Source organism: Streptomyces sp. NPDC086777, assembly GCF_040702065.1.
Classification (GTDB): domain Bacteria; phylum Actinomycetota; class Actinomycetes; order Streptomycetales; family Streptomycetaceae; genus Streptomyces.
In genome coordinates, this window is the sequence record NZ_JBFBJI010000036.1 from 1 (window position 1) to 54,900 (window position 54,900).

Annotated in this window: 58 protein-coding genes; 25 read left to right on the forward strand and 33 right to left on the reverse strand. The window is 71.9% G+C overall.

Annotated elements, in window-relative coordinates; all coding sequences use genetic code 11:
* Positions 1–196 (forward strand): hypothetical protein (locus tag AB0472_RS35805; RefSeq protein WP_366362872.1); only part of this gene is annotated, 196 nt, incomplete at its 5' end.
* 178 nt (positions 197–374) lie between these two features.
* On the opposite strand, the gene AB0472_RS35810 is transcribed toward AB0472_RS35805, so the two are convergent.
* Positions 375–1,025: a DNA-3-methyladenine glycosylase gene (locus AB0472_RS35810; protein ID WP_366362874.1), complete on the reverse strand. Its 651-nt coding sequence runs from the start codon at positions 1,023–1,025 to the stop codon at positions 375–377.
* A 152-nt stretch (positions 1,026–1,177) separates the two neighbouring features.
* Here AB0472_RS35810 and AB0472_RS35815 point away from each other — a divergent pair, with 152 nt between their 5' ends.
* The 3 genes from AB0472_RS35815 to AB0472_RS35825 all read left to right on the forward strand — a co-directional run bounded on the left by AB0472_RS35815 (position 1,178) and on the right by AB0472_RS35825 (position 3,244).
* A complete protein-coding gene (locus AB0472_RS35815; RefSeq protein WP_366362876.1) occupies positions 1,178–1,960 on the forward strand; it encodes a sporulation protein in 783 nt (260 codons plus the stop codon).
* A gap of 65 nt (positions 1,961–2,025) precedes the next feature.
* Positions 2,026–2,565, forward strand: a complete 540-nt coding sequence (locus tag AB0472_RS35820; RefSeq protein ID WP_366362878.1) for a YbhB/YbcL family Raf kinase inhibitor-like protein — start codon at positions 2,026–2,028, stop codon at positions 2,563–2,565.
* A gap of 166 nt (positions 2,566–2,731) precedes the next feature.
* Positions 2,732–3,244, forward strand: a complete 513-nt coding sequence (locus AB0472_RS35825) for an HNH endonuclease (RefSeq protein WP_366362880.1) — start codon at positions 2,732–2,734, stop codon at positions 3,242–3,244.
* 113 nt (positions 3,245–3,357) lie between these two features.
* Here AB0472_RS35825 and AB0472_RS35830 read toward each other — a convergent pair whose 3' ends face one another.
* The 3 genes from AB0472_RS35830 to AB0472_RS35840 form a co-directional block, all read right to left on the reverse strand.
* Positions 3,358–4,305: an SPFH domain-containing protein gene (locus tag AB0472_RS35830; RefSeq protein ID WP_366362882.1), complete on the reverse strand. Its 948-nt coding sequence runs from the start codon at positions 4,303–4,305 to the stop codon at positions 3,358–3,360.
* A gap of 130 nt (positions 4,306–4,435) precedes the next feature.
* Positions 4,436–4,870: an NfeD family protein gene (locus AB0472_RS35835; protein ID WP_366362884.1), complete on the reverse strand. Its 435-nt coding sequence runs from the start codon at positions 4,868–4,870 to the stop codon at positions 4,436–4,438.
* A gap of 71 nt (positions 4,871–4,941) precedes the next feature.
* On the reverse strand, positions 4,942–5,733 hold the full coding sequence (locus tag AB0472_RS35840) for an ABC transporter ATP-binding protein (protein WP_366362886.1): 792 nt from the start codon (positions 5,731–5,733) through the stop codon (positions 4,942–4,944).
* A 150-nt stretch (positions 5,734–5,883) separates the two neighbouring features.
* On the opposite strand from AB0472_RS35840, the gene AB0472_RS35845 reads away from it, so the two are divergent.
* Positions 5,884–6,669 (forward strand): hypothetical protein, encoded by a 786-nt coding sequence (locus tag AB0472_RS35845; RefSeq protein WP_366362888.1) that lies wholly within the window; start codon positions 5,884–5,886, stop codon positions 6,667–6,669.
* Between the two features lie 182 nt (positions 6,670–6,851).
* Here AB0472_RS35845 and AB0472_RS35850 read toward each other — a convergent pair whose 3' ends face one another.
* The 3 genes from AB0472_RS35850 to AB0472_RS35860 all read right to left on the reverse strand — a co-directional run bounded on the left by AB0472_RS35850 (position 6,852) and on the right by AB0472_RS35860 (position 9,051).
* Positions 6,852–7,100 (reverse strand): chaplin, encoded by a 249-nt coding sequence (locus AB0472_RS35850; RefSeq protein WP_360247625.1) that lies wholly within the window; start codon positions 7,098–7,100, stop codon positions 6,852–6,854.
* Between the two features lie 171 nt (positions 7,101–7,271).
* The gene (locus AB0472_RS35855) at positions 7,272–7,913 is read right to left on the reverse strand and encodes a response regulator transcription factor (protein ID WP_366362890.1); all 642 of its coding nucleotides are present in this window, start codon (positions 7,911–7,913) and stop codon (positions 7,272–7,274) included.
* Positions 7,906–9,051 (reverse strand): GAF domain-containing sensor histidine kinase, encoded by a 1,146-nt coding sequence (locus AB0472_RS35860; RefSeq protein ID WP_366362892.1) that lies wholly within the window; start codon positions 9,049–9,051, stop codon positions 7,906–7,908. Before AB0472_RS35860 ends, AB0472_RS35855 begins: the two co-directional genes overlap by 8 nt.
* Before the next feature lie 226 nt (positions 9,052–9,277).
* On the opposite strand from AB0472_RS35860, the gene AB0472_RS35865 reads away from it, so the two are divergent.
* From AB0472_RS35865 to AB0472_RS35875, 3 genes are all read left to right on the forward strand, one after another.
* A complete protein-coding gene (locus AB0472_RS35865) occupies positions 9,278–9,973 on the forward strand; it encodes an SDR family NAD(P)-dependent oxidoreductase (RefSeq protein WP_366362894.1) in 696 nt (231 codons plus the stop codon).
* A complete protein-coding gene (locus AB0472_RS35870; protein ID WP_366362896.1) occupies positions 9,970–11,052 on the forward strand; it encodes an S-adenosylmethionine:tRNA ribosyltransferase-isomerase in 1,083 nt (360 codons plus the stop codon). The genes AB0472_RS35865 and AB0472_RS35870 overlap by 4 nt, the downstream gene beginning before the upstream one ends.
* Positions 11,053–11,348: 296 nt before the next feature.
* A complete protein-coding gene (locus AB0472_RS35875; protein WP_366362898.1) occupies positions 11,349–12,158 on the forward strand; it encodes a transglycosylase SLT domain-containing protein in 810 nt (269 codons plus the stop codon).
* A gap of 89 nt (positions 12,159–12,247) precedes the next feature.
* On the opposite strand, the gene AB0472_RS35880 is transcribed toward AB0472_RS35875, so the two are convergent.
* Positions 12,248–14,791, reverse strand: coding sequence for an FHA domain-containing protein (locus AB0472_RS35880; protein ID WP_366362900.1), 2,544 nt, complete (start codon positions 14,789–14,791; stop codon positions 12,248–12,250).
* Between the two features lie 232 nt (positions 14,792–15,023).
* Between AB0472_RS35880 and AB0472_RS35885 the strand changes: the two genes are divergently transcribed.
* Positions 15,024–16,964: a streptophobe family protein gene (locus AB0472_RS35885; protein WP_366362902.1), complete on the forward strand. Its 1,941-nt coding sequence runs from the start codon at positions 15,024–15,026 to the stop codon at positions 16,962–16,964.
* A 265-nt stretch (positions 16,965–17,229) separates the two neighbouring features.
* Positions 17,230–18,438, forward strand: a complete 1,209-nt coding sequence (serB, locus tag AB0472_RS35890) for a phosphoserine phosphatase SerB (RefSeq protein WP_366362904.1) — start codon at positions 17,230–17,232, stop codon at positions 18,436–18,438.
* A gap of 99 nt (positions 18,439–18,537) precedes the next feature.
* On the opposite strand, the gene AB0472_RS35895 is transcribed toward serB, so the two are convergent.
* The 4 genes from AB0472_RS35895 to AB0472_RS35910 form a co-directional block, all read right to left on the reverse strand.
* The gene (locus AB0472_RS35895) at positions 18,538–19,056 is read right to left on the reverse strand and encodes a histidine phosphatase family protein (protein WP_366362906.1); all 519 of its coding nucleotides are present in this window, start codon (positions 19,054–19,056) and stop codon (positions 18,538–18,540) included.
* A gap of 91 nt (positions 19,057–19,147) precedes the next feature.
* Positions 19,148–19,354, reverse strand: coding sequence for a hypothetical protein (locus AB0472_RS35900; RefSeq protein ID WP_366362908.1), 207 nt, complete (start codon positions 19,352–19,354; stop codon positions 19,148–19,150).
* Between the two features lie 176 nt (positions 19,355–19,530).
* Positions 19,531–19,647, reverse strand: a complete 117-nt coding sequence (locus tag AB0472_RS35905; protein ID WP_351498514.1) for an SGM_5486 family transporter-associated protein — start codon at positions 19,645–19,647, stop codon at positions 19,531–19,533.
* Between the two features lie 128 nt (positions 19,648–19,775).
* Complete coding sequence (locus tag AB0472_RS35910; protein ID WP_366362910.1) at positions 19,776–21,155, reverse strand: CynX/NimT family MFS transporter; 1,380 nt, start codon at positions 21,153–21,155, stop codon at positions 19,776–19,778.
* A gap of 140 nt (positions 21,156–21,295) precedes the next feature.
* On the opposite strand from AB0472_RS35910, the gene AB0472_RS35915 reads away from it, so the two are divergent.
* Positions 21,296–21,988 (forward strand): FCD domain-containing protein, encoded by a 693-nt coding sequence (locus tag AB0472_RS35915; RefSeq protein WP_366362912.1) that lies wholly within the window; start codon positions 21,296–21,298, stop codon positions 21,986–21,988.
* On the opposite strand, the gene AB0472_RS35920 is transcribed toward AB0472_RS35915, so the two are convergent.
* The 3 genes from AB0472_RS35920 to fabG form a co-directional block, all read right to left on the reverse strand.
* Complete coding sequence (locus AB0472_RS35920) at positions 21,966–22,316, reverse strand: hypothetical protein (protein ID WP_366362914.1); 351 nt, start codon at positions 22,314–22,316, stop codon at positions 21,966–21,968. The two genes, AB0472_RS35915 and AB0472_RS35920, sit on opposite strands and share 23 nt — an antisense overlap.
* Before the next feature lie 178 nt (positions 22,317–22,494).
* Positions 22,495–23,262 carry an enoyl-ACP reductase FabI gene (gene fabI, locus AB0472_RS35925; protein WP_093504744.1) on the reverse strand — a complete coding sequence of 256 codons (768 nt, stop codon included), beginning with the start codon at positions 23,260–23,262 and terminating at the stop codon, positions 22,495–22,497.
* A 5-nt stretch (positions 23,263–23,267) separates the two neighbouring features.
* A complete protein-coding gene (fabG, locus tag AB0472_RS35930; RefSeq protein WP_366362917.1) occupies positions 23,268–23,987 on the reverse strand; it encodes a 3-oxoacyl-[acyl-carrier-protein] reductase in 720 nt (239 codons plus the stop codon).
* Positions 23,988–24,223: 236 nt separating this feature from the next.
* Here fabG and AB0472_RS35935 point away from each other — a divergent pair, with 236 nt between their 5' ends.
* The 3 genes from AB0472_RS35935 to tyrS are packed head-to-tail and all read left to right on the forward strand — an operon-like array spanning position 24,224 to position 28,450.
* Positions 24,224–25,747 (forward strand): TldD/PmbA family protein, encoded by a 1,524-nt coding sequence (locus AB0472_RS35935; protein WP_366362919.1) that lies wholly within the window; start codon positions 24,224–24,226, stop codon positions 25,745–25,747.
* Entirely contained in the window at positions 25,744–27,138 is a 1,395-nt protein-coding gene (locus AB0472_RS35940) for a metallopeptidase TldD-related protein (RefSeq protein ID WP_366362921.1), read from the forward strand. The genes AB0472_RS35935 and AB0472_RS35940 overlap by 4 nt, the downstream gene beginning before the upstream one ends.
* A 43-nt stretch (positions 27,139–27,181) precedes the next feature.
* Positions 27,182–28,450: a tyrosine--tRNA ligase gene (gene tyrS / locus AB0472_RS35945; protein ID WP_366362923.1), complete on the forward strand. Its 1,269-nt coding sequence runs from the start codon at positions 27,182–27,184 to the stop codon at positions 28,448–28,450.
* A 150-nt stretch (positions 28,451–28,600) separates the two neighbouring features.
* On the opposite strand, the gene AB0472_RS35950 is transcribed toward tyrS, so the two are convergent.
* Positions 28,601–28,879, reverse strand: a complete 279-nt coding sequence (locus tag AB0472_RS35950; RefSeq protein WP_366362925.1) for a GlsB/YeaQ/YmgE family stress response membrane protein — start codon at positions 28,877–28,879, stop codon at positions 28,601–28,603.
* A gap of 245 nt (positions 28,880–29,124) precedes the next feature.
* On the opposite strand from AB0472_RS35950, the gene AB0472_RS35955 reads away from it, so the two are divergent.
* Positions 29,125–29,526, forward strand: a complete 402-nt coding sequence (locus tag AB0472_RS35955; RefSeq protein ID WP_366362927.1) for a DUF3099 domain-containing protein — start codon at positions 29,125–29,127, stop codon at positions 29,524–29,526.
* A gap of 231 nt (positions 29,527–29,757) precedes the next feature.
* Positions 29,758–29,973 carry a hypothetical protein gene (locus tag AB0472_RS35960; protein ID WP_351958519.1) on the forward strand — a complete coding sequence of 72 codons (216 nt, stop codon included), beginning with the start codon at positions 29,758–29,760 and terminating at the stop codon, positions 29,971–29,973.
* A gap of 23 nt (positions 29,974–29,996) precedes the next feature.
* On the opposite strand, the gene moaA is transcribed toward AB0472_RS35960, so the two are convergent.
* The 3 genes from moaA to AB0472_RS35975 form a co-directional block, all read right to left on the reverse strand.
* Entirely contained in the window at positions 29,997–30,986 is a 990-nt protein-coding gene (moaA, locus tag AB0472_RS35965; RefSeq protein ID WP_366362929.1) for a GTP 3',8-cyclase MoaA, read from the reverse strand.
* Between the two features lie 155 nt (positions 30,987–31,141).
* Positions 31,142–32,788, reverse strand: a complete 1,647-nt coding sequence (locus AB0472_RS35970; protein ID WP_366362931.1) for a cation acetate symporter — start codon at positions 32,786–32,788, stop codon at positions 31,142–31,144.
* Positions 32,785–33,141, reverse strand: coding sequence for a DUF485 domain-containing protein (locus tag AB0472_RS35975; protein ID WP_351498490.1), 357 nt, complete (start codon positions 33,139–33,141; stop codon positions 32,785–32,787). The genes AB0472_RS35970 and AB0472_RS35975 overlap by 4 nt, the downstream gene beginning before the upstream one ends.
* Positions 33,142–33,476: 335 nt before the next feature.
* Between AB0472_RS35975 and AB0472_RS35980 the strand changes: the two genes are divergently transcribed.
* From AB0472_RS35980 to AB0472_RS35995, 4 genes are all read left to right on the forward strand, one after another.
* Positions 33,477–35,003 (forward strand): S8 family serine peptidase, encoded by a 1,527-nt coding sequence (locus tag AB0472_RS35980; protein WP_366362933.1) that lies wholly within the window; start codon positions 33,477–33,479, stop codon positions 35,001–35,003.
* A gap of 62 nt (positions 35,004–35,065) precedes the next feature.
* Positions 35,066–36,607 carry a S8 family serine peptidase gene (locus AB0472_RS35985; protein ID WP_366362935.1) on the forward strand — a complete coding sequence of 514 codons (1,542 nt, stop codon included), beginning with the start codon at positions 35,066–35,068 and terminating at the stop codon, positions 36,605–36,607.
* A 46-nt stretch (positions 36,608–36,653) separates the two neighbouring features.
* Positions 36,654–38,030 carry a CoA transferase gene (locus AB0472_RS35990; protein WP_366362937.1) on the forward strand — a complete coding sequence of 459 codons (1,377 nt, stop codon included), beginning with the start codon at positions 36,654–36,656 and terminating at the stop codon, positions 38,028–38,030.
* A 156-nt stretch (positions 38,031–38,186) separates the two neighbouring features.
* Positions 38,187–39,188 carry a CopD family protein gene (locus AB0472_RS35995; RefSeq protein WP_366362939.1) on the forward strand — a complete coding sequence of 334 codons (1,002 nt, stop codon included), beginning with the start codon at positions 38,187–38,189 and terminating at the stop codon, positions 39,186–39,188.
* Positions 39,189–39,296: 108 nt separating this feature from the next.
* Here the strand turns inward: AB0472_RS35995 and AB0472_RS36000 are convergent, their stop codons facing one another.
* From AB0472_RS36000 to AB0472_RS36035, 8 genes are all read right to left on the reverse strand, one after another.
* Positions 39,297–40,343, reverse strand: coding sequence for a zinc-dependent alcohol dehydrogenase family protein (locus AB0472_RS36000; RefSeq protein ID WP_366362941.1), 1,047 nt, complete (start codon positions 40,341–40,343; stop codon positions 39,297–39,299).
* A 36-nt stretch (positions 40,344–40,379) separates the two neighbouring features.
* Positions 40,380–41,063 (reverse strand): lysoplasmalogenase, encoded by a 684-nt coding sequence (locus AB0472_RS36005; protein WP_366362943.1) that lies wholly within the window; start codon positions 41,061–41,063, stop codon positions 40,380–40,382.
* Positions 41,060–41,926, reverse strand: a complete 867-nt coding sequence (locus tag AB0472_RS36010; protein ID WP_366362945.1) for a sterol desaturase family protein — start codon at positions 41,924–41,926, stop codon at positions 41,060–41,062. Before AB0472_RS36010 ends, AB0472_RS36005 begins: the two co-directional genes overlap by 4 nt.
* A 100-nt stretch (positions 41,927–42,026) precedes the next feature.
* Positions 42,027–42,740 carry a VIT family protein gene (locus AB0472_RS36015; protein WP_366362947.1) on the reverse strand — a complete coding sequence of 238 codons (714 nt, stop codon included), beginning with the start codon at positions 42,738–42,740 and terminating at the stop codon, positions 42,027–42,029.
* Between the two features lie 45 nt (positions 42,741–42,785).
* Positions 42,786–44,012, reverse strand: a complete 1,227-nt coding sequence (locus tag AB0472_RS36020) for an amidohydrolase family protein (RefSeq protein WP_366362949.1) — start codon at positions 44,010–44,012, stop codon at positions 42,786–42,788.
* Entirely contained in the window at positions 44,009–45,295 is a 1,287-nt protein-coding gene (locus tag AB0472_RS36025; RefSeq protein ID WP_366362951.1) for an amidohydrolase family protein, read from the reverse strand. Before AB0472_RS36025 ends, AB0472_RS36020 begins: the two co-directional genes overlap by 4 nt.
* Before the next feature lie 13 nt (positions 45,296–45,308).
* Positions 45,309–46,193, reverse strand: a complete 885-nt coding sequence (locus AB0472_RS36030; RefSeq protein WP_366362953.1) for an SDR family NAD(P)-dependent oxidoreductase — start codon at positions 46,191–46,193, stop codon at positions 45,309–45,311.
* On the reverse strand, positions 46,193–46,996 hold the full coding sequence (locus tag AB0472_RS36035; RefSeq protein WP_366362955.1) for an acetoacetate decarboxylase family protein: 804 nt from the start codon (positions 46,994–46,996) through the stop codon (positions 46,193–46,195). The genes AB0472_RS36030 and AB0472_RS36035 overlap by 1 nt, the downstream gene beginning before the upstream one ends.
* A 223-nt stretch (positions 46,997–47,219) precedes the next feature.
* Between AB0472_RS36035 and AB0472_RS36040 the strand changes: the two genes are divergently transcribed.
* The 5 genes from AB0472_RS36040 to AB0472_RS36060 all read left to right on the forward strand — a co-directional run bounded on the left by AB0472_RS36040 (position 47,220) and on the right by AB0472_RS36060 (position 52,099).
* On the forward strand, positions 47,220–48,209 hold the full coding sequence (locus AB0472_RS36040) for a DEDDh family exonuclease (protein WP_366362956.1): 990 nt from the start codon (positions 47,220–47,222) through the stop codon (positions 48,207–48,209).
* Between the two features lie 195 nt (positions 48,210–48,404).
* Positions 48,405–48,638 carry a hypothetical protein gene (locus AB0472_RS36045; RefSeq protein ID WP_093508408.1) on the forward strand — a complete coding sequence of 78 codons (234 nt, stop codon included), beginning with the start codon at positions 48,405–48,407 and terminating at the stop codon, positions 48,636–48,638.
* A gap of 49 nt (positions 48,639–48,687) precedes the next feature.
* Positions 48,688–49,482 carry an SURF1 family protein gene (locus AB0472_RS36050; protein WP_366362958.1) on the forward strand — a complete coding sequence of 265 codons (795 nt, stop codon included), beginning with the start codon at positions 48,688–48,690 and terminating at the stop codon, positions 49,480–49,482.
* Positions 49,483–49,553: 71 nt separating this feature from the next.
* Positions 49,554–51,338, forward strand: a complete 1,785-nt coding sequence (locus AB0472_RS36055; RefSeq protein WP_366362960.1) for a glycoside hydrolase family 15 protein — start codon at positions 49,554–49,556, stop codon at positions 51,336–51,338.
* Between the two features lie 5 nt (positions 51,339–51,343).
* Entirely contained in the window at positions 51,344–52,099 is a 756-nt protein-coding gene (locus AB0472_RS36060; RefSeq protein ID WP_366362962.1) for an SDR family oxidoreductase, read from the forward strand.
* Positions 52,100–52,111: 12 nt separating this feature from the next.
* Here the strand turns inward: AB0472_RS36060 and AB0472_RS36065 are convergent, their stop codons facing one another.
* The 6 genes from AB0472_RS36065 to AB0472_RS36090 are packed head-to-tail and all read right to left on the reverse strand — an operon-like array spanning position 52,112 to position 54,828.
* Entirely contained in the window at positions 52,112–52,522 is a 411-nt protein-coding gene (locus AB0472_RS36065; protein WP_366362964.1) for a TetR/AcrR family transcriptional regulator C-terminal domain-containing protein, read from the reverse strand.
* A 43-nt stretch (positions 52,523–52,565) separates the two neighbouring features.
* On the reverse strand, positions 52,566–53,144 hold the full coding sequence (gene amaP, locus AB0472_RS36070; protein ID WP_366362966.1) for an alkaline shock response membrane anchor protein AmaP: 579 nt from the start codon (positions 53,142–53,144) through the stop codon (positions 52,566–52,568).
* Between the two features lie 4 nt (positions 53,145–53,148).
* Positions 53,149–53,757 carry a DUF6286 domain-containing protein gene (locus AB0472_RS36075; protein WP_366362968.1) on the reverse strand — a complete coding sequence of 203 codons (609 nt, stop codon included), beginning with the start codon at positions 53,755–53,757 and terminating at the stop codon, positions 53,149–53,151.
* Positions 53,757–54,116 carry a hypothetical protein gene (locus tag AB0472_RS36080; protein ID WP_366362970.1) on the reverse strand — a complete coding sequence of 120 codons (360 nt, stop codon included), beginning with the start codon at positions 54,114–54,116 and terminating at the stop codon, positions 53,757–53,759. The genes AB0472_RS36075 and AB0472_RS36080 overlap by 1 nt, the downstream gene beginning before the upstream one ends.
* Positions 54,113–54,307 carry a hypothetical protein gene (locus AB0472_RS36085; protein ID WP_053654947.1) on the reverse strand — a complete coding sequence of 65 codons (195 nt, stop codon included), beginning with the start codon at positions 54,305–54,307 and terminating at the stop codon, positions 54,113–54,115. Before AB0472_RS36085 ends, AB0472_RS36080 begins: the two co-directional genes overlap by 4 nt.
* A 56-nt stretch (positions 54,308–54,363) precedes the next feature.
* Positions 54,364–54,828 (reverse strand): Asp23/Gls24 family envelope stress response protein, encoded by a 465-nt coding sequence (locus AB0472_RS36090; RefSeq protein ID WP_089101589.1) that lies wholly within the window; start codon positions 54,826–54,828, stop codon positions 54,364–54,366.
* Positions 54,829–54,900: the final 72 nt, after the last annotated feature.

Below are 54,900 nucleotides of genomic sequence, written 5' to 3' on the forward strand. Positions count from 1 at the left end.
GTTGACTTTTGGCACGCTGTTGAGTTCTCAAGGAACGGTCGCTTCCTTTGTACTCACCCTCTCGGGCTTTCCTCCGGGCTTCCCTTCGGTGTTTCCGACTCTATCAGATCCTTTCGGCGTCCGATTCCCGGTCGGCGGGATTGTCTTGAGGCTTTCCGGCTTTCGCTCGTCGGCCTTTCGACATTCACTACGTTAGCCGATTCCCGCCGGGACTCATAATCGAGTTCCGTGGGCTCGAATTCGGGCATGCGGGCACGCCGAAATCGACCCCGTCAGGGGAAGTCGTAGGTAGTGGGTGGCCGCTTCCGGCTGCTGGCGATTGCCGTACCCGGTTCAAGCGGCTCGGGCTACATTACGCACCTTCCAGGGACGCGTCAACTTGAGCGGCGCCTTGGTACATGGGCCCGATAGGGGCTCACCGTGGGGTCGTTGGCGATCCAGTAGCGCCAGGGATGGATCTCCCCGTCGCCGCCCTCGCCGGCGACCCCGGTGCGCGGACCGTTGCGCACCTGGTCGGAGGGGGCGGGGGTGCCGGTCAGTATCCGCAGCGGGGTCTCGCCGGTGGCGCACGCGTCCGTGCCGTCCAGGGCCCGGTCGACCCCCAGGGCGGTGGCCAGGCGGGCCGGTCCTTTGGCCAGTTCTCTGTCGTATCGGGCCGAAAGTCGACGTTTGCGGGCGAGTTCGGCGCCCTCGACGATCTCGCCGGCCCGGAGCAGGACCCCGCTCGCGGTGCCCTCGGGACCGCAGACGAGGTTCATGCAGAACCACATGCCGTAGGTGAAGTAGACGTACACATGTCCGGGCGGACCGAACATCACTTCGTTGCGGGGGGTACGGCCGCGATAGGCGTGCGAACCCGGGTCGTTCGGGCCGTCGTACGCCTCCACCTCCGTGAGGCGCATGGCGATCGTGCCGTCCGGGGTGGTGCGGACGAGGACGCGGCCGAGGAGGTCGGGGGCGACCTCCAGTACCGGGCGGTCGAAGAAGGCTCTGGGCAGTGGCGTACGGTCCGGGGACGCGATCATGGCGTCCGAGCCTAGTCCAGACCGATGACGCCAAGGGCTGGTCAAGGATTCGTCTGCTTGCCAGGGTGTGGGCCGGAACCGGTGGTGACCGGATCGCGTTTGTAGGGATCAAGGGTCCGTACGTACGTAGTAGGCAGTAGTAGAGGAGAGTCATGGGGTTCAAGAAGCTGCTCGCGAGCCTGGGGGCCGGCGGGGCGTCCGTCGAGACGGTGCTCACCGAGGTGAACGTCGTACCGGGCGGTGTCGTCCAGGGCGAGGTGCGGATCCAGGGCGGCTCGGTGGACCAGGAGATCCAGGGACTGTCCGTGGGGCTCCAGGCGCGGGTCGAGGTGGAGCGCGGCGACGAGGAGTACAAGCAGAACATCGGCTTCGGCAAGGCGCGGCTCGGCGGCGCCTTCGAGCTGCAGGCCGGGGCCGTGCACGCGGTGCCGTTCGGGCTGGAGATCCCGTGGGAGACGCCCGTCACCATGATCGACGGGCAGGCGCTGCGCGGGATGCACATCGGGGTGACCACGGAGCTGGAGATCGCGCGGGCCGTCGACTCCGGGGACCTGGACCCCATCAACGTGCATCCGCTGCCGGCGCAGAAGGCGATCCTGGACGCGTTCATCCAACTGGGCTTCCGGTTCCGGAACGCGGACCTGGAGAAGGGGCACATCCGGGGGTCGCGGCAGACGCTGCCGTTCTACCAGGAGGTCGAGTTCCACCCGCCGTCCCAGTACCGGGGGCTGAACCAGGTCGAGCTGAGCTTCGTGGCGGACGCGCACGCCATGGACGTCATCCTCGAAATGGACAAGAAGCCGGGGTTGTTCAGCGAGGGCAGTGACACCTTCCGGTCGTTCCAGGTGGGTCTGCACGACTTCCACGGGACCGACTGGGCGGCTTATCTCAACCAGTGGCTGTCCGAGGTCGGCAGCAAGCGCAACTGGTTCTAGGCTCAGGAGCTGCGGGTTCCGTAACGGGGTCCGTAATCGATCAGTATCGATCAGGAGGTACCGAGGTGACCGAGCTCAAGCGGCGGCCTCTCCCCCATGACTTCCATCCGCCCGTCCCGTCGTTCACGGTGACGAGCGAGGACATCGAGGAAGGGGCGACGCTCAAGGACGCTCAGGTCTACGACAAGGGCAACACCTCGCCGCAGCTGCGGTGGGAGGGCTTCCCGGCCGGGACCAAGAGCTTCGCCGTGACCTGCTACGACCCGGACGCCCCGACGGGCAGCGGGTTCTGGCACTGGGTCCTGTTCGACATCCCGGTCTCGGTGACCGAGCTGCCGGCGGGCGCGGGCGGCGGCAAGTTCGAGGGGCTGCCCGAGGGCGCGATTCAGGTGCGCAACGACTACGGGTCGAAGGACTTCGGGGGCGCCGCGCCGCCGCCCGGGGACGGGCCGCACCGGTACGTGTTCACGGTGTACGCGGTGGACCAGGAGAAGCTCGGTCCGGACGCCGACGTGTCGCCGGCCGTCGTCGGGTTCAACCTGCGGTTCCACGCGATCGCGCGGGCGCAGCTCATCGGGGAGTACGAGAACCCCGAGCAGGGCTGACGCAGCGCGCGAAATCAGCTGAGCGTTCATTGAACGTTTGCCCGTCTCTGGTCATGGAAGTGATCAGGGGCGGGCAGTTTTTATTGCGTTGTCCATCTCGGCGCGCCCGTCCAGAGTTGATCCAAGCCCGCCGGGGGTGGGCAGGTGCACATGGGAGGTGGGCTGGATGCGTGACACGCTGGTGCTGAACGCGAGCTTCGAGCCGCTGTCTACGGTGACGTTGAACCGCGCCGTCGTTCTGGTGCTCCAGGACAAGGCCGTCGTCGAGCAGGCCCACCCCGAGCTGCGCATGCGCGGTGCCGAGGTGGACATACCTGCGCCCCGGGTCATAAGGCTGTGCAGGTACGTGCGGGTGCCCTTTCGGAGACAGGCGCCGTGGTCGCGGCGGGGGGTGTTGGTCAGGGACCGGCACCGGTGCGCGTACTGCGGGAAGCGAGCGACGACCGTGGACCACGTGGTGCCGCGGGCTCAGGGGGGTGCCGACTCCTGGCTGAACACGGTGGCGTCGTGTGCGGAGGACAATCACCGGAAGGCGGACCGGACGCCGGAGCAGGCGGGTATGCCGTTGCTTCGGAAGCCGTTCGAGCCTTCGCCGCAGGATGCGATGCTGTTGTCGATGGGGGCCGAGGATCTGGCGGCGTTGCCCGAGTGGCTTTCGGGGGATGTGGCCGCCGCGTAGTCGTCTGTCCGGCCGGGGCCGTCCTGCGGCTGCGGCCGCGTTGTGGCTTGTCGCGCAGTTCCCCGCGCCCCCAGGACAGGGTGGGCGCGGGGAACGTTTGCATGTAGCCGGCCCTAGTCGATGTTCGGCTTCTCGCGGCGGTCCTGCTGGGACGGTACGTTGCCGCCGCCGTTGGAACCGCCGCCCAGGGAGCCGAAGTTGCCCATCGCGCCGGAGAGGCCCTTGAGGGCGTCGCCGATTTCGCTGGGGACGATCCAGAGCTTGTTGGCGTCGCCCTCGGCGATCTTCGGGAGCATCTGGAGGTACTGGTAGGAGAGCAGCTTCTGGTCCGGGTCGCCGGCGTGGATGGCCTCGAAGACCGTGCGGACCGCCTGGGCCTCGCCCTCGGCGCGCAGGGCCGCCGCCTTGGCCTCACCCTCGGCCCGCAGGATCTGGGACTGCTTCTCGCCCTCGGCGGTGAGGATCGCCGCCTGGCGGGTGCCTTCCGCGGTGAGGATCGCGGCGCGCTTGTCGCGGTCGGCTCGCATCTGCTTCTCCATCGAGTCCTGGATGGAGGTCGGCGGCTCGATCGCCTTGAGTTCGACGCGGTTGACGCGGATGCCCCACTTGCCGGTGGCCTCGTCGAGGACGCCGCGCAGGGCCGCGTTGATCTCCTCGCGGGAGGTGAGGGTGCGCTCCAGGTCCATGCCGCCGATGATGTTGCGGAGCGTGGTGACCGTGAGCTGCTCGATGGCCTGGATGTAGCTGGCGACCTCGTAGGTGGCCGCGCGGGCGTCCGTGACCTGGTAGTAGATGACGGTGTCGATGTTCACGACCAGGTTGTCCTGGGTGATCACCGGCTGGGGCGGGAACGGAACGACCTGTTCACGCAGGTCGATGCGGTTGCGGATGGTGTCGATGAACGGGACCACGATGTTGAGGCCCGCGTTCAGGGTCCGTGTGTAGCGGCCGAAGCGCTCGACGATGGCGGCGCTCGCCTGCGGGATGACTTGGATCGTCTTGATCAGGGCGATGAAGACCAACACCACCAGAATGACCAGGACGATGATGACCGGTTCCATCGTCGCTCCCCGTACCCTTCTCCGCCTCGGCGCTTCGGCAGATCTTATGGTTGTTGAAGATCTTGCTGGATGAGTCTGACAGACGCACGCGCAACTCGGGGACTCTTCTGTTCAGTTGAGTCTTACGAGGTCAGATGACGATCGCGGTGGCCCCCTCGATCTCCACGACGTCGACTTCCTGACCCACTTCGTAGGCACGGTCCGGGTCGAGGGCGCGCGCCGACCAGATCTCGCCGGCGAGCTTGATCCGTCCGTCCGCGCCGCCGTCGACGCGTTCGAGTACGACGGCCTGTCTGCCCTTCAACGCGTCGACGCCGGTGGCCAGTTGCGGGCGCTGGGCGGCGTGCCGGTTGGCGATGGGCCGTACCACGGCGATCAGTGCGACCGAGACGACGACGAAGACGAGCACCTGGATGACGGTGCCCGCGCCCAGTCCGGCGGTACCGGCTGCGGCCACGGCGCCGGCCGCGAACATGCCGAACTCCGGCATCGCGGTCACCACGAGCGGAATTCCGAGCGCCGCCGCGACGACGAGCCACCACACCCATGCGTCGATGCTGTTCACACCGTCATGGTAGGGCCGGGGGTGCCGACCACGACAGGGTGCTTTGCCGGGTAAGGGCTCGTCAGATCCGTTCAGGACAGGGGCAGTCCGTGGGCGGTCCAGCGCTCGCCGAGCTGTTCGACGACGAGCGGGAGGCCGAAGCAGAGGGAGAGGTTGCGGGAGGTGAGTTCGAGCTCCAGCGGGCCGGCGGTGAGGACCTTGCCCTGGCGGATCATGAGGACGTGGGTGAAGCCGGGGGCGATCTCCTCGACATGGTGGGTGACCATGATCATGGAGGGGGCGATCGGGTCGCGGGCGAGCCGGCCGAGGCGGCGGACCAGGTCCTCGCGGCCGCCGAGGTCGAGTCCGGCGGCGGGTTCGTCGAGGAGGAGGAGCTCGGGGTCGGTCATCAGGGCGCGGGCGATCAGGGTGCGCTTGCGCTCGCCCTCGGAGAGGGTGCCGAACTTCCGGTCCACGTAGTCGGTCATGCCGAGGCGGTCCAGGAAGGCGCGGGCGCGCTGCTCGTCGACCTCGTCGTACTCCTCCTGCCAGTGGGCGGTCATGCCGTAGGCGGCGGTGAGCACGGTCTCCAGGACGGTCTGGCGCTTGGGGAGCTTGTCGGCCATGGCGACGCCGGCCATGCCGATGCGCGGGCGCAGGTCGAAGACGTCGACCCTGCCGAGGGTGTCGCCGAGGATGGTGGCGGTGCCCTTGCTGGGGAAGAGGTAGCTGGACGCGACGTTGAGGAGGGTGGTCTTGCCGGCGCCGTTGGGGCCGAGGATGACCCAGCGCTCGCCCTCCTTCACCGACCAGGAGACCTGGTCCACCAGAGCCCGGCCCTCCCGGACCACGGATACGTCCTGAAGCTCCAGAACATCGCTCATGAGCGCGTTGTCTCCCCTTGCAGTGTCGCCGTTCTCGGCGGTCGCGTACGCCTGTGGCCCGGGCGGCGGCGCCGGTGGGCGCGGCCCTCATGAAATCTACGCCACGAGTGCGCCGCTCCATTCCATCGGTCCTGTCCTTAGGGTGGGGGCATGCTCTCGGAACCGCGTTCAGGACGCCTCGCCGCTTGGGGAAATGCCCTTTTGGCCGGACTTGTCTCTCCGGACGACGCCGTGCTCGCCATCGTCGGCGAGGACGCGGTGCACCGGGTGGAGGGGCTGCCCGGTGAGTCCGCTCCGGTCGGGCTCACGCTGGCGCTGGGGCGGCTGCGGGCACTGGGGGCGGCCGGGCTGCGGGTCGCGCTGCCGGCGTCGGGGCATCCGCTGGGGTTGAGCGGGCCGCCGGAGTTCAACGCGCGCGCTCTGGAGGCCGGGGAGGCGGTGGTCTGTCACGGCGCCGCGTTCGGTCTGGTGCCGGAGGTGGACGAGGCCGGGCCGGCCGGCGACGTGCACGTCGAGGTGGTCTGGCACGTGCTGCCGGTGCGGGAGGCCCCGCCGGCCGACGTGCCGTCACTGGGTGAGGCGGAACGCGAGCTGGCGGAGGCGCTGCGGGACGCGACCGACGTGCTGTCGAAGCTGGACGTCGCGGGGTCGGGACCGGTGGCGGAGGCGGCGATCGACGCGTACCGGGCGCGCGCGGAGCGGGGCCGGGAGGTGCTGGCCCCGGGGTATCCGCCGCGGGCGGTGCGGGTGCTGGAGCTGGCGCAGCGGGTCGGGCTGCTGGTCTCGCTCGCGTACGACCACGGGCACGGCGGGGCGGTCAGCGCGTCGGAGATGGCGGCGCGGTCGCTGGCGCTGCGCCCGGTGGAGCGGACGGCCCGGCGCGCACAGGTCGCGGCGTACAACTCCGTCGTGGAGGAGCGTGAGCGAGGGCGCTGAGCGCTCCGCTGGAGGTGCCGCAGACGTCGTCGGTCGTCCGCGGCGCCGTCGTGGCTTGTCGCGCAGTTCCTCCCCGGCCTCGGCCGGGGGTACCCCCAGCGCCCCTTTCGGGGCGGACAAGCCGACCGGCCTTCCGGGGGCGCCCGGAAGGCCGGAGGTCGATGCCGCGGTGCGGCGCGGTCTCAGTGGTTGAGGCCGAGGTTGCCGAAGGCGGGGTTCAGCACGCCGATGACGTTGACGCTGTTGCCGACGACGTTGACGGGGATGTGCACCGGGGCCTGGATGACGTTGCCGGAGACGACGCCGGGAGAGCCCTGGGCGCGGCCGTCGGCGTGGGAGCCGCCGGTGTGGGCCGAGGCCATCCCCGCGCCCGCGGCCACGATCCCGCCGGCCACCATCGTCACGGCCGCTGCCTTCTTCAGGTTCTTCACTTCTTGAGCCCTCCTTGGCGATCGCCGCGGCGGTCGCCGCGGCACGCACTGAAGAACGGCGGCGGCCGGGCCGAGGATGCGCCGTACGGGTGACATTCCCACGACGGTATGAATCTCAGCCCGTAGGACGACCCTCCAGGTCGCCGTCGGTGAGGCGTTGCGGAGGGCGTTTCAGCCGGTCACGCCATGGCGAACGGCCCACAGGGCGGCCTGGGTGCGATCGGCGAGGTCGAGTTTCATCAGGATGTTCGAGACGTGCGTCTTGACGGTCTTCTCGGACAGCACCAGGGCACGTGCTATCTCCCGGTTGGAGCGTCCGTCGGCGATCAGCCCCAGTACCTCGCGCTCCCGCTCGGTGAGCGAGCCGCCCCTGCCCTGGCCGGAGTTGGCCTCCTCCTGGGTGAGTAGGGCGCCGGCCACCTCGGGCTGGAGCAGGACGTGCCCGGCGTGCACCGAGCGGATGGCGGTGGCGAGCGCGTCGGGATCGACGTCCTTGTAGACGTATCCGGCGGCGCCCGCGCGCAGGGCCGGGACCACCGTGCGCTGTTCGGTGAAGCTGGTGACGATCAGCACGCGCGCGGGGTTGTCGAGTTCGCGGAGCCTGCGCAGCGCTGCCACGCCGTCCAGGCCGGGCATCTTGACGTCCATGAGGACGACGTCGGGCGTCAGCTCCTGGGCGCGCTCGACGCCCTCGGCGCCGTCGGCGGCCTCGCCGACGACCTCGATGTCGTCCTGGACCTCCAGGAAGGTGCGCAGGCCCCGGCGGACGACCTGGTGGTCGTCGACCAGCAGCACCCGGATCGCGTCAGCCACCGGGGACCTCCATCTCGATCGTGGTGCCCTTGCCGGGCGCCGATTCCACGGTCAGCGTGCCGCCGACGCCGCTCGCCCGGTCCCGCATGGAGACCAGGCCGAGGTGGCGTCCGGCGCGCCGGGTGACGTGCGGGTCGAAGCCGCTGCCGTCGTCGGTGACCCGCAGGACGGCGCCGCCGCCGCGTCGGTTCACCGTCACGTCGACGTTCTCGGCCCCGGAGTGTCTGAGCGCGTTGTGCAGGGCCTCCTGGGCCACCCGGAGCAGGGCCTCCTCCTGGGCAGCGGGCAGGGCGCGGAATCCGGCGGCGGCGAAGCTCACGCGCGCGGTGTGGGCGCGGTCGAGGACCTGGACCTGGGTGCGCAGGGTGGCGAGCAGGCCGTCCTCGTCGAGGGCGGCGGGGCGCAGCTCGACGACGGCGGCGCGCAGCTCGTCGATGGCCTCGGCGGCGAGCACGGCGACCTGCTGCAGCTCGCCCTTGGCGCGGGAGGGGTCGCGGTCGACCAGGGCGGCGGCGGCCTGGGCGGTCAGGCGGAGCGAGAAGAGCTTCTGGCTCACCGCGTCGTGCAGCTCGTGGGCGAGCCGGGAGCGTTCCTCGGCGATGGTCAGCTCACGGCTGCGCTCGTAGAGGCGGGCGTTGGTGAGGGCGATGGCCGCGTGCTGGGCGAGGATGGAGAGCAGTTCCTCGTCCTCGGTGGTGAAGCCGCAGCCGCCCTCGGGCTTCGGACAGTTCTTGTTCGCGAGGAACAGTGCGCCGATGACCTCGTCGCCGTCCCGGATCGGCAGGCCCAGGAAGTCGGACATGTCGGGGTGGGCCGCGGGCCAGCCCTCGAAGCGGGGGTCCGTGCGGACGTCGGCCAGCCGCTCGACCTTCGCCTCATGCAGCATCGCCGCGAGGATGCCGTGCTGGCGCGGGAGCGGGCCGATGGCCTTCCACTGGGCGTCGGTGACGCCGTCGACGACGAACTGGGCGAAGCCGCCGTGGTCGTCGGGCACCCCCAGCGCGGCGTACTGGGCGTCGAGCAGCTCGCGGGCGGAGGCGACGATCGTCTTGAGGACGTCACGCACCTCCAGATGCCTGCTCATCGCCAGCAGCGCGGAGCTCACCGCCGCCAGACCGGACCGGGGACCTTGACTCATGTCCTCACGGTACCGGCGGGGTCCGACAGCGCGGATCGGACCGACGGCTGCCGGACCCGGGCCGCCGGCCGTAGGCCCGGGGACCTAGGGCCCCGGTCCCGGACCGGCGGCTTAGTCCGAAGGGCCCCGCCCGGTTGCGCCCCGCGTCCGAGGCGGCCGACGCGGTCCGGTTCCTACGTTGGGATCACCGCCGACGCGGGCGGACGGAGCCGAGGGGACGGGTGTCATGCCGGTAGCGATCATCACGGGGGCCTCGAAGGGGCTGGGGCGGGCGCTGGCCGAGGCGCTGGCCGCGCGCGGCTGGGATCTGGTGCTGGACGCCAGAGGGGCCGGGCTGCTGAAGGAGACGGCGGACGTCGTCGCGGGGCACGGGGCACGGGTGACGGCGCTGCCCGGCGATGTCACGGACGCCGGGCACCGGGCCGGCCTGGTGGCCGCCGCGCGGGAGCTGGGCGGGGTGGACCTGCTGGTGAGCAACGCCAGCGCGCTGGGCGCCGAGCCGCTGGTGCGTCTGGACGAGCTGCCTCTGGCGGGACTGCGCCGGGCGCTGGAGGTGAACGTGGTGGCCGCGCTGGGGCTGGTCCGGGAGGCGCTGCCGCTGCTGCGGGAGTCGGCGGCGGGCGCGGTGGTCACCGTCAGCTCGGACGCCGGCGCCGAGGCGTACGGGACCTGGGGCGGTTACGGCGCCTCGAAGGCGGCCCTGGACCAGCTGGCGGCCGTGCTCGGCGTGGAGGAGCCGGGGCTGCGGGTGTGGGCGGTGGATCCCGGGGACATGGCGACCGCGCTGTACGTGGCGGCAGTACCGGACGACGACGATCCGCGGCCGGCACCGGAGTCGGTCGTCCCCGCCTTCCTGCGGCTCCTGGAAGAGCGGCCGGCGAGCGGCCGGTACGCGGCTCCGGCCCTGGTGGAGGGGCGATGACGACGGTGGTGCGGGTGCCCGAGGAGCTGTCCGCGCGGGTGCCGGCCGAACAGCGCGGGCCGGGTCTGGAGCGGGACGCCGTACGGCTGCTGGTGTCGCGCGGGACGGCGGTGTCGCATCACGCCTTCGCCGAGCTGCCGTGCCTGCTGCGGGCCGGGGACCTGCTGGTGGTGAACACGTCGCCGACGCTGGCGGCGGCCGTGGACGGCCGGGTCGGGCACGCGCGCGTGGTGGTGCACTTCTCCACTCGCGGGGACGACGGGCGGTGGGCGGTCGAGCTGCGGGAGCCGGACGGCAGGGGGACCACGCGCGCGCGGGCGGGTACGCGCGCGGGGACTGAGGTGCGGCTGCCCGGGGGTGGCCGGCTGTTCCTGGAGGAGCCGCTGAGCGCGCGGGGGGAGCGGCTGTGGTGGGCGCGGGCCGCCGCGGACGTGCGTGGGGTGCTGCGGGAGCACGGGCGTCCCATCCGTTACTCCTATACGGAGCGGGACCAGCCGTTGTCCGCGTACCAGACGGTGTTCGCGCTGCCGACGGCGGACGGGGCGGGGAGCGCGGAGATGCCGAGTGCGGCCCGGCCCTTCACCGCGCGGCTGGTGGCGGAGCTGGTGAGCCGCGGGGTGCAGTTCGCGCCGGTCACGCTGCACACGGGGGTGTCGTCGGGGGAGGCGCACGAGCCGCCGTACGCGGAGCGTTTCGCCGTGCCGGAGACGTCGGCGCGGCTGATCGGCAACGTGAGGGCCGCAGGAGGCAGGGTGATCGCGGTGGGGACGACCGCGGTGCGGGCCGTGGAGTCGGCCGCCGGGCGCGACGGGGTGGTGCGGGCGGCCGCGGGGTGGACGGAGCTCGTGGTGACGCCGGAGCGCGGGGTGCGGGTGGTGGACGGGCTGCTGACCGGGCTGCACGAGCCGGAGGCCTCGCATCTGCTGATGCTGGAGGCGGTCGCCGGGCGGCCCGCGGTCGACCGCAGCTACGAGGAGGCGCTGCGCGGTCTCTACCTGTGGCACGAGTTCGGCGACGTGCACCTCATCCTGCCGGAGGAGGCCCCTCACACAGAGGATTGCGTCAGCAACTCCGGGTGAGATTGATGTACGAACGATGTGAGGCCGCACATAGGGCGCACATCACGTACGAACGGACATAGGAGATAAAGAGTCACGGCGCGAACGGGGCAGACGTTCTAATCTGTCCCTATTTGTCCCTCTGGGCTCCACTACCCCACTTCGTACGTCACACCTTTGCCACGGCATTTTGCGGCCGCTAAGAATGGCTGCCGTCGCTCAGCACCCCGGGTTCCCCCGGCGGTGTTCGTGCGGGAGGAGCCGGTCTCCCCCGCGGACAACGAGCGACTCCGCGCTATCCGAAGAGGTCCACAGCTATGCCCAAGCACGCCCACAGTCCCACGCTGACCAAGCACCACAAGATCGCGCTCGCCGGTGTCGCCACGCTCGGCGCCGCCGCCCTCGCCTTCTCGGCCGTGCCCAGCAGCGCCGAGACCGCCGCGACTGTGTCTCCCCAGGCCGCGGCCCAGGTGGCGTACAGCACGCAGCAGATCAAGGACGTCAAGGGCGCGGTCACCGACCGGCTCGCGACCCAGCACCTCAAGGTCGAGGCGATCGCCGCCAAGAAGGCGCCCTCGGCCCACGCCAAGCACGTGGCCCACGTCAAGAAGGTCCACGCGGCCCACACCGCGCACCTCAAGAAGGTCCACGCCGCGAAGGCCAAAGCGACTCACACCGCCCACGTGAAGCACGTCGAGGCCGCCGCCGGCAAGGCCGCCCACGCCGCCCACGTGAAGCACCTCGCCAAGCAGGCCGCGAGCCGGTCCGCGCAGCGCCCGCAGCTCCAGCCGGTCGCCACGTCCTACGGCAACAACCTCGACGGCTGGATCCGCCAGTCCCTGGACATCATGCACTCCAAGGGCATCCCGGGCTCCTACAACGGCCTGTACCGCAACATCATGCGGGAGTCCTCCGGCAACCCCAACGCCATCAACAACTGGGACATCAACGCCATCAACGGCATCCCCTCCAAGGGTCTGCTCCAGGTCATCCCGCCGACCTTCGCCGCCTACCACGTGGCCGGCACCTCGTGGAACATCTACGACCCGGTCGCCAACATCACGGCCGCCTGCAACTACGCCGCCCACCGGTACGGCTCGATGGACAACGTCAACAGCGCGTACTGAGGCCTGCGCGGACCTCTTCACGCACATGCCGAAGGGCGGCACCCCACTGCGGGGTGCCGCCCTTCGGGCGTCCTACGGGCACCGGTGTGCTACTTCCGCATGACCTCGGGCTCGTGGCGGCGCAGGAAGCGGGCCACGAGGAAGGCGCAGACCACACCGAGGGCGATCAGCGCGACCATGTCCAGGGTCCACGCGCCGGCGGTGTGCGCCCACAGCGGGTCGTCGGGCTTGCCCTTGCCGGGCGGGGCGATCCCGTTGAAGTCCAGGGTGGCGCCCGCGGCGGCGACGGCCCAGCGCGACGGCATCAGGTACGAGAACTGGTTGACGCCGACCGTGCCGTTCAGCGCGAACAGGCAGCCGGTGAAGACGACCTGGATGATCGCGAACATGACCAGCAGCGGCATGGTCTTCTCGGAGGTCTTCACCAGGGCGGACATGACCAGGCCGAACATCATCGAGGTGAATCCGAGCGCCATGACCGGCAGGCAGAGCTCCAGGAGCGTCAGGTGGCCGAAGACCACCCCCTCCTCCGGGATCTTCCGGCTGGCGAAGCCGATGACGCCGACCAGCAGGCCCTGCAGGACCGTGACGATGCCGAGCACGAAGACCTTGGACATCAGGTACGCGGAGCGGGACAGGCCGGTCGCGCGCTCCCGCTCGTAGATGACCCGTTCCTTGATCAGCTCACGGACCGAGTTCGCGGCACCGGCGAAGCAGGCACCCACCGCGAGGATCAGCAGCACCGTGGTGGCCGTGCCGTTCGGGACGGGCTGCCTGGTCGCCGGATTGATCTCCGTGTTGACCAGCAGGTCCTTGCCCGCGTCGATGAGCAGGCTCACCGAGCCGAGGACCAGCGGCAGGACGACCGTCAGGATCAGGAAGCCCTTGTCGGAGGCGATCACCGACACGTACCGACGCACGAGGGTGGCGAACTGCGACAGCCAGCCCTGCGGCTTCGGCGGCTTCATCACCTGCATCGGCGGCATCTGCACCGACTGCGGTGCGATGGCGTCGATGTCGGCGGCGTACATCTGGTAGTGCTGCGAGCCCTTCCAGCGGCCCGCCCAGTCGTAGTCGCGGTAGTTCTCGAAGGCGGAGAAGACGTCGGCCCAGGTGTCGTAGCCGAAGAAGTTCAGCGCCTCCTCCGGCGGGCCGAAGTAGGCGACGGAGCCGCCCGGCGCCATCACCAGGAGCTTGTCGCACAGCGCCAGCTCGGCCACCGAGTGGGTGACGACGAGGACCGTGCGGCCGTCGTCGGCGAGGCCGCGCAGCAGCTGCATGACATCGCGGTCCATGCCGGGGTCGAGGCCGGAGGTGGGCTCGTCGAGGAAGATCAGTGACGGCTTGGTGAGCAGCTCGAGGGCCACCGACACGCGCTTGCGCTGGCCGCCGGAGAGCGAGGTGACCTTCTTCTCCTTGTGGACGTCGAGCTTCAGCTCGCGCAGCACCTCGTCGATGCGGGCCTCGCGCTCCTCGGCCGTGGTGTCGGCCGGGAAGCGGAGCTTGGCCGCGTACTTGAGGGCCTTCTTGACCGTCAGCTCCTTGTGCAGGATGTCGTCCTGCGGGACCAGACCGATGCGCTGGCGCAGTTCGGCGAACTGCTTGTACAGGTTGCGGTTGTCGTACAGGACCTCGCCCTCGTTGGCGGGGCGGTAGCCGGTGAGCGCCTTGAGCAGGGTCGACTTGCCGGATCCCGACGGGCCGATGACCGCGATCACGGACTTCTCCGGGACGCCGAAGGAGACGTCCTTGAGGATCTGCTTGCCGCCGTCGACCGTGACGGTCAGGTGACGTGCGGAGAAGGAGACCTCACCGGTGTCGACGAACTCCTCCAGCCGGTCGCCGACGATCCGGAAGGTGGAGTGGCCGACGCCCACGATGTCGTCCGCGTCGAGCAGCGCGCTGCCGCCCTTGGCGATCGGCATGCCGTTGACGTACGTGCCGTTGTGCGAGCCGAGGTCGCGGATCTCCATACGGCCGTCGGGCATGGAGTGGAACTCGGCGTGGTGCCGCGAGACCTGCAGGTCGGAGACGACCAGTTCGTTGTCCAGGGCACGGCCGATGCGCATCACGCGGCCGATGGAGAACTGGTGGAACGTGGTCGGGCTGCGGTCGCCGTAGACCGGCGGCGCCCCCGCGCCACCGCCGGAGGCCATGGCCGGCGCGCCCTGCTGCTGCGGGATCGCCGACGGGGCCTGCTGCCAGCCCTGTTGCGGAGCCGGCTGCTGCACGGCCGACGGCTGCGGAGCAGGTGGCTGGGACCAGCCCGCACCGCCCGCGCCCTGGGCGGCGAACGGCTGCTGCCGGGGCTGCGGTCGGGCGACGGCGGCGGCGCCGGACAGGCTCAGGCGCGGTCCGTCGTTCGCGTTGCCGAGATGGACGGCCGAGCCCGGGCCGATCTCCGAGCGCTGGACCCGGCTGCTCTGCACGAAGGTGCCGTTGGTACTGCCGTGGTCCTCGATGACCCAACTGCGGCCGTCGAAGCTGATCGTGGCGTGCCGCCAGGAGACCCTGGCGTCGTCGAACACGATGTCCCCCTGCGGATCTCGTCCGAGGGTGTATGACCTGGACGGATCGAGCGTCCAGGTGCGTCCGTCTGATTCCAGTACGAGTTCCGGCACTCCAAGCCCCATGAGTAGTCCCCCGAGTTACCCCCATCACAGGGAGTCTAGGGATGTCGAACATCGTCGGGAACTATTTCAGGCTCGGCCCTCTGACCGAAAGCCGGGCCTTGTGGAGGCCGCGTACGAGCGCTTCAACTCTTTCCGTTGACGGGGTTGAAACCGGGCCGGAGAGTGGTAATCCACGCGAGGGGGACAAGCGCGGCGGAGTGGTCCGGCGCGGTTGCGGATCGGGGGGCCTGTCATGAGTGCTGGTGCGTCCGGTACGGGAGTCGAACACGGGCGGCACGGCGGGCGGCTGCCGTGGGCCGACATCGTGCTGTCCTCGACAGCCGCCGTGAGCTGGGCGTTGATCGGTATGGCGGGTACGGCGGCGCTGGGCCTGCATCTGCTGAGGGCCGACGCGGCGGGCTCACTGGGCCCGATGACCGCGGCCGTTGTGGCGCTCGGGGCGGGTGGTTCGGTCACCCCGGACGGAGATCTGTCCGCTTTCGGCCTGAAGGGAGCGGAGGCCACCACGGCCATCGAGATCACGCCACTGGGGGTGAGCCTGGTCGGTGCGCTCCTTCTGTCCTGGTTCTTCTTACGGTCCCTGCGCACGGCCGGAGTTGTGATCTCCCCGGCCGAACTGCTGGCCCGCGCGGGCTCGGTGGTGGTGCTGTTCGTGGCGGTCCTGGGCGGACTGGCCTGGGCGGGACACTCCGTCGTGACGATCGACGGCGGTGCGCTCGGCCTGGACAGGCTGACGGGCGGCGGCAGCGGCAGCGGCAGCGGCAGCGGCAGCGGCAGCGGCAGCGGCAGCGGGCTGAAGATCCCCGGGATCGGTGACATCGGCGGGCTGCTGCCGGACCGCCTCGGCGACCTCGTGCACGCGAACGCGGCGGTCGGCTTCAGCGTGGACACGACGGCGACCCTGCTCGGCGGCCTCGGCTGGTCGGTCGGCGTCCTGCTGATCGCTCTGCTGGCCTCGCGCCGCACTCCCCTGCCACCCGGCTGGGCGGCGGTGCACCGGGTGGTACGGCCGGCGGCCTCGGCGCTGGTGACGGTCCTGCTGGTGGCCGTGGCGGCCGGCTGGGCGGCGGCGGCCTACGCGGCGATCGGCGATCCGCACCCGGCCCGGATCATGGGCGCGGCCCTGCTCGGCGCCCCGAACGGCGTCTGGCTCGGCATCCCGATCGGGCTCTTCGTCCCCTTCGACGGCCGGGCCACGGGTGTCCTGACCATGTTCCTGCCGCACCCCCTGGACGAGCTCCTGAACTCCGGGTCCGACCGGTCGGTGACGCTCGGCCACCTGGCCGGCCTGGACGGGCGGGTGTGGCTGCTGGGGGTCGCGTCGGCCCTGCTCATGCTGCTGGCCGGGGTGTTCACGGCGGTCCGGACGCCGGCGGGGCGGACCGCGGCCGGCTTCGCCGGGCGGTGTGCCGTGCGGCTGGGGATCGCCACCGCGCTCGCGCTTCCCCTGCTGGCCTGGCTGACGGACGTGTCGGTGGACGCCTCGCTGTCGGTGCTGGGGTTCGACGCGTTCGGCGCGGGGATCCGGCTGCACGGGGAGCTGGGCATGGCGCTGCTGCTGGGTGCGGCCTGGGGTGCGGCGGCGGGAGCCCTGGGGGCGCTGCTGGCGTGGGTGACCGGGGCGGCGGGGTCCCGGACGGCGCCGCTGGCACTGGGTGACGGCACGGCGGGCGGCGGGCCCGCTCACGCGGGGGCCGACCGGGCCCCGGGGCTCGTCGGGAGCGCGGCGGCGGGGCCGTACGCACCGGGTACGCCGTACCGGCCGCCGAATCCGAACACGAACCCCTATCTCCGGGTGCCGGAGGAGCTGCGGGAGACCGGGGGCGCCCGAGGAGCGCGGCCCCGCGGCGCAGCGGGGGCGGGGACGGCGCCGCCGGGCGGATCCCCGGTCCCGGGCCGTCGTGCGCCGGGCGCACCGCCCCCGGCGGACGACGGTCGCCGGGCGCCGGAGGGCGGCCGCGCGGGCGGTGGCCCCTCCGATGTACCGCCACCCGGCCCGGGCGATGTGTACGGCGCCCCCACCGTGGCGCGCCCCCTCGATCCGCCGCCCCGCTCCGCACGGCCCCGGCCGGGAACGCGGCGGCCCGACGGGCCCCAGAACGGTCCGGGCGCCGGGCCACCGCCGCCGCCCCCTCCCCCGCCACCGCCGCCGCCTGGACGGCCCCGGAGATGAGGCCGGGCGCGCGGTTCGCGTCCTCCGCACGGATCACGGCATGTTCGTGCGGATCACGGCAGGTCCGCCGTGTGCGTGTCTCGGCGCCTGCCGTGCCCGGAGGTCCGGCGGGGTACACCCCGGCCCGGGCCGCCGGCATCGCGCGCACGTGCGCTCGTAGGGCGGCGGCAAGGCGTCCGACACCGGCCCGACATCTATTGTTCCGTGTCCGTCAGGCGGACCACCTGCGCCGCAGGCACTGGGTGCCGGTTACCTTGGTTACACCATGAGCGATCCGCAGACCTCCGAGGTCCCCACTCTCCTCGTCAAGATTTTCGGCAAGGACAGGCCGGGCATCACGGCCGGCCTCTTCGACACTCTTGCCGCCTACATGGTCGACGTGGTCGACATCGAGCAGGTCGTCACGCGTGGCCGCCTGGTGCTGTGCACGCTCGTGACCCAGCCCCCGGCGGGGCTGGAAGGCGACCTCAGGGCGACCGTGCACAGCTGGGCCGAGTCGATGAAGATGCAGGCGGAGATCATCTCCGGCCACGGCGACAACCGCCCGCGCGGCCTCGGCCGTTCCCTGGTGACCGTCCTCGGCCACCCGCTGACCGCCGAGTCGACGGCCGCCATCGCCGCCCGGATCGCCAAGACCGGCGGCAACATCGACCGTATCTTCCGGCTCGCCAAGTACCCGGTGACCGCGGTCGAGTTCGCGGTGTCCGGCGTGGAGACCGCACCGCTGCGCACCGCCCTGGCCTCCGACGCGGCCGAGCTGGGCGTGGACATCGCGGTGGTCTCGGCGGGCCTGCACCGGCGGGCCCAGCGGCTGGTGGTCATGGACGTGGACTCGACGCTGATCCAGGACGAGGTGATCGAGCTCTTCGCGGCGCACGCCGGCTGCGAGGACCAGGTCGCCGCGGTGACGGCGGCCGCGATGCGCGGCGAGCTGGATTTCGAGCAGTCGCTGCACGCGCGCGTGGCCCTGCTGAAGGGGCTGGACGAGTCGGTCGTGCAGAAGGTGCGCGCGGAGGTGCGGCTGACGCCGGGCGCCCGGACCCTGATCCGTACGCTGAAGCGGCTCGGCTACCAAGTCGGCGTTGTGTCGGGCGGTTTCACCCAGGTCACCGACGACCTGAAGGAGCGGCTGGGGCTGGACTTCGCCCAGGCCAACACGCTGGAGATCGTCGACGGGAAGCTGACCGGCCGGGTGACCGGCGAGATCGTGGACCGGGCGGGCAAGGCGCGGCTGCTGCGCCGGTTCGCCGCCGAGGCGGGCGTGCCGCTGGTGCAGACGGTGGCCGTCGGTGACGGGGCCAACGACCTCGACATGCTGAACACGGCCGGTCTCGGGGTCGCCTTCAACGCCAAGCCGGTGGTCCGCGAGGCCGCGCACACGGCGGTGAACTTCCCGTTCCTGGACACGGTCCTGTATCTGCTGGGCGTCACCCGCGAAGAGGTCGAGGCGGCGGACACCCACGACGAGAGCTGAGCGCCGTCCGGCCGGTCCGGACACGCGGGCCCGGCACCGGTCTCCACGGTGCCGGGCCCGCGTCGTGTCACGTCAGGGGCGGTGCGGTGGTCCCACGTCTCACTCGGACGGCGCCCAGTAGTCCGCGAGCGCGGCCGCACCGGGCTCCAGGGCCTTCCAGGAGCCCTCGTGCGTCAGGACCGCGAAGGCGGCGGCGGGGAAGCCCCGGCGGTCCATCCGCTCACGGGCCTCGGTGTCCGCGCTGCCGGCGAGAATCTCGGCCAGGCCGTGCACGCCGGGGTTGTGGCCGATGAGGATCACGGTCTGCACGTCGTCGGGCACCTCGTTGAGCACGGCGATCAGCTCACCGGGCGAGGCCTCGTACACCCGCTCCTCGTAGACGGTTTTCGGCCGGTGCGCGAGCTCGTGTACGGCGAGCTTCCAGGTCTCCCGGGTACGCACGGAGGTGGAGCACAGTGCCAGGTCGAAGGTGATGCCGCTGTCCGCGAGCTTGCGTCCGGCGACGGCGGCGTCCATTCGGCCCCGCTCAGCGAGCGGTCGCTCGTGATCGGTCACCTGTGGCCAGTCGGCTTTCGCATGGCGGAAGAGGACAATCCTGCGGGGATCTGCGACGCTCATGGCACCCAGCTTCGCATGAAACAGGCCATCGGGCGCAGGGAGTTGACATGCGCGTTCGCCCGGTCCGCGGGTGCCGCGCCGACCACAGGGCCTAACGGGAGACCATCTGCTGGACGCGCGCGAAGAGGTGGGTGACGGCGGGCTCCCCGCCGGCCGCGTGGGCGTCCGCCGGGTTGAGTATCAGCATCAGCAGGGCGACGAAGGCGAGCGCGGGAAGGGCGAGCGCCCACCAGGGGAGCCGGATGTCGACGCTGCCCGGGGTCGCCGGGTGGGACCGGGTGTGCGTGGGGGCCGGCATGGTCGCCTCCGTTGGCTCCGGGGTCTGTCGGCCGCCCTCGCGGCCACACCTCGAAACTACGGAATCCGCGGTCGCCGCCCCATCCGGTGACCCACCCACTTGACCCTGACCCTCACCCCCTAGGGGATGGTGGTGCTAGCCCCACCACCGGCCGCGGGGGCGGTGGCCGGCCGTGGTCAGGGGGACGCGAGGGTCGCGATGACGGCGATGACGACGAAGATGGCGAAGAACGAGCCGAAGACGATCAGCATCTTCTTCTGACCGTTCTGGGGGTTCGGGTCGAGCACTGGCATGGGGCCAGTCTGGCACCCCCGGGGGGTGACCGCCCGCGCGGGGTGGCCGCGACACGGCCGGCACAGTCCGACAACGACCCACGAGGGTCACCGGGGGCGGCGGGAGTCGGTGGGGGCCGGGTGCGGGATCAGGCGGCCGCGGCCGCCTCCTCCTCCACGATGCGGTCGCGGCCCGCCAGGACGCCGACGGCCATCTGCGGGATCATGAGGCCGACCATGAGGGCGATCGGCAGGCCCCAGCCGCCGCTGTGCTGGTAGAGCACGCCCACCAGCAGCGGGCCGGGGATGGAGATCAGGTAGCCGGTGCTCTGGGCGAAGGCGGAGAGCTGGGCGACGCCTGCGCCGGTCCTGGCCCGCATCCCGACCATGGTGAGGGCCAGCGGGAAGGCGCAGTTCGAGATGCCCAGCAGGACGGCCCAGGCCCAGGCGCCGCCGGCGGGCGCGAGGTACAGGCCGGCGTATCCGGCGAGGCCGCAGACGCCGAGCGCGATCACGATCGGGCCCTGGTGCGGCAGCCGGGTGGCCACGCGCGGGATGACGAAGGCCAGCGGTACGCCCATCACCATGGTGACGGCCAGCAGCAGTCCGGCGGTGCCCGCGGAGACCCCGGCGTCCCGGAAGATCTGCGCCATCCAGCCCATCGTGATGTAGGCGGCCGTGGCCTGGAGCCCGAAGAAGACGGCGAGCGCCCAGGCGGTACGGCTGCGGGTGATCCGCAGCGCGGGCTGCTGCCGCTCCGCACGCGCGCGTGCCTCGGCCTCGGGGGCCGGTGCCGTTCCGCGGTCGCGTACCAGCGGGACCCACGGCAGCACCGCGACGGCCGCGAGCGCGGCCCAGACCGCGAGCCCGGTCTGCCAGCTGCCGCCGAGGGCGTCGGTCAGGGGCACGGTCACCGCGGCGGCCACCGAGGTGCCGGCGGCGAGGGCCATCGAGTAGAGACCGGTCATGGAGCCGACCCGGTCGGGGAACCAGCGCTTGACGATGACCGGCATCAGCACGTTGCTGACCGCGATACCCATGAGCGCGAGGGCACTGCCGGCCAGGAACCCGGCGGTGCTCCCGGCGTACGGCCGTATCAGCAGGCCGGCCGTGACGGCCACCATGCCCGCGCAGACCACGGCCGCCGGGCCGAAGCGGCGGGCGAGACGGGGGGCCGTGACACCGAAGACGGCGAAGCAGAGCGGGGGCACGGAGGTGAGCAGTCCGGCCACGCTGCCGCTCATGCCGAGGCCGTCGCGGACCTCCTCCAGGAGCGCGCCGAGGCTGGTGATGGCGGGCCGGAGGTTGACGGCGGACAGCACGATGCCGACGACGACCAGCCGTGTCGCCCACGCGCGCGTGGCGGTCGCGGGGCTGCCATCGGACGCCGTCGCGGGTGCTGTCCCGGCCGCCCCGGCCGCGCCAGCCGTCTCAGCTGTCCTCGCCGTCTCAGCCGTGTCGTCCGTCCCGGCCATCCCGGTTGCCGCGGTGGCCCCGGAGGCCGTCGTGCCGTTTTCCTTGCCTACCATGAGGCCATCATAGAATCATGGGATGAATGGTTGTCCATCCTCGGACTACCCCGGACTACCCCGGCCTGCCCCGGCTTGTCCTGGCCCGTCCTGGACTGCCCCGGCCGCTCCCGCCGGGCCCTCGCATGCGAAGGTGTGTCATGCCTCTGAGTCATCCGCGCCGCTCGGCGCTGTCCGAGCAGGTCATCGCCGCGCTGCGGAACCAGATCACCTCGGGCGAGTGGCCGGTCGGCTCGCGCATCCCCACCGAGCCGGAGCTGGTCGAGCAGCTCGGGGTGGCCCGCAACACGGTCCGGGAGGCCGTCCGGGCGCTGGCCCACAACGGCCTGCTGGACATCCGCCAGGGCTCGGGAACGTACGTCTCGGCCACCAGTGAGCTGGCCGGCGTGATGCACCGCCGGTTCGCCGGGGCCGACCCCCGGCACATCGCCGAGCTGCGCTCCACGCTGGAGTCGTCGGCCGCCCGGCTGGCCGCGGCGCGCCGCACCGAGAAGGACCTCAGGCAGCTCGACGCCCTCCTGGCCCGCCGCGAGCAGGCCTGGCGGTCAGGCGATGCCGAGGCCTTCGTGACGGCGGACGCGACCCTGCACCTGGCCGTGGTGGCCGCCTCGCACAACGACGTGCTGACGGCGATGTACGCCGACCTGGGCGAGGTGCTGCGGGAGTGGCTGCGCGCGGACGTCGGCGCCGAGCTGACGCCGCAGTCGTACATGGACCACACCCGGCTGGTCGAGGCGATCCGCGCGGGCGACGCGGACGCGGCAGCCAAGGAGGCGGCGAGCTACCCGTTCCTGTGCCGTCCGGACCGGTTCAGCTCACCTTCTCGTGACTGATCCACACCGCACGCACGTCCTTCCAGCAGCGGCCGGAGAGCCGTACGGTCATCGCCGGGCCGGTGTCGGCCGGCGAACCGTCGGCGTCGATGTCCCACCACTGGGCGCACTCGATGTGCAGCCGGACCCGGTCCGTGTCGACGTAGGGGTTGTGGCAGTAGGCCACCACGTGGGAGCCGCGGACGGTGGTGCGGCACGACGCACCGAACAGCTGTGGGGCCGGCTTGTGCGCGTTCGGCACGCGCGCGTGGGACTCGGCGGCGCAGGGCGGCGACACCACGAGGGCGAGGGCCAGGGTCACCGGGGCCAGGCTGCGGGAAAGGCGCACAAGGGGGACCTCCTCGGCCGGGCTGGGGAGGGACGTCGCGCGGTGCACGCGCAACCAGGGTGTGCCGCCGCGTCTCCAGGGTGCGCCGCCCGGCGGGTGATCACCCGGCCGGTGGGCCGAACGGGTGAGGCCCGTACCCCTCGCGGGACACGGGCCTCGGAGAGTCCGCGGGTGCGGGTCAGGCGCCGATGGCGTGCAGACCGCCGTCCACGTGGATGATCTCGCCGGTGGTCTTCGGGAACCAGTCGCTCAGCAGGGCGACGATGCCCTTGCCGGCCGGCTCCGGGTCCTTGAGGTCCCACTCCAGCGGGGAGCGGTGGTCCCAGACGGCGGCCAGGTCGCTGAAGCCCGGGATGGACTTGGCGGCCATGGAGCCGATGGGGCCGGCCGAGATGAGGTTGCAGCGGATGTTCTGCTTGCCCAGGTCGCGCGCGATGTAGCGGCTGGTGGCCTCCAGGGCGGCCTTGGCCGGGCCCATCCAGTCGTACTGCGGCCAGGCGTACTGCGCGTCGAAGGTGAGACCGACGACCGAGCCGCCGTTCTGCATCAGCGGCAGGCAGGCCATGGTCAGCGACTTCAGGGAGTACGCGGAGACGTGCATGGCGGTGGCGACGGACTCGAACGGCGTGTTGAGGAAGTTGCCGCCGAGGGCGTCCTGGGGGGCGAAGCCGATGGAGTGGACGACGCCGTCGAGGCCGCCGAGCTCCTCGCCGACGAGGTCGGCAAGGCGGCCGAGGTGCTCGTCGTTGGTGACGTCGAGCTCGATGACCTTGGTGGGCTTCGGCAGCTTCCTGGCGATGCGCTCGGTCAGCGTGGGCCGCGGGAACGCGGTGAGGATGATCTCGGCACCCTGCTCCTGGGCCAGCTTGGCCGCGTGGAAGGCGATGGAGGACTCCATCAGCACACCCGTGATCAGGATGCGCTTGCCCTCAAGGATTCCACTCATGGTGATCAGTGACCCATTCCCAGTCCGCCGTCAACGGGGATGACGGCTCCAGTGATGTACGAGGCGTCGTCCGAGGCGAGGAACCGCACCGTCGCGGCGACCTCCTCGGGCTCCGCGTACCGGCCGAGCGGCACCTGAGACACGATGGTGGCGCGCTGCTCGTCGGTGAGCACCTTGGTCATGTCGGTGTCGACGAAGCCGGGCGCGACGACGTTGAAGGTGATGTTGCGCGAGCCCAGCTCCCGGGCGAGGGACCGCGCGAAGCCGACCAGGGCGGCCTTGGAGGCGGCGTAGTTGGCCTGGCCGGGGCCGCCGTAGAGGCCGACGACCGACGAGATGAGGACGACCCGGCCTTTCTTGGCGCGCAGCATGCCGCGGTTGGCGCGCTTGACGACCCGGAAGGTGCCGGTGAGGTTGGTGTCGACGACCGAGGTGAAGTCCTCCTCGGACATCCGCATCAGGAGGGTGTCCTTGGTGATGCCGGCGTTGGCGATCAGGACCTCGACCGGGCCGTGCGCGTCCTCGATCTCCTTGTAGGCCTGCTCCACCTGCTCGGAGTCGGTGATGTCGCACTTGACGGCGAGGACGCCGAGTTCCTTGAGATCGGCCGGCGGCTCACCGGAGCGGTACGTGACGGCGACCTTGTCGCCGTTGTCGGCGAAAGCGCGGGCGATGGCGAGGCCGATGCCCCGGTTGCCTCCAGTGACGAGAACCGAGCGGCTCAACGGATCACCCTTTCGTTCGGTCTGACCACCCGCCCGAACAGCTGGCGTGACAGGCGGCTTCATCGAAAACCTATCGGTCCCGCCATCGCCACGGGCAAGCGGGCACCGACAGTGGCTCGGGGGTGTCACTGTCGGATCCCTACAGAAAGGCCCGACGCCGGGCCGAAACATGTGGTCCGTACACCCGCGGGCGCGACATGATCGGACGGACAGGCCACGACAGCAGGGAGACCTCCGTGCCTCATTCCATCGACGAAGCCTTCACGGCGCTTCCGCTACGGGCCCTGGCCGACGCCGCGCTGGCACGCGCGCGTGCGCTGGGGGCCGAGCACGCGGACTTCCGGTTCGAGCGGGTGCGCAGCGCGTCCTGGAGTCTCAGGGACGCCAAGCCCGCCGGATCCTCGGACACCACCGACCTCGGGTACGCGGTCCGGGTCGTGCACGGCGGTACCTGGGGCTTCGCGTCCGGGGTGGACCTGAGCCTCGATGCCGCGGCCAAGGTCGCGTCGCAGGCGGTGGCCATGGCCAAGCTCTCGGCGCAGGTCATCAAGGCGGCCGGGTCCGACGAGCGGGTCGAGCTGGCCGGCGAGCCGGTGCACGCGGAGAAGACGTGGGTCTCGGCGTACGAGATCGACCCGTTCACCGTGCCGGACGAGGAGAAGTCGGCGCTGCTCGCGGAGTGGAGCGCGCGGCTGCTGGCGGCGAACGGCGTCAACCACGTCGACGCCTCGCTGCTCACCGTCCACGAGAACAAGTTCTACGCGGACACGGCCGGGACCGTGACGACCCAGCAGCGGGTGCGGCTGCATCCGCAGCTGACGGCCGTGTCGGTCGACGAGTCCAGCGGCGAGTTCGACTCGATGCGGACCATCGCGCCGCCGGTCGGCCGCGGCTGGGAGTACCTCACCGGCACCGGCTGGGACTGGGACACCGAACTGGAGCAGATCCCGGAGCTGCTGGCCGAGAAGATGCGGGCGCCGAGCGTCGAGGCGGGGCTGTACGACCTGGTGGTCGATCCCTCCAACCTGTGGCTGACCATCCACGAGTCCATCGGCCACGCCACCGAGCTGGACCGCGCGCTCGGCTACGAAGCCGCCTACGCCGGCACCTCCTTCGCCACCTTCGACCAGCTCGGCAAGCTGAAGTACGGCTCCGACCTGATGAACGTCACCGGTGACCGCACCGCCGAGCACGGCCTGGCGACCGTCGGGTACGACGACGAGGGCGTCGCGGCCCAGTCCTGGGACCTGGTCAAGGACGGCAGGCTCGTCGGCTACCAGCTGGACCGCAGGATCGCGCGGCTGACCGGCTTCGACCGCTCCAACGGGTGCGCCTACGCCGACTCCCCCGGGCACGTCCCCGTGCAGCGCATGGCCAACGTGTCCCTGCAGCCGGACCCGGCCGGGCTGGCGACCGAGGACCTGATCGGCGGGGTGGACCGCGGGATCTACGTGGTCGGCGACCGCTCCTGGTCGATCGACATGCAGCGCTACAACTTCCAGTTCACCGGCCAGCGGTTCTTCAGGATCGAGAACGGCCGGATCACCGGGCAGCTGCGCGATGTCGCCTACCAGGCGACGACCACCGACTTCTGGGGTTCCATGGCGGCCGTCGGCGGCCCCCAGACGTACGTCCTCGGCGGTGCCTTCAACTGCGGCAAGGCCCAGCCGGGACAGGTCGCCGCGGTGTCGCACGGCTGCCCCTCGGCCCTCTTCAAGGGCGTCAACATCCTCAACACCACGCAGGAGGCCGGTCGATGAGCGCCCGTAGCAACAAGCCGCACGAGATCGTCGAGCGGGCTCTCGAACTGTCGCGGGCCGACGGCTGCGTGGTCATCGCCGACGAGCACTCCACCGCCAACCTGCGCTGGGCCGGCAACGCGCTCACCACCAACGGCGTCACCCGCGGCCGTTCGCTCACCGTCGTCGCCACCGTGGACGGCAAGGAGGGCACGGCCTCCGGTGTCGTCTCCCGGTCGGCGGTGACCGCCGACGACCTGGAGCCGCTGGTGCGGGCCGCCGAGGCCGCCGCCCGCGGTGCCGGGTCCGCCGAGGACGCCCAGCCGCTGGTCACCGGCGTACCCGAGGCGCCGGACTTCACCGACGCACCCGCCGAGACCTCTTCCGCCGTGTTCGCCGACTTCGCCCCGGCGCTCGGCGAGGCCTTCGCACGCGCGCGGGCGGGCGGCCGCGAACTGTACGGCTTCGCCAACCACGAGCTGGTGTCGACGTACCTGGGCACCTCGACCGGGCTGCGCCTGCGGCACGACCAGCCCACCGGCACGCTGGAGCTGAACGCCAAGTCCCCGGACCGTACCCGCTCCGCGTGGGCCGGGCGCTCCACGCGGGACTTCAAGGACGTCGATCCCGGCGCGCTCGACGCCGAGCTCGCGGTGCGGCTCGGCTGGGCCGAGCGGCGGGTGGACCTGCCGGCCGGCCGGTACGAGACGCTGCTGCCGCCGACCGCGGTCGCCGACCTGCTGATCTACCAGCTGTGGTCGGCGTCCGGGCGGGACGCGGCCGAGGGCCGGACGGTGTTCTCCAAGCCGGGCGGCGGCACCCGCGTCGGCGAGAAGCTGACCGACCTGCCGCTGACCCTGCGCAGCGACCCCAACGAGCCGGGCCTGGAGTCCGCGCCGTTCGTCGTCGCGCACTCCTCCGGCGGCGACCAGTCCGTCTTCGACAACGGGCTGCCGGTCGCCTCCACCGAGTGGATCGCGCGCGGTGAGCTGAAGAACCTGACGACCACCCGGCACACCGCGGGCCTGACCGGGCTGCCGGTGGCCCCGGCGGGCGGCAACCTGATCCTCGACGGCGGCGAGGACCGCTCCCTGGAGGACATGGTCGCCGCCACCGAGCGCGGGCTGCTGCTGACCTGCCTCTGGTACATCCGCGAGGTCGACCCGGCGACGCTGCTGCTCACGGGCCTGACCCGGGACGGCGTCTACCTGGTGGAGAACGGCCAGGTCACCGGACAGGTGAACAACTTCAGGTTCAACGAGTCGCCGGTGGGCCTGCTGGGGCGGGCGACCGAGGCCGGGCGCACGGAAAAGACGCTGCCGCGGGAGTGGAGCGACTGGTTCACTAGGGCCGCGATGCCCGCGCTGCGGGTGCCCGACTTCAATATGAGCTCTGTCAGCCAGGGCGTATAACCTCGTACCTGATTACGAGACCACCCAAGGAGATACGAGAACCGTGACGGACATCGTCGACGAGCTGAAGTGGCGGGGGCTGTTCGCCCTGTCCACCGACGAGGACGCTTTGCGCAAGGCGCTCGCGGACGGTCCCGTCACGTTCTATTGCGGTTTCGACCCGACCGCGCCGTCCCTGCACGTCGGGCACCTGGTGCAGGTGCTCACCGTGCGTCGGCTCCAGCAGGCCGGTCACCGGCCGCTGGCGCTGGTGGGCGGTGCGACGGGCCTGATCGGCGACCCGCGCCCCACGGCCGAGCGCACGCTGAACGACCCCGAGACGGTCGCCGGCTGGGTCGGCAGGCTGCGTGCCCAGATCGAGCCGTTCCTGTCCTTCGAGGGCGAGAACGCGGCCGTCATGGTCAACAACCTCGACTGGACCGAGGGTCTGTCCGCGATCGAGTTCCTGCGGGACATCGGCAAGCACTTCCGCGTCAACAAGATGCTGACCAAGGACTCCGTGGCCCGCCGCCTGGAGTCCGACCAGGGCATCAGCTACACGGAGTTCAGCTACCAGATCCTCCAGGGCATGGACTTCCTCCAGCTGTTCAGGCGGTACGGCTGCACGCTCCAGCAGGGCGGAAGCGACCAGTGGGGCAACCTCACGGCGGGGCTGGACCTGATCCACCGCCTGGAGCCGCACGCCAGTGTGCACGCGCTGGCGACGCCGCTGATGACCAAGGCGGACGGCACGAAGTTCGGCAAGACCGAGGGCGGAGCCATCTGGCTCGACGCCGAGATGACGACGCCGTACGCGTTCTACCAGTTCTGGCTGAACGTGGACGACCGGGACATCTCGACCTACATGCGGATCCTGTCCTTCAAGTCCCGCACGGAGCTCGAGGAGCTGGAGAAGCAGACCGAGGAGCGTCCACAGGCGCGGGCGGCCCAGCGGGCGCTGGCCGAGGAGCTGACGACGCTCGTCCACGGAGCCGACCAGACGGCCGCGGTGATCGCCGCGTCCAAGGCGCTGTTCGGGCAGGGCGAGCTGGCGGAGCTGGACGACCGGACGCTGGCCGCCGCGCTGTCCGAGGTGCCGCACGTCCAGGTCACCGAGCTGGGTCCGGTGGTCGACCTGTTCGCGGAGGTCGGGCTGGTGGCCTCCAAGTCCGCCGCGCGGCGGACCGTGAAGGAGGGCGGGGCCTACGTGAACAACGTGAAGGTGACCGCCGAGGACGCAGTGCCGGATCGTGCGGAGCTGCTGCACGGGCGGTGGCTGGTGCTGCGGCGGGGGAAGAAGAACCTGGCGGCCGTGGAGGTCGTCGGTTCGTGAGCGCCGTGGGGGGTGCGGGGTGCGTTGCCGGCCGCGAGTGCGTCGTGGCCGGTCGCGCAGTTCCCCGCGCCCCTTTCGGAGCGCGGTGAAGCTCTGGGCGCGGGGAAGCTCGGAGCGCGGTGAAGCACGGAGCGCGGTGAACGGCGCGCGTCAGATGCGCTGTTTCCGCTTTCCCAGTGTCGCCGTGTAGGCCATGTCGCCCAGGAAGACGATGATGATCGCCGCCACCAGCTGGAACAGGTGACGGGTCCAGTCGATGCCCTTCGTCTCCGCCACGCCGACCGCGCGGGCGATCGCGTTGCCCGCGATCGCGCCCAGGATGCCGAAGATGGTCGTCAGCCACAGGGGGCTGTGCTGCTTGCCCGGGATGACCGCCTTCGCGATGAGCCCCAGCACGAAACCCACGATGATCGCCCACAACCAGCCCATGACTGCCTCCTCGTACGGCTCGACGTGAGCATTACGCCAAGTCTCGGCCCGTACGCCGTACGGCGCACGTCGGTACCGCCGTACGCGCTACGGCGCAGGGCGTTCACGCAGGCGGGAGGGCGACCCGGTCTCGAAGGCGGCGCAGGCGCGGCGTACCGTGGGAAGGGTCCTGGCCCGGTTCCCCGAACGGGTGCGGACGGGGTACGGGCCGGGGAGAGTCCGATGCGGGCGAATGGTGGAATGTGATGCGGAAGCAGCGCGGCGACGGCAACGTCCAGGTGTTCCGGATCACCGGAGCCCGTACCGGCCTGGCGGAGGACGTACGCGGCCGGCAGCGGCGGTACGTCATCTCGATGGCCATCCGGACCATGTCGGTGATCCTCGCGGTGACGTTGTGGAACGTCGAACGGTACGTCGCCGTCGTGGCCCTGGTGCTGGGAGCGCTGCTCCCCTACGTCGCGGTCGTGATCGCCAACGCCGGACGGGAGCGGCCGCCGTCGCTTCCGTCGACCTTCGGAGTCGCGCCGACGAGGCTGATGATCGCGCCGCCGCGGGCGGAGGGGACGCAGGCGGAACCCGTCCCGGAGGACGTGGTGGCGGACCCGGCGGCGGGCACCGTCAGCGGCGAACGGCAGGAGCCGGTCTGAGTTCGTGGGCCCCGCGCGGACGGGCGAGGACTCCGCCCGAAGCTCAAGAAAAGCTCAGATCGATCGTGCTGTTCCAGTGCCGGGCCGAGGGTGACCCATGACATACTGCGTACGCGCTCCGCATCCCCCGTCGGAGCGACGGACCGACGCCGGGCAGCTCCCCCCGTGGCTGCTCGGCGTCGCCTTGTTTGCGGGGCTTTTTTGCGAGACGAAGCGGTGCGAGACGAAGCAGTGAGTGACGTTGTCTGTTCGGCGAAGGGCTGTCGCGCCGCCGCGGTGTGGGTGCTGGCCTGGAACAACCCGAAGATCCACACGCCGGAGCGGCGCAAGACCTGGCTCGCCTGCGAGGAGCACCGGGAGCACCTCTCCCAGTTCCTGGGCGTGCGGGGGTTCCTGAAGGACGTCGTGCTGTTGCGGGAGTGGGAATCGCCCGAGCAGGACGGATAGCCCGGGTGCGCCGGGTAGCGGGGCTAGCCGCCGATCGCGGACATCGGACGGTCCGGCTGCACGAACTGCGGATCGTCCAGTCCCGCCCCCGCCTTCTTTCCCCACATCGCCAGCCGCCACCTGCGGGCGATCTCCTCGTCCGGCGCGCCCGAGCGGAGCGCGCCGCGCAGGTCCGTCTCCTCCCGCGCGAACAGGCAGGTCCGTATCTGGCCGTCGGCCGTGAGGCGGGTGCGGTCGCAGGCCGCGCAGAACGGCCGGGTGACCGAGGCGATGACGCCGACGCGGTGCGGGCCGCCGTCGACCAGCCAGCGCTCCGCCGGGGCCGAGCCGCGGTCGTCGGCGCCCTCGGGGGTGAGGTCGAAGCGGGTGCGGAGCGAGGCGAGGATGTCCCCGGCCGTCACCATGCTGTCGCGCTTCCAGCCGTGCTGGGCGTCGAGGGGCATCTGCTCGATGAAGCGCAGCTCGTAGCCGTGGGCCAGCGCCCAGGCGAGGAGGTCGGGGGCCTCGTCCTCGTTCAGGCCGGGCATCAGGACCGTGTTGACCTTGACCGGGGTGAGGCCGGCGTCGTGGGCGGCCCGGAGGCCGTCCAGGACGTCCTGGTGGCGGTCGCGGCGGGTGAGGGTCTTGAAGACGTCCGGGCGGAGGGTGTCCAGGGAGACGTTGACCCGGTCCAGACCGGCCGCCTTGAGGGCTGCCGCCGTGCGGCGCAGGCCGATGCCGTTGGTCGTCACGGACATCCGGGGGCGGGGGGCCAGGGCCGCCACGCGCTCGACGATGCCGACCAGGCCGGGGCGCAGCAAGGGCTCGCCGCCGGTGAAGCGGACCTCCTCGACGCCCAGCAGCCGGACGGCGATGTCGACCAGCCGGACGATCTCGTCGTCCGTGAGCAGGTCGGGCTTGGCCAGCCACTGCAGACCCTCCTCGGGCATGCAGTACGTACAGCGCAGGTTGCACCGGTCGGTCAGTGAGACTCTCAGGTCGGTGGCCACCCGGCCATAGGTGTCGATGAGCACGCGGGCCCCCTCCCTCGTTGCGGATCGGATCTCTGCCGTCTCCTAGTGAGCCTACGTGACGGCACTGACATCGGGAGAGGCCCGATACCACGAGGTACGACGCGGCCGCGCCGTAGGATCCTACGATCCCGTCGACGCGGCCAGTCGTACGAAACTCAGTGCGCTCCGGTGCCGGTCAGGGACCGCACCTCCAGCTCCGCGTACTTCTGGGCGTCCGGGGCCTCCTTGGAGAGCAGAGTGCCCACGACGCCGAGGAGGAATCCGACCGGGATCGAGACGATGCCCGGGTTCTCCAGCGGGAACCAGTGGAAGTCGACGCCCGGGAACATGGACGTCTCCTTTCCGGACACCACCGGCGAGAACAGCACCAGGCCGACCGCGGTGACCAGGCCGCCGTAGATCGACCAGAGGGCTCCGGCGGTGGTGAACCGCTTCCAGAAGAGGCTGTAGAGGAGGGTCGGCAGGTTGGCGGAGGCGGCGACCGCGAAGGCGAGCGCGACCAGACCGGCGACGTTGAGGTCGCGGGCCAGGGCGCCGAGCACGATCGACACCGCGCCGATGCCGACGGTGGCGTAGCGGGCCGCGTTGATCTCCTGCTTCTCGGTGGCCTGGCCCTTCTTGATGACGTTGGCGTAGATGTCGTGCGCGAAGGACGACGAGGACGCCAGGGTGAGGCCCGCGACCACGGCGAGGATGGTCGCGAAGGCCACCGCCGAGATCGTGGCCAGCAGGATCGCGCCCCAGTTGGAGTCGACGCCGCCCAGGTGGAGGGCGAGGAGGGGGGCCGCGGTGTTGCCGGACTTGTTGGAGGCGATGATCTCGTCGGGTTTGATCAGCGCGGCCGCGCCGAAGCCGAGGGCGAGGGTCATCAGGTAGAAGGCGCCGATCAGGCCGATCGCCCAGAGGACGGACTTCCGGGCGGCCTTGGCGGTGGGCACGGTGTAGAACCGGATCAGGATGTGCGGCAGTCCGGCGGTGCCGAGGACCAGGGCGATGCCGAGGGAGAGGAAGTCCAGCTTGCTGGTGCCGGTGGCGCCGTACTTCAGGCCGGGCTCCAGGAAGGCGGCACCCTTGCCGCTGTTGTCGGCGGCCTTGCCGAGCAGGTCGGAGACGTTGAAGTGGAACTTGGCCAGCACCATGAAGGTCAGCAGCAGGGCGCCCGCGATGAGCAGCACGGCCTTGACCATCTGGACCCAGGTGGTGCCCTTCATGCCCCCGATGGTGACGTAGACGATCATCAGGACGCCGACCAGGGCGACGATGCCGATCTTGCCGGCGTCGCTCGTGATGCCGAGGAGCAGGGAGACGAGGACACCCGCGCCCGCCATCTGGGCCAGCAGGTAGAAGATCGAGACGACGATCGTGGAGGTGCCGGCGGCGGTGCGGACCGGGCGCTGGCGCATCCGGTAGGCCAGCACGTCGCCCATGGTGTAGCGGCCGGAGTTGCGCAGCGGCTCGGCGACCAGGAGCAGGGCGACCAGCCAGGCGACCAGGAAGCCGATGGAGTAGAGGAAGCCGTCGTAGCCGAACAGGGCGATCGCGCCGGCGATGCCCAGGAAGGACGCGGCGGACATGTAGTCGCCGGAGACGGCGAGGCCGTTCTGGAAGCCGGTGAACTGGCGGCCGCCCGCGTAGAAGTCGGCGGCGTCCTTGGTCTGGCGGCCCGCCCAGACGGTGATGACGAGGGTCGCGGCGACGAACACCGCGAACAGGGTGATGATCAGCGTCCGGTGCTGGCCGGCCTCGCCGGCCGCCAGTGTGATCGCGGGGCTGTCCGCGGCCAGCGTGATCGCGGGGCTCATGCGCCGCCCTCCATCCGGGACTTGATGGCCTCTGCCTTGGGGTCGAGCTTGGCGGCGGCGTGCCGGGCGTACCACCAGGCGATGAGGAACGTGGTCAGGAACTGGGCGAGGCCGAGGACCAGGGCCACGTTGACGTTGCCGACGACCTTGGTGCCCATGAAGTCGTCCGCGTAGCTGGAGAGCAGGACGTACAGCAGGTACCAGGCGATGAAGGCGAAGGTCAGCGGGAAGGCGAAGGAGCGGTGGGAGTGCCGCAGTTCGGCGAACTCCGGACTCTGCTGCACCTCGGCGAACTCCTCGCCGGAGGGGTGCCGGGTCTGCGTGTTCGAGGGCGGTGGTGTCTCGGTGGCCACGGAGTCTCCTCGCGATACGGACATGCGGATTCTGACCTCACAGACATGTGGACCACACACGTGGAGTGATGAGGCGACTCCGATGTGTGAATCCGACAGGGGGCCTCGATCCTGCTGCGGCTCCCTCCCCGAGGTCACGGCGCCACGCGTGGTCGGGTTCAACTCGCCCGGGTTCTTTCGGAAGTCGTCGGCGCAAGTCACCTCCGGTCATTGCTGGCCGGTGAGTACGGGAGATAGCTTCGGCCCTGCACCACCCGTCATGTACCTGCCCAAGCGCAACTCGCGTCTTGGGCGGGCCCGTTTTCGGTTGATGTTCCGGATGATGTGGAGACCCCATGGCTCATCTGCGTTCCAGACGCGGGCTGGCGCTCGCCGTCCCGGTCGTCCTGTCGCTGACCGCCTCGCTCGGCCTCCTGCCGACGGCGGCTTCGGCGGCCCCGCCGTCCGCCCGGGCCGCCCGGGCGGCGGACGGGCCCGACCTGGCCTACGTCGTCAACACCAGGACCGACCACCGCACGATCGAATCGGTGCAGCGGGCGATCGCCCGCAACGGCGGCACGATCATCGAGACGTACGACAGGATCGGCGTGATCGTCGTGCACTCGGCGAACCCGGACTTCGGCGCTGCGCTGCGCGCGGTGCGCGGGGTGCAGTCGGCGGGCGCCACCCGGACGGCCCCGCTGAGCGCTGCGGGAACCACGGACGAGGGCGCCGTACAGGTGCTGTCGAAGGCGGAGGCCGCCCGGGTCGGGCAGCGGGCGGCGGCGGGCCAGGAGCCTCTGGAGGCCGACCAGTGGGACCTGCGGGCGATCGGCGCCGACAAGGCGGCCGTCGTCAACCCGGGGAGCCGTTCGGTGACGGTCGGCATCATCGACACCGGAGTCGACGACACCCACCCGGACATCGCCCCGAACTTCTCCGCCGCGCAGTCCGCCAACTGCGTGAGCGGCAAGGCGGACACGACGTACGGCGCCTGGCGGCCGGCGGACGCCGACCACTACCACGGCACCCACGTCGCCGGTGAGATAGCCGCGGCCCGCAACGGGATCGGCGTGGCCGGCGTGGCACCGGGCGTGAAGGTCGCGAGCATCACGGTCGCCCAGCCCGACGCGACGCAGCTGTTCTACCCGGAGAGCGTGGTCTGCGCCTTCGTCTTCGCCGCCGACCACGGCATCGAGATCACCAACAACAGCTACTACGTTGACCCATGGCTGTACAACTGCATGGACGACCCCGATCAACGTGCCATCGTTGACGCGGTCAACAGGGCGCAGCTGTACGCCCAGCGCAAGGGCACGCTCAACGTGGCCTCGGCGGGCAACTCCAACGACGACCTCGACTCGCACGCCCTGACGGACACCTCGAGCCCGGACGACTCGACGGCCACCACCCGGACGGTCGACCCGCACGAGTGCTTCGACGTACCGACCCAGCTGCCCGGCGTGGTCACCGTGAGCGCGGTCGGCGTCAACGACACGAAGTCGTACTACTCCAGCTACGGCCGGGGGGTCGTCGACGTGGCGGGCCCGGGCGGCGACAAGTACCAGATCCCGGACACCCCGTCGAAGAACGGCCGCATCCTGTCCACCCTGCCGAACGACCAGTACGGCTTCCTCCAGGGCACCTCGATGGCCTCCCCGCACGTGGCCGCGGTGGCCGCGCTGCTGAAGTCGACGCACCCGCACGCCACCCCGGCCCGGCTGCTGGCCCTGCTGAAGGCCGAGGCGGACAACCCGGGTTGCCCGGCGGGACCCTACGACGGGGACGGCGACGGCGTCGTCGACGCGACCTGCGTGGGCGGCAAGCACGTCAACGGCTTCTACGGGTCCGGTGTCGTCGACGCGCTGCGCGCGGTCAAGTAGGCACCGCAGAGCAGGACTTCCCGCACGGCACGCCCGTTCCGCGAACGAACTGGAGACCTCAGATGACCGCGCCCCAGTCGCGCTACCGTCGCGTCCTCGCCCTCCCGCTCGGTATGGCCATGGCCACCGCCCTCGCCTTCCTGCCCCATGCCTCGGCCTCCGCCGCCGACACCGGCACCGGCACCGGCACCGCCACGTCCGCGGCCGATGACCCGACGGCCCTCAGCTATGTCGTCAACGTCCGCCCCGGACACGGCACTTCCGAGCGCGTGCAGAAGGCGATCGCGCGGGCCGGCGGTTCGGTGGTGATCGCGTACGACGAGATCGGCGTGATAGTCGTCCACTCGTCCAACGCCGACTTCGCCAGGACCATCCGGAAGGTGCCCGGCGTGGACTCCGCCGGGAACACCCGCAACGCGCCGCTGCCCGCCCAGTCGACCACCGACGTCGGCACACCCGAGGTGCTGAGCTCCGAGCAGATATCGGCCGCCGACGCGCGGGCGGCCGACGGGCAGGACCCGCTCGAACCGCTGCAGTGGGACCTGCCGGCCATCAAGGCGGACAAGGCGCACGAGAAGACCCTGGGCAGTTCGAAGGTCACCGTCGCCGTCATCGACACGGGCGTCGACGACACCCACCCGGACATCGCCCCGAACTTCTCCGCCGCGCAGTCCGCCAACTGCGTCTCGGGCAGGCCGGACACGACGTACGGCGCCTGGCGGCCCACCGCGGCGGAGAGCCCGCACGGCACGCACGTGGCGGGCGAGATCGCGGGCGCCAAGAACGGGGTCGGCATCACCGGTGTGGCACCGGGCGTCAAGGTGGCCGGCATCAAGGTCGCCACCACCGCCGGGTACTTCTACACGGAGGCCGTGGTCTGCGGCTTCGTGTGGGCGGCCGAGCACCACATCGACGTCACCAACAACAGCTATTACACCGACCCCTGGTACTTCAACTGCACCGACGACCCGGACCAGAAGGCGCTCGTCGACGCCATCACCCGGGCCTCGCGGTTCGCGGAGCGCAAGGGCACGGTCAACGTCGCGGCGGCCGGCAACGAGAGCTACGACCTGGCCTCCCACTCGATCACCGACCCGGTCTCACCGAACGACGGCACGCCCGTCGACCGGGTGATCGACCCGCACAGGTGCTTCGACATCCCGACCCAGCTGCCGGGCGTGGTCACGGTCGCGGCGACCGGCGCGAAGGGACTGAAGTCGTCGTTCTCCAACTACGGCCTCGGGGTCGTCGACATCGCCGCGCCGGGCGGCGACTCGACGGCCTACCAGGCGCCGGCGCCCCCTGCCACCAGCGGCCTGATCCTCGGCCCGCTGCCGGGCGGCAAGTGGGGCTACATGGCCGGTACGTCGATGGCGACCCCGCACGTCGTCGGCGTCGCCGCACTGATCAAGTCGACCCATCCGCACGCCTCCGCCGCCCTGGTCAAGGCCCTGCTGTACGCCGAGGCGACCGCCACGCCGTGCACCGACCCGTACGACATCGACGGCGACGGCAAGGTCGACGCGGTGTGCGAGGGCGCCAGGAACCACAACGGCTTCTACGGCTGGGGCACGGCCGACGCCCTGGCGGCGGTGACCAGGTAGCACCAGGACACATATATTGATCCAGTCAATAATGCATAGTGCAGTCATGACTGGAATCAAGTACGCGTGGTCCGCGCTGGGCGGCGATCCGTCGCTGCCCGCGCGGATCACGTCCGTGGCGCGCACGGGCACGCTCCCGGCGCGCCTTCCGGTGCACCGGCTCGCCCGCGCCTGCGTCGGCGCCTGCGCACTGGCCGCCGCCGAGCTGGCGGCACGGCGGGCCGGGTCCGCGGAGGTGCCCCGGGTCCTGGTGGACGACGGGGCCGTGGCAGCGGCGTTCACCAGTGAGCGGCACCTGCTGGTCGGCGGGCGGGCGCCCGTGCAGTTCGCCCCGCTGTCCCGGTTCTGGCGCACGGCGGACGGCTGGGTGCGCACCCACGCCAACTACCCCCACCACGGCGCCCGGCTGCTGCGTGCGCTCGGCCTGCCGGAGCACGCCTCCCCCGAGGAGGTCGCCGCCCGCATCGCCGGGCGCGCCGCGCTGGACGTGGAGAACACGGTGTACTCGGCCGGCGGGCTCGCCGTGGCACTGCGCTCCCCCGGGGAGTGGGCCGCGCACGAGCAGGCGGCCGCCGTGGCCGCGCGCCCCCTCGTCGAGCGCGAGCGCCTGGACACGGCGCACGCGCGCGTGCTCCCGCCTCTCGACGCCGGCGCCGCCCCCCTGCTGCCCGCCGCCGGGCTGCGCGTCCTGGACCTGACGCGAGTCCTCGCCGGACCGGTCGCCACCCGCACCCTCGGACTGCTGGGCGCCGACGTCCTGCGCCTGGACGCGCCCTGGCTGCCCGAACTCCCCGACCAGCACGCCGACACGGGCTTCGGGAAGCGCTCGGCGAAGCTGGACCTGACGACGGACCGCGCCGTCTTCGAGGAGCTGCTGGCCTCGGCGGACGTGGTGGTCACCGGCTACCGTCCGGGCGCCCTGGACCGGTTCGGGCTCTCCCCCGAGGCGCTGGCCGAGCGGCGGCCCGGGCTGGTCGTGGCCCAGGTGTCGGCGTGGGGCGCGTACGGGCCGTGGGGCGGCCGGCGTGGCTTCGACAGCCTGGTGCAGGCCGCCACCGGCATCGCGGAGACCGAGGGACCGGCGGACCGGCCGGGCACGCTGCCCGCCCAGGCCCTGGACCACGGCACCGGCTATCTGCTGGCGGCAGGCGTGCTGCGGGCCCTGACCGAGCAGTCGTACGACGGGGGCAGCAGGTTCGTGCGGCTGGCACTGGCGCGGACCGCGCGGTGGCTCACGGAGGAACTGCCCTCGGGCCCCGAGGCCGGCGAGCCGTACGACGGGCCGGACGCCTGGCTCGCCGGGACGGACGGTGCGCTGGGGCGGCTGCGGTACGCGCGTCCGCCGCTGTCCTTCGCGGGCGGCCCGGCCGACTGGGCGCGGCCGCCGGTGCCGTGGGGGTCGGACGCGCCGCGTTGGGCGTAGCCGCCGGGGCCCGGGGTAAGGCCGGCTCGGGCTCGTCGGGCGTGAGCGCGCACGCCGGGACGGGCGGAAACGCATGAATGGGTGGTATGCCGTTCCGTCAGCTGTTTTCCTGTACTTGCCCGCTTCTGTCAAGGCTGGTGGAGCTCAGGGGGGCCGTTGACACGACCGACCGCCGAGGTGGCCGCGAGCGGCGCCGCGGGACGTCCCGGTGCCCGCCGGGCCGTCGCCGTCCTGGTCCTGGTGGCGGTGGCCGCGCTGGTACCGCTGCTCGGGCCGTCCGCCGCCCTGCGGGGCACCGGGGAGGCCGCGGCGCCCGGGGTGGGTGGTGTCGCCCTGCTGCGCGGGGTGCTGTTCGCCGCCCTGTGCGTGCCGGCGGGTGAGCTGTTCGTGGACCGGCTGGTCCGCCGAGTGCCGAACGCGCCGCCCGAACGGCCGCCGAGCTGGACGGTGTTCGCGGCCGCTGCCGGGTTCGTCGCCGCGCTGGGACTCGCGTCGCTCGTGTCGACGGGCAACCTGGTGCCGCGCTCGCTCGCCGACATGGACGTGGGCGGCCTGTACCGGTCCCGCGAAGGCAAGCTGGCGCTGATCGAGGTCAACGCCCTGCTGCTGGCCGGTCTGTGCGCCCGTTCGCGCCGCCCGGCGGCCCAGGTGTGGCCGCTGGCGGCGGTGACCGTCGCCGAGGCGCTGCGTGCCCATCCCGCCCCCGAGCACGGCCCGTTGCTCGGCTCCGCGCTGACGCTGGTGCATCTGGTCTGCGCGACGCTGTGGGTGGGGGGCCTGCTGCACGCGCTGCGCATGCTGCGCCGGTGGCGCGGCCGGGAAGCCGGCGCGGCGCTGCTCGGGCTCTACGCGCGCGTGGCGGCCGTGCTGCTCGCGGCCATCACCGCGACGGGCGCGTGGAGTTCGCTGCGGCGGATGCCCGCGGGCACGGTCCTGGACCAGCTGACGACGACGGCGTACGGGCGCACCCTGCTGGCCAAGGTGATCCTCGTCGCCGCCGTCGCCGTGCTCGCGCTGTGGGCCCGGTACCGGCTGCGCCGGGCGGCCGACCCACTGACCGCGTACGTCCCCGCGCGGGCCGAGGTGGCCGTGCTGGGGGTGGTCGTCGCGGTGTCGGGAGTGCTGACGGCACTGCCGCTGCCGATCAGATGGACCTGACCGGACGGACCTGACCGGACGGACCCGGTCGGACGGACCCGGTCGGACGGACCGGATCGACGATCGTCCGCCGGCCGGCACGGGCGACGGCAGCCGTCCGTCGTCGACTCAGCCGTTCGTGACGAGCACCTTCAGCGCGGTGCGCTCGTCCATCGCCTTGTAGCCGTCGGGCACGCCCTCGATGCCGACGGTGAGGTCGAAGACCGGCGACGGGTCGATCGTGCCGTCGAGGACGTCGGGGAGCAGGTCGGGAATGTAGGCGCGGACCGGGGCGACACCGCCGCGCAGGGCGATGTTCCGGTCGAACATGACACCGAGGTCCAGTCCGGTGCCGCTGCCGTGCGGGACGCCGACGAAGCCGATCGCGCCGCCGTCGCGGGTGATCTCGACCGCCGTCCGCATGGACTGCTCGGTGCCGACGGCCTCGACGACGGCGTGCGCGCCCTGGCCCCGGGTGAGTTGGCGTACGGCGTCCACGGCCGCGTCCCCGCGTTCGGCGACGACGTCGGTGGCGCCGAAGCGCCGCGCGATGTCGGTGCGCACCTCGTGCCTGCCCAGCGCGATGATCCGCTCGGCTCCCAGCCGCTTGGCGGCCAGTACGGCGCACAGGCCGACCGCGCCGTCGCCGACGACGGCGACCGTGGCGCCGGGCCGGGCACCCGCCCCGAGTGCCGCGTGGTGGCCGGTGCCGAGCACGTCGGAGAGGGTCAGCAGCGCGGAGAGCAGGTGGTCGTCGGAGGCGGCGTCCTTGGGCAGCCGGACCAGGGTGCCGTCGGCGAACGGGACCCGCACGGCCTCGCCCTGGCCGCCGTCGTATCCCACCGAGCCCCAGAAGCCGCCGTGCTCGCAGGACGTGGTCAGGCCCTCGCGGCAGTAGTCGCAGACGCCGTCGGACCACATGAAGGGGGCGACCACGAGGTCGCCGCGCCGCACTGTGCCCACCTCGGAGCCGGTCTCCTCGACCAGGCCGAGGAACTCGTGGCCGATGCGCTGTCCCGGCTGCCGGGCCGACTCACCGCGGTACGCCCACAGGTCGCTGCCGCAGATGCAGGCGCGCAGCACCCGTACGACGGCGTCGGTGGGCAGTTGCACCACGGGCTCGGGTACGTCCTCCACGCGCATGTCGAACGGGGCGTGGATGGTGGTGGCGCGCATGGCGAGGGTCCTTCTCGTGCGGTGTCGTGGGTGCGCTCAGGGGGTGGTCGAGCGCACTTCACGGTACGCCGTGGCCGGGGCGCGGCGCGCGTCGAGGGTGCCGCGGACCAGCAGGAACTGTGCCGCCGCGTAGGTGAGCATGATCCAGAAGTCGGGTCGCGGCAGCTGCGGCCAGTCGGCGACGCCGGTCGCGATCAGCGTGTCGGAGACCATGAAGAGCGCGCCGCCGAGCGCGGCTGCCGGGCCGAGCCGGGTCGCGGCGGTGTACGCCATGGCGGTGAGCAGCGCGCTGTAACCGGCCACGGGCACACGCAGGCCGGTCGGCAGGTCGGGCCAGAGCAGGGCGACCAGGGTGACGAGGGCGGCGGCGTAGGCGAGGCCGAGCAGCCGCGCCCGCGCGTGCGGCGGGCCCTGGCGGCGGACGCGGCGGACGCGGCGGAAGAGGACGAGGTAGCAGACGTGTCCGGCGGCGAAGGAGGCCATGCCCGCCATGAAGGCGGGGTCGGCGGCGGAGAGGAGCAGGACGTCGCCGCCCCAGCCGCACAGCAGGGCGGCGACCAGGAGCCGTGGGGCGCCCGCGCGGGCGGCGGACGCGGCGAGCAGGGGCATCAGGAGCACCTTGGCGACGACATGCCCGGTGCGGAAGCCGACGGCCAGGAAGGCCAGGTCGAGGAGGACGGCGAGGGCGAAGGCGGCGAGCAGTTCCCGGGACGCCCTCACGCGGCCACGGACTCCTCGGCCGGCTCCACGGCGGGCGCCGGCGCCCAGCCCGGCCCCCGGAACACCCGCCCGGCCCGCTCCCGCCAGCTGCGCGCGGCCTTGATGTCCTTGGCGATGGCGACGTACTCGTGGGTGGCCACCTTGACGGGGTTGAACGTGTTGATGTTCTTGGTCAACCCGTACACGGGCCGTTCGGTCTCCGCCACCCAGGACCCGAACAGCCGGTCCCAGACGATCAGGATCCCGCCGAAGTTGCGGTCCAGGTAGCCGCCCTGGGAGGCGTGGTGCACCCGGTGGTGGGACGGCGTGTTGAACACGAACTCGAACCACCGGGGCATCTTGTCGATGCGTTCGGTGTGGATCCAGAACTGGTAGACGAGGTTGGCGGAGGAGCAGAAGGCGAGCGCGGCCGGGTGCACCCCCACGGCCACCAGCGGGACGTAGAACGGCCAGACGGTCAGCGAGGTCCAGGGCTGGCGCAGCGCGGTGGAGAGGTTGAACTTCTTGCTGGAGTGGTGGACGACGTGGCAGGCCCACAGGATGCGGATGACGTGGTGGCCGCGGTGGGACCAGTAGTAGAAGAAGTCCTGCGCGAGCAGCATCAGCGGGACCGTCCACCACAGGACGGGGACGCGCAGCGGGGTCAGCGCGTACACCGCCGTGTAGATCATGACGATCGGGATCTTCCACACGAAGTCGAAGACGAGCGATCCCAGCCCCATGCCGATGCTCGTGGCCGCGTCCTTGGCCTCGTACCCGGCCTCGTCGTCGTCGGGATGGATGCGGTAGCTGATCACCTCGATCACGGTGAGCAGCACGAAGGCGGGTATCGACCACGTCACGACATCGGGCAGGTTCGGCATGTGGGCACCGTAGAACCGCCCGTCGACCGCGGCTAGACGTTGTTACCCACAAGTATTGCCCGGGGTATGCGCTTGCTTGTTGGCGATCTCCGCCAACGGGCTAGACCCCGGCCGCCCCCAGCAGCCTCCCCGCCGCGTACGTGACCCCCATGGCCAGCGCTCCGCCCAGGACGTTGCGCAGCACCGCCGGGCCCACCGCGGCCGATCCCAGGCGGGCGCTGGCCCAGCCGGTCAGGACCAGCGCCGCCAGCACCGAGCCCACCGTCACCGGGAGCCGCCAGCCGGCGGGCGGCAGGACGATCGCCAGCAGCGGGAGCAGCGCCCCCACGGTGAAGGCCAGGAAGCTGGCGAGGGCCGCGGTCCAGGGATTGGTCAGCTCGTCGGGGTCGATGCCCAGTTCCACGCTCGCGTGCGCCTTCAGGGCATCGCGTTCCGTCAGCTGGACCGCCGCCTCGCGGGCCACCTCCCAGGACAGGCCGCGGCGCTCCAGCAGTTCGGTCAGCTCCTCCAGTTCCGCCTCGGGCTGCTCCTTCAGCTCCCGTTTCTCCAGCGCCAGCGCGGCCAGTTCGGAGTCGCGCTGGGTGGAGACGGAGACGTACTCCCCCGCCGCCATCGACATGGATCCGGCGAGCAGGCCCGCCAGGCCCGCCGTCAGCAGGGCGTTCCGGTCGGCCGTGGCGCCCGCGACGCCGACGACGATGCCCGCCGTCGACACGATGCCGTCGTTCGCGCCCAGGACGGCCGCCCGCAGCCAGTTCAGCCGGGAGCCGAGCGCTCCCCCGTGGGCCTCGTTGTCGTGCGTGGGTTCGGTCACAGCAGGGAGGATCGCATCCCGGGGCCGACGAGCGCCGTACCGACGTCACCAGACCCGTACCGAGGCCCCCCGCGCGAACACCGGGCTCGTGGCGTCCGCCGGCGGCTCCGGCAGCGGTTCGGCGATCTCCGCCACCGTCGGCCCCACCTTCGCCGCGATCGGGTCCAGGAGGTCCAGGTCGAAGCCGTACACGCGGGCCGCGTTGCCGCCCAGCATCGCCGCGAGCTCGGCCTGTGGGACGCCGGCGAAGGCGAAGCGCAGGCCCTCCCTGGTGTACGGGTAGGTGCCCTCGTCGTGCGGGTAGTCGCTGCCCCACATGATCTTGTCCAGACCGATGCGGTCGCGCAGCGGCACCTCGTGCGGGCGCATGAAGCTGGCGCCGACGAAGCAGTTCTCGTGCCACACCTCGGAGGGCGGCCTACCCATCGACTCCGCGAGACCCACCCCGAACTTCGCCTCCGCGGTCGTCGCCCGCGCCGCCGCCAGCAGGCGGCCGTGGTAGTAGTCCAGCATGGCCAGGACCCCGGGGATCCAGCCGGAACCCTGCTCGGTCAGGACCAGTCTCAGCTCCGGGTGGCGGCGGAAGGCGCCGCCGAAGACCAGGTGCCACAGCGCGCGGTGCGAGAACCAGGTCGTCTCGACCATGAAGACCGCGCGGGCCGCCGGTTCGTCGCCGAGCGGCGGGGAGGCGGAGCCCGCGTGGTGGTTGACGGGGACGCCGAGCTCCGCGCAGACGGCCCAGATCGGGTCGTACACGCGCGCGTGCAGTTCGGGCAGGCCCGAGCCGGGCGGGGTGCCCGGGAGCATGAGGCCGCCTTTCAGGCCCGCCCCGGCCGCCCACCGGATCTCCTTGACGGCCTCCTCGACGTCGTTGAGGAGGATCTGGAAGACGCCCGCGCGACGTCCCGGTGCCGCGGCGCAGAAGTCGGCGAGCCAGCGGTTGTGGGCCCGCAGGCCCGCCCACCGCCGTTCGTACTCCGCCACGGTCGGCGCGGGGGCCATGAGGGAGCCGGACGGGAAGAACGGCGGGATGGTGTTCGGGAAGATCACCTCCGCGACGATCCCGTCCTCCTCCAGCTCCGCGAGCCGCCGCGCGGAGTTCCAGTTCCGGTCGGCCGAGTCGGCGAGCAGGTCCTCGTACGGGTTGACGTACGTCGCCGCCCACCCGTCGAAGTCGTCGTGGTAGCGCTTCTCCAGGTAGGGGCGGTAGTCGAGGAGGTCCGCCCCGGCGTGGCAGTCGGCCGAGATCACCGTGTAGCGGTCGTCGTTCACGACGTCACCCCAAGGGCCGGGAAGTCGCTGCCGGTCAGCCAGTGGCGGCCCACCTCGCGCGAGCGGGCCCAGGACGCCTCCACGGCCGCCTGGTCGGCCGGCTGGCCGAGCTCGGACGGGGTGGGGCCGATGCGCCGGGCGAGCGGGGTCAGGCGGTCCACGTCGAAGCCGAAGGCCTCGGCGGCCGCGAGGCCGAGCATCCGGCGGGTCTCGGTCACCGGGATGTCGTGGAAGGTGCGGCGCAGCCACGCGCGCGTGTCGGGCCAGGTGCCCTCGGGGTGCGGGAAGTCGCTGCCCCAGAGGATGTTGTCGACGCCGATCTCGTAGCGCTGGGCGAGTTCCCGGCGCTTGGTGTTGGTGGCGCAGACGAAGACCTGCCGGTCCAGGTACTCGTGCGGTGGGCGGGTCAGCTCCTCGAAGGGGGAGAGTTTCTTGCCGCCGTGCGCGCCGAGGTAGAGGCGGTCCATGAACCACAGCAGGTTCGGCAGCCACCAGCAGCCCGACTCGGCGATGCCGAAGCGCAGTCCGGGATGGCGTTCGAAGACGCCGGACCAGAGCAGGAACCACAGCGGTCGGGCCGGCCACCACGTCACCTCGCTGACGTAGATGCCGAGGTGGTCGCCGTACTCCTCGCGCGGGGCGGCACCGGAGTGGGTGAGGACCGGCATCCCGCACTCGGCGGCGGCCGCCCAGACGGGGTCGTAGCGGCGGTCGTGGTACGGCTCCCTGTCGACCCACATGGCGGGGATCATCAGGGCGCCGAGGCCGGACTCCTTCGCGCGGTGCACCTCGGCGACGACGCGGTCCGCCGGGGCCGTGACCGGCAGCAGGGCGACCCCGCAGTGCCGTTCGTGGTGCTCGGACACGAAGTCGGCCAGCCAGCGGTTGTGGGCCCGGGCGCCGGCCATGCCGAGTTCCGGGTCGTGGTCCCCGGACAGGCCGAGCCCGACCCCGAAGGGCGCGGCGGTCCGGCTGTCGACCGCGTCGGCGTCCGGGAAGACCACCTCGGCGGCCACCCCGTCGCCGTCCAGTTCCTTCACCCGCTGCCCGGCGTCCCAGCCCCCGCGCAGTCCCTCCTCGTTGTCCTGGAACCACTTGGCCGCGAACGCCTCGTTGCGGATGCCGAGCCGGGTCATCTCCTCCCGGCGGCGCTCGCGGCCGGCGAGGAACTCGTCGAAGTCCCGGTGGAACCGGGCGTCCAGATAGGGCCGGTACTCCTCGGTGGGCAGCCCGGCGTGGCAGTCGGAGGAGATGATCAGGTACGGGTCGTCGTAGGCGGTCACCACTGCCCCCTGTTCAGTCCAGGATGAAGCTTTCGAGGTACGACGGGTTCGTCCGGTCCAGCATCGAGCGCGCCCTGGCCCGGATCTGGGCGTCGCTGTGCGCGCTCTCCGGGAGCAGCCAGAAGCGGTCCGCGCGGATGCCCGCCACGACGAGTCCGGCGACCTCCTCGACGGGCGTGAACGCGACCTCCTTGCCCGCCGCCCGCATCGCCGCCTCCCACTGGTCGAGGCTGCGGTACGGCGTCCGGCGCGGCCGTTTCTTGGCGTACCGGTCGGGGCGGTTGCGGTGCGACTCCCACAGGCCCGTACGCAGCATGTGCGGCCCGGGGAAGAGCACCGAGGCGCCCACGCGCGCGTGCTCCGCCCTGAGGTGGGCGTACAGGGACTCGGTCATCGTGACGACGGCCGCCTTCGTGACCGCGTACACGGACGCCGTGGGCAGCGGCGCGATGCCGCCGTCGCCCGAGGACGTATTGACCACATGACCGGGTTGACCGGACCTGATCATCCTGGGCAGGAAAGCCTGGACGCCGTGGAACACGCCCCACACGTTGACCTCGAACGCCCACTTCCAGTCGTTCGGTTCGTGCTCCCACATGCGGCCCTCGGCCCCCGAGCCGACCCCGGCGTTGTTGCACAGGACGTGCACGGCGCCGTAGGTGTCGTAGGCCGACTCGGCCAGCTCCAGGACCTGTTCGCGGACACCGACGTCGACCACGCGCGCGTGCACGTCGGCGCCCTCCGCGCGCAGCCCCTCGGCGGCCTTCTCCAGGGCGGCCGGCTCGACGTCGGCGAGGACCACCTTCAGGCCCTCGGCGGCGAACCGCCGGGCCATCGCGAGCCCGATGCCGCTCGCCGCGCCGGTGACGACGGCGACCTGTCCTTCGCGCACCTCCATCAGGACCCGCTCCCCTCACTGCCCTGCGGGGGCGCGTCGTGGACCTGGCGCGGGTCGTCGTAGCGCTGGTGGACGTACGGCAACAGGGCCTGCGCGTCCACCCGTTCGACGATCCGGCCGCGCTGGCCGCTGGTCTTCTCGCCGAGCGTGAGCTCCAGCAGGCGCAGCACCGGCAGGTCGGCGACGGGGTCGTACGGCGACTCGCGGAGGACGACCTCCCCGGTGACGCGCTCCAGCCGGCGGACCTTCTCCTCGCGCACGCAGTGCACCAGCAGCGGGTCGCCGTCGAAGCCGGAGCCGTCCACCGCCGGCAGGAACTTGAAGTAGAAGTCGGTCTTCGGGGCGGGCTCGGGCAGCGGCAGCGGGCCGTCGACCGTGCCGCGCACCTCGACGAAGGCGACGCCGTGCCGGGCGAGGGCCGCGCGGATCCGCGAGCCGTCCCGCTCGACGGTCACCTCGCCGAGCTTCTTGGGTTCGCCGAAGACCTCACGGCCGCCGGTGAGGGCGCGCTCGTGGGTCATCGGCATGACCAGCGGGTACCAGCCCTCGACCGCGCCGTGCGCGGCGGCGACCGCGAACGAGCCCGCGCCGAGCGGGTATCCGGGCAGCTGGACCTTGCTGACGCTGACCCGGGCCAGGGGCCGGCCGGCCGGCTTGAGCGGCGGCGGCAGGACGGCCGCCACCGCGTCCGGGTCGGTCTCCCAGACGGCCACCACCCCGGTGGACCACACGTCCGGGAGCTTCGTGGTGCGCGCGTCCGCGATCTCCGCCTCGGTCCGAGCGCCGTACCGTACGCGTGCCATCCGCCGTACCGCCCTTCCGTCGGCCGTCCGTGCTCATGGCGGGGTGCACGTTGGCACCGGGAGGCGAAAAGGTCCATAGCCACGCGAAGGGCGGTCGGGACGGAGTCGGCGGCCGGGCGACGGGCCGTCAGGGCGGACGGGGCAGCAGGGCATTCGAACGGGCGGCCGCGGCGGGCGACCTGACGGTCCGGGCTGTCGGTGCGGGCCCGTATCCTCAATGACCATGCTCGAAGACCCCACGACCGCAGTGTCCCCCGGCACCCCGTGGCCGGCCGCGTATCCCAAGGGATACGCCGTCGTCGACGTGGAGACCACCGGACTGGCCCGGGACGACCGGATAATCAGCGCGGCCGTCTACCGGCTGGACGAGCGCGGCGAGGTCGAGGACCACTGGTACACGCTGGTCAACCCCGAGCGCGACCCGGGTCCGGTGTGGATCCACGGCCTGACGAGCGAGGTGCTCGAAGGCGCGCCGCTCTTCCCCGACATCGCCGAGGAGTTCTCGGCCCGGCTGGACGGCCGGGTGCTGGTCGCGCACAACGCGGTCTTCGACTGGCAGATGATCGCGCGGGAGTACGCGCGCGCGAAGACGGCGGCCCCGGTGCGGCAGCGGCTGTGCACGATCGCGCTCGCCAAGGAGCTGGACCTGCCGCTGCCCAACCACAAACTGGAGACCCTGGCGGCGCACTTCGGGGTCGTGCAGCGGCGGGCGCACCACGCGCTGGACGACGCGCGCGTGCTCGCGGAGGCGTTCCGGCCCAGTCTGCGGGCCGCGGCGGCGGGCAACGTACGGCTGCCGCTCCTGGAGTGCCGTCCCCTGACGGAGTGGTCGGACACGCCCCGGATCGGGCCCCAGGCGAGCGGCGGACACGGCGGCTACCGGCCCGGCGGCTGGCGGCCGGCCCGCAAGCGCCCGGCGTGCCCCTACCCGAACCCCGGCCGGTACGAGGACGGCAGACCGCTGAAGCAGGGCATGCGGGTGGCGTTCTCCGGGGACACGTCGATCGAGCGGGAGCTCCTGGAGGACCGGGCGGTCGAGGCGGGTCTGCACGTCTCGACGAGCATCTCGCGGCTCACCAGTCTGCTCGTCACCAACGACCCCGACTCGGGCACCTCGAAGGTCCTCAAGGCCCGGCAGTTCGGTACGCCGGTGGTCGACGAGGCGGCCTTCGGGCAGCTGCTGCGGGACGTGGCACCGGCCACGGAGCGGTGACCGCCCGCGCGTGCCGTACACCCGCCCCGCGTGCCCCGCACCCACCCGCGCGTGCCGTACACCCGCCCCGCGTGCCCCGCACCCACCCGCGCGTGCCGTACACCCGTCCGCACCAGCCGTGCGGACGGGTGATTGCCGTACGACTCGCCCGGCGCCCGCTCGCCCGCGCGCGGCCGACCGCCCACCCTGTGGCGCATGGCGAAATGTGAAGTTTGCGGCAATGACTACGGAATGACCTTCGAGGTGCACGCGCAGGGCGCGGTCCATGTCTTCGACTGCTTCTCCTGCGCGATCCACCGGATGGCCCCGGTCTGCGAGCACTGCAAGGTCTCGATCATCGGCCAGGGCGTGGAGGCGGACAACCAGTGGTTCTGCGGGGCCCACTGCGCCCGCGAGGCCGGGAAGGCGGGCATCGTCGACCGCGTCTGACCCGGTACCCGCCCGAACGCGCCCCACGACCGAGTTGTACGGTCGTGGGGTGTACCGCTTCCTGTTGACTCGGCAGTGGGTGATCCTCACCCTCATCTCGCTGCTTCTGATCCCGACGATGATCCGGCTGGGGATCTGGCAGAAGCACCGGTACGAGGAGCGCAGCGCCCGCAACCAGCTGGTCGCCGACGCCCTCGGTGCCAAGCCGGTGCCGGTGGAGCAGGTGACCGAGCCGGGGCACGCCGTGACCCGCAAGGAGCGGTACCACACCGTCACCGCGACCGGCACCTTCGACACCGCCGACGAGGTCGTCGTCCGCCGCCGTACCAACTCCGACGACGAGGTCGGCTATCACGTTCTCACCCCCTTCGTGCTGACCGACGGCAAGGTGCTGCTGGTCAACCGGGGCTGGATCCCGTCCGACGGCCCGAGCCAGACCACCTTCCCGAAGATCCCTGCGCCGCCGGCCGGCAAGGTCACCGTCCAGGGCAGGCTGATGCCCGACGAGACCACCGCGGCCAGCGGCATCAAGGATCTCAAGGGCCTGCCCGACCGGCAGGTCATGCTGATCAACAGCGAGGAGCAGGCGCGCCGGCTCGGCAAGCAGGTGCTCGGCGGCTACATCCAGCAGACGGCACCCGAGCCCAAGGGCGACACCCCGGAACAGATTTCCGACCCGGGCAAGGAAGACGCGCCGCTGAACTACGCGTACATGATCCAGTGGTGGCTGTTCGCGGCGGGCGTCCCCTGGGGCTTCTTCGTGCTGGCCCGCCGTGAGGCACGCACGCGTGCGGAGGCGGCGGAGCAGGAGACGGCCGAGGAGGCCGAACCGGCCGCCGTCTGAGCCCCCGTACCACGTCACTCCCCCGGCCCACCCCCTGATTGGCCCTCCGGCCGGCAGGGAAACCGGCTCCCGTGGACCGACGCATCGAGGACTACGCGCTCATCGGCGACGAGCAGACCGCGGCCCTGGTCGGCCGGGACGGCTCCATCGACTGGCTGTGCCTGCCCCGCTTCGACTCGGCCGCCTGCTTCGCCAGGCTCCTGGGCGACGAGGACCACGGCCACTGGCGGATCGCCCCCAGCGGCGCCACGACCTGCACCAGGCGCGGCTACCGGCCCGACACCCTGGTCCTGGACACCGAGTGGGAGACCGCCGAGGGCACGGTCCGCGTCACCGACCTGATGCCCCAGCGCGAGCACGCGCCCGACGTCGTACGCATCGTCGAGGGCGTCAGCGGCCGTGTCACCGTGCACAGCGCGCTCCGGCTCCGCTTCGACTACGGCTCGGTCATTCCGTGGATGCGCCGCTCCGGCGGCCACCGGGTCGCGGTCGCCGGTCCCGACTCGGTGTGGCTGCGCAGCGAACCGTCCGTGCGGACCTGGGGCGAGGACTTCGGCACGCACTCGGAGTTCACCGTCGCGGAGGGCGAGCGGGTCGCGTTCGTGCTCACCTGGCACCCCTCGCACCAGCAGCGGCCACCGCTCGTGGACCCCTACGAGGCGCTGCGGTCCAGCGTCACCGACTGGCGGCGCTGGACCGCCCGCTGCACCTACGACGGCCCGCACCGGGACACGGTCGTGCGGTCCCTGATCACCCTGAAGGCGCTCAGCTACGAGCCGACCGGCGGCATCGTCGCCGCGGCCACCAGCTCGCTGCCCGAGGAGGTGGGCGGGGTGCGCAACTGGGACTACCGGTTCTGCTGGCTGCGCGACTCCACGCTCACCCTCGGCGCCCTGCTCGCGGCCGGCTACCACAAGGAGGCCGAGCGCTGGCGCGACTGGCTGGTGCGCGCGGTCGCCGGCGACCCGGCGGACCTGCAGATCATGTACGGCCTCGCGGGCGAGCGCCGGCTGCCCGAGTTCGAGCTGCCCTGGCTGCCCGGCTTCGCCGACTCCAGGCCGGTCCGCGTCGGCAACGGAGCCGTCGACCAGCTCCAGCTGGACGTCTACGGCGAGGTGATGGACTCGCTGTCGCTGGCCCGCACCGCCGGTCTGCCCACCAAGCCGCACATGTGGGCCATCCAGTGCGCGCTGATGAAGTTCCTGGAGAAGGCCTGGCGGCAGCCCGACGAGGGGCTGTGGGAGGTGCGCGGCGGCCGCCGCCACTTCGTGCACTCCAAGGTGCTGGTGTGGGTGGCCGCGGACCGGGCGGTACAGACCCTGGAGGACCACGCTGAACTCAAGGGCGAGTTGACGCGATGGCGCGCGCTGCGCGACGAGGTGCACCGGGAGGTGTGCGAGAAGGGCTACGACCCGAAGCGCAACACCTTCACGCAGTACTACGGCTCGCGCGAACTCGACGCCGCCCTGCTGCTGATCCCGCGCGTCGGCTTCCTTCCCCCGGACGACCCGCGGGTGGTCGGCACGGTGGACGCGATCCGCGACGACCTGGGCCAGAGCGGGTTCCTGCGCCGCTACGACACCGACGCGATCGGCGTCGACGGGATGCCCGGCGGCGAGGGCGCCTTCCTGGCCTGCTCGTTCTGGCTCGCCGACGCGCTGCACATGACGGGCCGCACCGACGAGGCGAAGGAACTGTTCGAACGGCTGGTGGGCCTCGTCAACGACGTGGGGCTGCTGTCCGAGGAGTACGACCCGGAGACCGGGCGTCAGCTGGGCAACTTCCCGCAGGCGTTCAGCCACATCGGGCTGGTGAACACCGCCCTCACGCTCTTCGGTGGCGAGCAGGCAGGATAGGGGCCATGGATCTTGGACTGAAGGACCGGGTGTACGTCGTCACCGGAGCGACCCGCGGGCTGGGCCACGCGGCCGCGCGCGAGCTGGTCGCGGACGGGGCGAAGGTCGTGGTGACCGGCCGCGACGAGAAGCGGGCCGCCGACGTGGCGGCCGTACTGGGGCCGAACGCGGTGGGCGTGGCCGTCGACAACGCGGACCCGGCGGCGCCGGAGCGGTTGATCGCGACCGCCCGTGAGCGCTTCGGCGGGTTCGACGGCATCCTCGTGAGCGTCGGCGGGCCGCCGGCCGGGTTCGTCGCCGACAACACGGACGACGACTGGCAGGCCGCGTTCGAGTCGGTGTTCCTCGGGGCCGTACGGCTCGCCCGGGCAGCCGCGGCCGAGTTGGGGGACGGCGGCGTCATCGGGTTCGTGCTGTCCGCGTCGGTGTACGAGCCGATCCCCGGGCTCACGATCTCCAACGGGCTGCGGCCGGGTCTCGCCGGGTTCGCCAAGTCGCTGGCGGACGAACTGGGGCCGCGCGGGATCCGGGTGGTGGGGTTGCTGCCGTCCCGGATCGACACGGACCGGGTGCGGGAGCTGGACACGATGTCCGCCGACCCGGAGGCGACGCGGGCCGAGCACGAGTCGCGGATCCCGCTGCGGCGGTACGGGACTCCGGAGGAGTTCGGGCGGGTGGCGGCGTTCCTGATGTCTCCGGCCGCGTCCTACCTGACGGGGATCATGGTGCCCGTGGACGGGGGGACGAGGCACGGGTTCTGACCGTGCCGCCGGTCAACCGGACGCGGGCCGCTTGCCGTTCACGAGCAGGCCGAGGGCGAACTCGAAGCGGTCCTGTCCGGTGCCGGAGATCAGCTCGGCGGCATGGCGCCGGGTCTGCGGGAACCTCTCCGCCGGCAGCGCGGAGAGGCGGTCCAGCAGTTCCTCGTGCCCGAGCACCCATTCCGCATCCGGGTGCCGGCGCCGTTGCCGGACCAGCGACTGCTCCAGCGCACAGGCGCTGACGTAGAGGGACAGCGCGTCGCGGGCCCATCCGGCCGTCCTCGGTTCGATGCCGCCCGCGAGCAGGATCGCCAGGATTCCTTCGCCGACCCGCAGGGTCTCCAGGTCGGTCGACACCACGGCCGGCGCGGCGCGCGAGACCCCGGGGTACTCGGGGTACAGGTCGCGGATCTGTGTGTACACCCCGATCAGCCGCGGTGCGTGCGCGTGGCCCCGGACGACGCTGTCAGGTCACCCTTTCCGCGCGGTGCTTCACCGAGGTCAGGCGGACCTCCGCGGGGAGCCTGCGCAGGGCCGCCGAGTCCCGGGCGTGCGTCAGGGCCTGAGCCGTCAGGGTGTCCAGAGCCTCCCCCGGGGCCACGTCCGGCTCCAGCTGGAGCCACACCCGAACCTCCGGAGCCGTGCGTGTGCCCCTCAGCACCGCCTGGGCGTGGGAGACGCCCTCCTGGCGGGCGGCGTCCGCCGCCAGGACGGTCTCCAGGGCCCGGCCGCGCAGCAGCGCGTTCTCACCGTCTCCGGTGTCCACCAGGACCTCGGTCAGGCGGCGCCGGCGCAGTTGGGCGGTCAGCCACCAGAGGGCGAGCAGGAACAGCACGGCCAGTGCGGCCAGGACCGTCGGCCACCACCAGCCCTCGGCGCGCCAGTGGGTGCGCTCGGCCGTGGTGAGCAGGACGTCGTGCCGCCCCTGGTGGATCCACCAGGACGGGGACGGGGCGCCGAGGCCGACGGCCAGGACCGAGCCGCCGAGGGCGAGGAGCAGGAGACCCGCGAGGGCGATCAGTACGCGGTTGACGGTGCCGAGCACGACGTCACCCCTTCCGGCCGGGGCGGATCACCTGCAGGGTCAGGGCGGGCGCGTGGGCCAGCCCCATGGCGTGGATCGCGTCGGTCAGGGCCGCCTCCAGGTCGCCCCGCACCTCGTCGAGTTCACGGAAGTGGGAGACGGCGAGGACGTGGGCGCGGGACCGGTGCAGCCGTACCCGCACCCGGCGCACGCCGGAGATCTCCATGGCCCGGTCGCGCAGCACCAGCTCTGCCGCGTCCCGGCGCAGTGCGGCGCGGACGTCGGGGTGGGTGCGCCGCATGGGCAGCAGGTCCCGCAGGCCGGGCGTGACGGCCAGGACCAGCAGCCACAGGCCGAGGGCCGCGGCGATGCCCGCGCCCACCAGGACCCAGGTGGCGTCGAGCCGCTGCGTCGCCAGTTGGTGGGCCAGTTCGCGGCGCCAGCGCATGGCGGGGTGGTGGGCCCGTACGGCGGCGACGTCGTACAGGAAGGCGCCCGCGGTCACCAGGACGAGCACCGCGACCAGGGTGGCGGGGGCGCGGCGCGGGGACCAGAAGCGGGACTCACGGCCGGCCGGCGGCGCGGCGGCCGCCGGCGGTGGCTTCTCGATGACCGGTGTCTGCTCCGTGCTCATCACGCCCTCCCCTGGCTCCGGTCCGGGTGCAGCCGTTCGACGTGGACCGCGACCTCCCGGACGTCCATGTCCACCAACGCGCCTACCCGCTCGACCACATGTCGACGCACGGCCGCGCACCGCGCGCCGATGTCGGACGGATAGTCGAGTTCGAGGTGGACCCGGACGCGGGCCGTGTCGTGGTGCGTGACCACGGTGGCGTGCGGGGGTACGGCGTCCTTCGAGAGGGGGCCGAGCGCTTCGCGGGCCGCCTGTGCGGCGATCTTCGCCACCACCCGGTCGGCGATCCGGACGGCCCCCCGGTCGCCGGGCGGCACCGCCGTCGGGGCGCAGCGCGTCTCATCGCTCGCGGGGGTCATCGCCGGCGGTCGCGCCGGTCGTCACGGGTACGGAAGAAGTCACCGAGTTCGAGGTCTCCCTCCGCGAACCGCCCGACGACGAACCCGATGGCCCCGAGCGCCGCCACCAGCAGGAAGGCGCCGAACCCGCCGAAGTACCCGGCGAAGCCCAGCGCCATGCCGGCGATCATGCCGACGACGGCCATACTCATGGTGCGCTCCCCTCAGCGGTCCCGGTCAGCGGTCCCGCGACGATCCCGGCCGACGGTCACTGGAGCCGGGACTCCGGCTCTTCTTCCTCTTCCTCCGGGAGCTTCACATCACTCACCGCGATGTTGACCTCCACCACTTCGAGACCGGTCATGCGCTCCACGGCGGCGATCACGTTCTCGCGGACCGCGCGGGCCACGTCGGCGATCGACACGCCGTAGTCCACGACGATCTCCAGGTCCAGCGCGGTCTGCACCTCACCGACCTCGGCCTTCACACCCCGGCTCACGGACTTCGAGCCGCCGGGCACCCGGTCGCGCACCACGCCGAAGGTGCGGGCGAGGCCGCTGCCCATCGCGTGCACGCCGACCACGTCCCGGGCCGCCAGCCCGGCGATCTTCTCCACCACTCCGTCGGCGATGGTCGTCCGCCCCCGCGTCGCCGGGTCGCCGCCACCGCGCCTGACCGTCTTCCGGGTCTGCACCGTCGGGTCCTTCTCGGGCTCCGCCGCCATCTCGGTCATCGCCGTGCGTCCCTTCCCGTCGCCGTCCTGCGACCACCGTACGTGCGGATGTCCTGTCGTGCCCCGGAGATG

What these genes read in the sequence shown, in the direction of transcription:
- AB0472_RS35810 (WP_366362874.1), bottom strand. Translation starts at nt 1,025, where the DNA reads ATGATCGCGTCCCCGGACCGTACGCCACTGCCCAGAGCCTTCTTCGAC.
- AB0472_RS35815 (WP_366362876.1), top strand. Translation starts at nt 1,178, where the DNA reads ATGGGGTTCAAGAAGCTGCTCGCGAGCCTGGGGGCCGGCGGGGCGTCC.
- AB0472_RS35825 (WP_366362880.1), top strand. Translation starts at nt 2,732, where the DNA reads ATGCGTGACACGCTGGTGCTGAACGCGAGCTTCGAGCCGCTGTCTACG.
- AB0472_RS35830 (WP_366362882.1), bottom strand. Translation starts at nt 4,305, where the DNA reads ATGGAACCGGTCATCATCGTCCTGGTCATTCTGGTGGTGTTGGTCTTC.
- AB0472_RS35840 (WP_366362886.1), bottom strand. Translation starts at nt 5,733, where the DNA reads ATGAGCGATGTTCTGGAGCTTCAGGACGTATCCGTGGTCCGGGAGGGC.
- AB0472_RS35845 (WP_366362888.1), top strand. Translation starts at nt 5,884, where the DNA reads ATGCTCTCGGAACCGCGTTCAGGACGCCTCGCCGCTTGGGGAAATGCC.
- AB0472_RS35860 (WP_366362892.1), bottom strand. Translation starts at nt 9,051, where the DNA reads ATGAGTCAAGGTCCCCGGTCCGGTCTGGCGGCGGTGAGCTCCGCGCTG.
- AB0472_RS35865 (WP_366362894.1), top strand. Translation starts at nt 9,278, where the DNA reads ATGCCGGTAGCGATCATCACGGGGGCCTCGAAGGGGCTGGGGCGGGCG.
- AB0472_RS35870 (WP_366362896.1), top strand. Translation starts at nt 9,970, where the DNA reads ATGACGACGGTGGTGCGGGTGCCCGAGGAGCTGTCCGCGCGGGTGCCG.
- AB0472_RS35875 (WP_366362898.1), top strand. Translation starts at nt 11,349, where the DNA reads ATGCCCAAGCACGCCCACAGTCCCACGCTGACCAAGCACCACAAGATC.
- AB0472_RS35880 (WP_366362900.1), bottom strand. Translation starts at nt 14,791, where the DNA reads ATGGGGCTTGGAGTGCCGGAACTCGTACTGGAATCAGACGGACGCACC.
- AB0472_RS35885 (WP_366362902.1), top strand. Translation starts at nt 15,024, where the DNA reads ATGAGTGCTGGTGCGTCCGGTACGGGAGTCGAACACGGGCGGCACGGC.
- serB (WP_366362904.1), top strand. Translation starts at nt 17,230, where the DNA reads ATGAGCGATCCGCAGACCTCCGAGGTCCCCACTCTCCTCGTCAAGATT.
- AB0472_RS35895 (WP_366362906.1), bottom strand. Translation starts at nt 19,056, where the DNA reads ATGAGCGTCGCAGATCCCCGCAGGATTGTCCTCTTCCGCCATGCGAAA.
- AB0472_RS35900 (WP_366362908.1), bottom strand. Translation starts at nt 19,354, where the DNA reads ATGCCGGCCCCCACGCACACCCGGTCCCACCCGGCGACCCCGGGCAGC.
- AB0472_RS35905 (WP_351498514.1), bottom strand. Translation starts at nt 19,647, where the DNA reads ATGCCAGTGCTCGACCCGAACCCCCAGAACGGTCAGAAGAAGATGCTG.
- AB0472_RS35910 (WP_366362910.1), bottom strand. Translation starts at nt 21,155, where the DNA reads ATGGTAGGCAAGGAAAACGGCACGACGGCCTCCGGGGCCACCGCGGCA.
- AB0472_RS35915 (WP_366362912.1), top strand. Translation starts at nt 21,296, where the DNA reads ATGCCTCTGAGTCATCCGCGCCGCTCGGCGCTGTCCGAGCAGGTCATC.
- fabI (WP_093504744.1), bottom strand. Translation starts at nt 23,262, where the DNA reads ATGAGTGGAATCCTTGAGGGCAAGCGCATCCTGATCACGGGTGTGCTG.
- AB0472_RS35940 (WP_366362921.1), top strand. Translation starts at nt 25,744, where the DNA reads ATGAGCGCCCGTAGCAACAAGCCGCACGAGATCGTCGAGCGGGCTCTC.
- AB0472_RS35950 (WP_366362925.1), bottom strand. Translation starts at nt 28,879, where the DNA reads ATGGGCTGGTTGTGGGCGATCATCGTGGGTTTCGTGCTGGGGCTCATC.
- AB0472_RS35955 (WP_366362927.1), top strand. Translation starts at nt 29,125, where the DNA reads ATGCGGAAGCAGCGCGGCGACGGCAACGTCCAGGTGTTCCGGATCACC.
- AB0472_RS35970 (WP_366362931.1), bottom strand. Translation starts at nt 32,788, where the DNA reads ATGAGCCCCGCGATCACGCTGGCCGCGGACAGCCCCGCGATCACACTG.
- AB0472_RS35980 (WP_366362933.1), top strand. Translation starts at nt 33,477, where the DNA reads ATGGCTCATCTGCGTTCCAGACGCGGGCTGGCGCTCGCCGTCCCGGTC.
- AB0472_RS35985 (WP_366362935.1), top strand. Translation starts at nt 35,066, where the DNA reads ATGACCGCGCCCCAGTCGCGCTACCGTCGCGTCCTCGCCCTCCCGCTC.
- AB0472_RS35990 (WP_366362937.1), top strand. Translation starts at nt 36,654, where the DNA reads ATGACTGGAATCAAGTACGCGTGGTCCGCGCTGGGCGGCGATCCGTCG.
- AB0472_RS36000 (WP_366362941.1), bottom strand. Translation starts at nt 40,343, where the DNA reads ATGCGCGCCACCACCATCCACGCCCCGTTCGACATGCGCGTGGAGGAC.
- AB0472_RS36010 (WP_366362945.1), bottom strand. Translation starts at nt 41,926, where the DNA reads ATGCCGAACCTGCCCGATGTCGTGACGTGGTCGATACCCGCCTTCGTG.
- AB0472_RS36030 (WP_366362953.1), bottom strand. Translation starts at nt 46,193, where the DNA reads ATGGAGGTGCGCGAAGGACAGGTCGCCGTCGTCACCGGCGCGGCGAGC.
- AB0472_RS36035 (WP_366362955.1), bottom strand. Translation starts at nt 46,996, where the DNA reads ATGGCACGCGTACGGTACGGCGCTCGGACCGAGGCGGAGATCGCGGAC.
- AB0472_RS36040 (WP_366362956.1), top strand. Translation starts at nt 47,220, where the DNA reads ATGCTCGAAGACCCCACGACCGCAGTGTCCCCCGGCACCCCGTGGCCG.
- AB0472_RS36045 (WP_093508408.1), top strand. Translation starts at nt 48,405, where the DNA reads ATGGCGAAATGTGAAGTTTGCGGCAATGACTACGGAATGACCTTCGAG.
- AB0472_RS36060 (WP_366362962.1), top strand. Translation starts at nt 51,344, where the DNA reads ATGGATCTTGGACTGAAGGACCGGGTGTACGTCGTCACCGGAGCGACC.
- AB0472_RS36075 (WP_366362968.1), bottom strand. Translation starts at nt 53,757, where the DNA reads ATGAGCACGGAGCAGACACCGGTCATCGAGAAGCCACCGCCGGCGGCC.
- AB0472_RS36080 (WP_366362970.1), bottom strand. Translation starts at nt 54,116, where the DNA reads ATGACCCCCGCGAGCGATGAGACGCGCTGCGCCCCGACGGCGGTGCCG.
- AB0472_RS36085 (WP_053654947.1), bottom strand. Translation starts at nt 54,307, where the DNA reads ATGAGTATGGCCGTCGTCGGCATGATCGCCGGCATGGCGCTGGGCTTC.
- AB0472_RS36090 (WP_089101589.1), bottom strand. Translation starts at nt 54,828, where the DNA reads ATGACCGAGATGGCGGCGGAGCCCGAGAAGGACCCGACGGTGCAGACC.